The sequence below is a fragment of the Geodermatophilus sp. YIM 151500 genome (assembly GCF_025716945.1).
Taxonomy (GTDB): domain Bacteria; phylum Actinomycetota; class Actinomycetes; order Mycobacteriales; family Geodermatophilaceae; genus YIM-151500.
Genome location: NZ_JAOVZT010000004.1, coordinates 215,554 through 272,621, shown reverse-complemented (window position 1 = coordinate 272,621; position 57,068 = coordinate 215,554). Strand labels below are relative to the sequence as shown.

The 57,068-nt window shown below is 75.3% G+C and carries 52 protein-coding genes, 2 tRNA genes, 1 pseudogene and 1 riboswitch (2 of these 56 only partly in view); of the genes and pseudogenes, 30 read left to right on the top strand and 25 right to left on the bottom strand.

Features of this window, described 5'->3' with window-relative positions:
- Together OF117_RS09625 and serC are read right to left on the bottom strand one after the other, a co-directional pair.
- Positions 1–2,669 carry the 5' portion of an ATP-binding protein gene (locus OF117_RS09625; protein ID WP_263552608.1) on the bottom strand. Its footprint begins 217 nt before the window's first position, so the window shows 2,669 of its 2,886 coding nt (coding positions 1–2,669); it begins with the start codon at positions 2,667–2,669; its stop codon lies beyond the left edge, outside the window.
- A gap of 210 nt (positions 2,670–2,879) precedes the next feature.
- Positions 2,880–3,995 carry a phosphoserine transaminase gene (gene serC / locus OF117_RS09620; protein WP_263552607.1) on the bottom strand — a complete coding sequence of 372 codons (1,116 nt, stop codon included), beginning with the start codon at positions 3,993–3,995 and terminating at the stop codon, positions 2,880–2,882.
- A gap of 244 nt (positions 3,996–4,239) precedes the next feature.
- On the opposite strand from serC, the gene pdxH reads away from it, so the two are divergent.
- Complete coding sequence (gene pdxH / locus OF117_RS09615; protein WP_263552606.1) at positions 4,240–4,887, top strand: pyridoxamine 5'-phosphate oxidase; 648 nt, start codon at positions 4,240–4,242, stop codon at positions 4,885–4,887.
- A 34-nt stretch (positions 4,888–4,921) separates the two neighbouring features.
- Positions 4,922–6,253 carry an MFS transporter gene (locus OF117_RS09610; protein WP_263552605.1) on the top strand — a complete coding sequence of 444 codons (1,332 nt, stop codon included), beginning with the start codon at positions 4,922–4,924 and terminating at the stop codon, positions 6,251–6,253.
- 7 nt (positions 6,254–6,260) lie between these two features.
- On the opposite strand, the gene OF117_RS09605 is transcribed toward OF117_RS09610, so the two are convergent.
- Entirely contained in the window at positions 6,261–7,019 is a 759-nt protein-coding gene (locus OF117_RS09605; protein ID WP_263552710.1) for a UdgX family uracil-DNA binding protein, read from the bottom strand.
- An 8-nt stretch (positions 7,020–7,027) separates the two neighbouring features.
- Between OF117_RS09605 and OF117_RS09600 the strand changes: the two genes are divergently transcribed.
- The 3 genes from OF117_RS09600 (at position 7,028) to ppc (ending at position 12,012) form a co-directional block, all read left to right on the top strand.
- Entirely contained in the window at positions 7,028–7,939 is a 912-nt protein-coding gene (locus tag OF117_RS09600) for an ABC transporter ATP-binding protein (RefSeq protein ID WP_263552604.1), read from the top strand.
- Complete coding sequence (locus OF117_RS09595) at positions 7,936–9,147, top strand: ABC transporter permease (protein ID WP_263552603.1); 1,212 nt, start codon at positions 7,936–7,938, stop codon at positions 9,145–9,147. The genes OF117_RS09600 and OF117_RS09595 overlap by 4 nt, the downstream gene beginning before the upstream one ends.
- A gap of 75 nt (positions 9,148–9,222) precedes the next feature.
- A complete protein-coding gene (gene ppc, locus OF117_RS09590) occupies positions 9,223–12,012 on the top strand; it encodes a phosphoenolpyruvate carboxylase (RefSeq protein ID WP_263552602.1) in 2,790 nt (929 codons plus the stop codon).
- Between the two features lie 37 nt (positions 12,013–12,049).
- Here the strand turns inward: ppc and OF117_RS09585 are convergent, their stop codons facing one another.
- The 7 genes from OF117_RS09585 to OF117_RS09555 all read right to left on the bottom strand — a co-directional run bounded on the left by OF117_RS09585 (position 12,050) and on the right by OF117_RS09555 (position 18,727).
- A complete protein-coding gene (locus OF117_RS09585; RefSeq protein ID WP_263552601.1) occupies positions 12,050–12,586 on the bottom strand; it encodes a DUF1648 domain-containing protein in 537 nt (178 codons plus the stop codon).
- Between the two features lie 90 nt (positions 12,587–12,676).
- A complete protein-coding gene (locus OF117_RS09580; RefSeq protein WP_263552600.1) occupies positions 12,677–13,639 on the bottom strand; it encodes a glycosyltransferase in 963 nt (320 codons plus the stop codon).
- 30 nt (positions 13,640–13,669) lie between these two features.
- Positions 13,670–15,076 (bottom strand): FAD-dependent oxidoreductase, encoded by a 1,407-nt coding sequence (locus tag OF117_RS09575; protein WP_263552599.1) that lies wholly within the window; start codon positions 15,074–15,076, stop codon positions 13,670–13,672.
- A gap of 187 nt (positions 15,077–15,263) precedes the next feature.
- The gene (locus OF117_RS09570; RefSeq protein ID WP_263552598.1) at positions 15,264–16,079 is read right to left on the bottom strand and encodes a hypothetical protein; all 816 of its coding nucleotides are present in this window, start codon (positions 16,077–16,079) and stop codon (positions 15,264–15,266) included.
- Between the two features lie 117 nt (positions 16,080–16,196).
- Positions 16,197–17,006 (bottom strand): Fpg/Nei family DNA glycosylase, encoded by an 810-nt coding sequence (locus tag OF117_RS09565; RefSeq protein ID WP_263552597.1) that lies wholly within the window; start codon positions 17,004–17,006, stop codon positions 16,197–16,199.
- Positions 16,999–18,369 carry a cryptochrome/photolyase family protein gene (locus OF117_RS09560; protein WP_263552596.1) on the bottom strand — a complete coding sequence of 457 codons (1,371 nt, stop codon included), beginning with the start codon at positions 18,367–18,369 and terminating at the stop codon, positions 16,999–17,001. Before OF117_RS09560 ends, OF117_RS09565 begins: the two co-directional genes overlap by 8 nt.
- Before the next feature lie 37 nt (positions 18,370–18,406).
- A complete protein-coding gene (locus OF117_RS09555; RefSeq protein ID WP_263552595.1) occupies positions 18,407–18,727 on the bottom strand; it encodes a GNAT family N-acetyltransferase in 321 nt (106 codons plus the stop codon).
- Between the two features lie 283 nt (positions 18,728–19,010).
- Between OF117_RS09555 and OF117_RS09550 the strand changes: the two genes are divergently transcribed.
- Positions 19,011–19,083, top strand: a tRNA-Arg gene (locus OF117_RS09550).
- Between the two features lie 169 nt (positions 19,084–19,252).
- Here OF117_RS09550 and OF117_RS09545 read toward each other — a convergent pair.
- Both OF117_RS09545 and OF117_RS09540 read right to left on the bottom strand, forming a co-directional pair.
- Positions 19,253–21,715, bottom strand: a complete 2,463-nt coding sequence (locus OF117_RS09545; RefSeq protein ID WP_263552594.1) for a WD40/YVTN/BNR-like repeat-containing protein — start codon at positions 21,713–21,715, stop codon at positions 19,253–19,255.
- 1,119 nt (positions 21,716–22,834) lie between these two features.
- Positions 22,835–23,131 (bottom strand): hypothetical protein, encoded by a 297-nt coding sequence (locus OF117_RS09540; protein ID WP_263552593.1) that lies wholly within the window; start codon positions 23,129–23,131, stop codon positions 22,835–22,837.
- A gap of 203 nt (positions 23,132–23,334) precedes the next feature.
- On the opposite strand from OF117_RS09540, the gene OF117_RS09535 reads away from it, so the two are divergent.
- The 6 genes from OF117_RS09535 to OF117_RS09510 all read left to right on the top strand — a co-directional run bounded on the left by OF117_RS09535 (position 23,335) and on the right by OF117_RS09510 (position 27,019).
- The gene (locus OF117_RS09535; protein WP_263552592.1) at positions 23,335–23,709 is read left to right on the top strand and encodes a hypothetical protein; all 375 of its coding nucleotides are present in this window, start codon (positions 23,335–23,337) and stop codon (positions 23,707–23,709) included.
- Between the two features lie 112 nt (positions 23,710–23,821).
- Positions 23,822–24,211, top strand: coding sequence for a DUF2695 domain-containing protein (locus OF117_RS09530; protein WP_263552591.1), 390 nt, complete (start codon positions 23,822–23,824; stop codon positions 24,209–24,211).
- A gap of 70 nt (positions 24,212–24,281) precedes the next feature.
- Entirely contained in the window at positions 24,282–24,728 is a 447-nt protein-coding gene (locus tag OF117_RS09525; RefSeq protein ID WP_263552590.1) for an SRPBCC family protein, read from the top strand.
- A 69-nt stretch (positions 24,729–24,797) separates the two neighbouring features.
- Positions 24,798–25,661: an NAD-dependent protein deacetylase gene (locus tag OF117_RS09520; RefSeq protein WP_263552589.1), complete on the top strand. Its 864-nt coding sequence runs from the start codon at positions 24,798–24,800 to the stop codon at positions 25,659–25,661.
- Positions 25,658–25,987 (top strand): biopolymer transporter Tol, encoded by a 330-nt coding sequence (locus OF117_RS09515; RefSeq protein ID WP_263552588.1) that lies wholly within the window; start codon positions 25,658–25,660, stop codon positions 25,985–25,987. Before OF117_RS09520 ends, OF117_RS09515 begins: the two co-directional genes overlap by 4 nt.
- A 120-nt stretch (positions 25,988–26,107) precedes the next feature.
- Entirely contained in the window at positions 26,108–27,019 is a 912-nt protein-coding gene (locus OF117_RS09510; RefSeq protein WP_263552587.1) for an MSMEG_6728 family protein, read from the top strand.
- Positions 27,020–27,065: 46 nt separating this feature from the next.
- Here the strand turns inward: OF117_RS09510 and OF117_RS09505 are convergent, their stop codons facing one another.
- Together OF117_RS09505 and OF117_RS09500 are read right to left on the bottom strand one after the other, a co-directional pair.
- On the bottom strand, positions 27,066–27,497 hold the full coding sequence (locus tag OF117_RS09505) for a PaaI family thioesterase (protein WP_263552586.1): 432 nt from the start codon (positions 27,495–27,497) through the stop codon (positions 27,066–27,068).
- The gene (locus tag OF117_RS09500) at positions 27,494–27,853 is read right to left on the bottom strand and encodes a VOC family protein (RefSeq protein WP_263552585.1); all 360 of its coding nucleotides are present in this window, start codon (positions 27,851–27,853) and stop codon (positions 27,494–27,496) included. The genes OF117_RS09505 and OF117_RS09500 overlap by 4 nt, the downstream gene beginning before the upstream one ends.
- A 143-nt stretch (positions 27,854–27,996) precedes the next feature.
- Between OF117_RS09500 and OF117_RS09495 the strand changes: the two genes are divergently transcribed.
- A complete protein-coding gene (locus tag OF117_RS09495; protein WP_263552584.1) occupies positions 27,997–28,674 on the top strand; it encodes a YbaK/EbsC family protein in 678 nt (225 codons plus the stop codon).
- A gap of 84 nt (positions 28,675–28,758) precedes the next feature.
- On the opposite strand, the gene mscL is transcribed toward OF117_RS09495, so the two are convergent.
- The 3 genes from mscL to OF117_RS09480 form a co-directional block, all read right to left on the bottom strand.
- Positions 28,759–29,235: a large conductance mechanosensitive channel protein MscL gene (gene mscL, locus OF117_RS09490; protein ID WP_263552583.1), complete on the bottom strand. Its 477-nt coding sequence runs from the start codon at positions 29,233–29,235 to the stop codon at positions 28,759–28,761.
- A 56-nt stretch (positions 29,236–29,291) separates the two neighbouring features.
- A complete protein-coding gene (cpaB, locus tag OF117_RS09485) occupies positions 29,292–29,945 on the bottom strand; it encodes a Flp pilus assembly protein CpaB (protein ID WP_263552582.1) in 654 nt (217 codons plus the stop codon).
- A gap of 92 nt (positions 29,946–30,037) precedes the next feature.
- A complete protein-coding gene (locus OF117_RS09480) occupies positions 30,038–30,400 on the bottom strand; it encodes an FmdB family zinc ribbon protein (RefSeq protein WP_263552581.1) in 363 nt (120 codons plus the stop codon).
- On the opposite strand from OF117_RS09480, the pseudogene OF117_RS22240 reads away from it, so the two are divergent.
- The 5 genes and pseudogenes from OF117_RS22240 to OF117_RS09460 form a co-directional block, all read left to right on the top strand.
- Positions 30,393–30,977 (top strand): annotated as a pseudogene (locus tag OF117_RS22240) (AAA family ATPase); the annotation flags it as partial. The gene OF117_RS09480 and the pseudogene OF117_RS22240 overlap by 8 nt on opposite strands.
- Entirely contained in the window at positions 30,941–31,825 is an 885-nt protein-coding gene (locus tag OF117_RS09475; protein ID WP_263552580.1) for a class I SAM-dependent methyltransferase, read from the top strand. The pseudogene OF117_RS22240 and the gene OF117_RS09475, both read left to right, overlap by 37 nt.
- Positions 31,825–31,890, top strand: a riboswitch (guanidine-III (ykkC-III) riboswitch). It overlaps the preceding gene by 1 nt.
- 11 nt (positions 31,891–31,901) lie before the next feature.
- Entirely contained in the window at positions 31,902–32,216 is a 315-nt protein-coding gene (locus OF117_RS09470) for a DMT family transporter (protein ID WP_263552579.1), read from the top strand.
- Positions 32,217–32,311: 95 nt separating this feature from the next.
- Positions 32,312–32,797 (top strand): DUF5313 domain-containing protein, encoded by a 486-nt coding sequence (locus tag OF117_RS09465; protein WP_263552578.1) that lies wholly within the window; start codon positions 32,312–32,314, stop codon positions 32,795–32,797.
- Between the two features lie 126 nt (positions 32,798–32,923).
- A complete protein-coding gene (locus OF117_RS09460; RefSeq protein WP_263552577.1) occupies positions 32,924–33,991 on the top strand; it encodes an LLM class flavin-dependent oxidoreductase in 1,068 nt (355 codons plus the stop codon).
- A 222-nt stretch (positions 33,992–34,213) separates the two neighbouring features.
- On the opposite strand, the gene OF117_RS09455 is transcribed toward OF117_RS09460, so the two are convergent.
- The 3 genes from OF117_RS09455 to OF117_RS09445 all read right to left on the bottom strand — a co-directional run bounded on the left by OF117_RS09455 (position 34,214) and on the right by OF117_RS09445 (position 37,825).
- Positions 34,214–35,752, bottom strand: coding sequence for an acetyl-CoA carboxylase carboxyltransferase subunit alpha/beta (locus OF117_RS09455; protein ID WP_263552576.1), 1,539 nt, complete (start codon positions 35,750–35,752; stop codon positions 34,214–34,216).
- Positions 35,749–37,005: a CaiB/BaiF CoA transferase family protein gene (locus OF117_RS09450; RefSeq protein WP_263552575.1), complete on the bottom strand. Its 1,257-nt coding sequence runs from the start codon at positions 37,003–37,005 to the stop codon at positions 35,749–35,751. The genes OF117_RS09455 and OF117_RS09450 overlap by 4 nt, the downstream gene beginning before the upstream one ends.
- 235 nt (positions 37,006–37,240) lie before the next feature.
- Positions 37,241–37,825 (bottom strand): 5-formyltetrahydrofolate cyclo-ligase, encoded by a 585-nt coding sequence (locus OF117_RS09445; RefSeq protein WP_263552574.1) that lies wholly within the window; start codon positions 37,823–37,825, stop codon positions 37,241–37,243.
- Between the two features lie 80 nt (positions 37,826–37,905).
- Between OF117_RS09445 and OF117_RS09440 the strand changes: the two genes are divergently transcribed.
- The 6 genes from OF117_RS09440 to OF117_RS09415 all read left to right on the top strand — a co-directional run bounded on the left by OF117_RS09440 (position 37,906) and on the right by OF117_RS09415 (position 42,565).
- Positions 37,906–38,862, top strand: a complete 957-nt coding sequence (locus OF117_RS09440) for a UTP--glucose-1-phosphate uridylyltransferase (protein WP_263552573.1) — start codon at positions 37,906–37,908, stop codon at positions 38,860–38,862.
- A 118-nt stretch (positions 38,863–38,980) separates the two neighbouring features.
- Positions 38,981–40,345, top strand: a complete 1,365-nt coding sequence (gene glp, locus OF117_RS09435; RefSeq protein ID WP_263552572.1) for a gephyrin-like molybdotransferase Glp — start codon at positions 38,981–38,983, stop codon at positions 40,343–40,345.
- Position 40,346: 1 nt separating this feature from the next.
- Complete coding sequence (locus OF117_RS09430) at positions 40,347–40,967, top strand: GNAT family protein (protein WP_318014236.1); 621 nt, start codon at positions 40,347–40,349, stop codon at positions 40,965–40,967.
- Between the two features lie 175 nt (positions 40,968–41,142).
- A complete protein-coding gene (locus OF117_RS09425) occupies positions 41,143–41,871 on the top strand; it encodes a hypothetical protein (RefSeq protein ID WP_263552571.1) in 729 nt (242 codons plus the stop codon).
- A 125-nt stretch (positions 41,872–41,996) separates the two neighbouring features.
- Positions 41,997–42,070, top strand: a tRNA-Ala gene (locus tag OF117_RS09420).
- A gap of 99 nt (positions 42,071–42,169) precedes the next feature.
- Positions 42,170–42,565, top strand: a complete 396-nt coding sequence (locus tag OF117_RS09415; protein WP_263552570.1) for a VOC family protein — start codon at positions 42,170–42,172, stop codon at positions 42,563–42,565.
- A 54-nt stretch (positions 42,566–42,619) separates the two neighbouring features.
- On the opposite strand, the gene OF117_RS09410 is transcribed toward OF117_RS09415, so the two are convergent.
- A complete protein-coding gene (locus OF117_RS09410; RefSeq protein ID WP_263552569.1) occupies positions 42,620–44,386 on the bottom strand; it encodes a putative bifunctional diguanylate cyclase/phosphodiesterase in 1,767 nt (588 codons plus the stop codon).
- A gap of 263 nt (positions 44,387–44,649) precedes the next feature.
- On the opposite strand from OF117_RS09410, the gene OF117_RS09405 reads away from it, so the two are divergent.
- Entirely contained in the window at positions 44,650–47,154 is a 2,505-nt protein-coding gene (locus OF117_RS09405) for a PQQ-dependent sugar dehydrogenase (protein ID WP_263552568.1), read from the top strand.
- Positions 47,155–47,166: 12 nt separating this feature from the next.
- Here the strand turns inward: OF117_RS09405 and OF117_RS09400 are convergent, their stop codons facing one another.
- Positions 47,167–47,979, bottom strand: coding sequence for an enoyl-CoA hydratase/isomerase family protein (locus OF117_RS09400; protein ID WP_263552567.1), 813 nt, complete (start codon positions 47,977–47,979; stop codon positions 47,167–47,169).
- 36 nt (positions 47,980–48,015) lie between these two features.
- Positions 48,016–49,545 carry a dolichyl-phosphate-mannose--protein mannosyltransferase gene (locus tag OF117_RS09395; protein WP_263552566.1) on the bottom strand — a complete coding sequence of 510 codons (1,530 nt, stop codon included), beginning with the start codon at positions 49,543–49,545 and terminating at the stop codon, positions 48,016–48,018.
- A 234-nt stretch (positions 49,546–49,779) separates the two neighbouring features.
- Between OF117_RS09395 and rsmI the strand changes: the two genes are divergently transcribed.
- Positions 49,780–50,616, top strand: a complete 837-nt coding sequence (gene rsmI / locus OF117_RS09390) for a 16S rRNA (cytidine(1402)-2'-O)-methyltransferase (protein WP_263552565.1) — start codon at positions 49,780–49,782, stop codon at positions 50,614–50,616.
- 232 nt (positions 50,617–50,848) lie between these two features.
- Here the strand turns inward: rsmI and OF117_RS09385 are convergent, their stop codons facing one another.
- Together OF117_RS09385 and corA are read right to left on the bottom strand one after the other, a co-directional pair.
- Positions 50,849–51,769 carry a DUF559 domain-containing protein gene (locus OF117_RS09385; protein ID WP_263552564.1) on the bottom strand — a complete coding sequence of 307 codons (921 nt, stop codon included), beginning with the start codon at positions 51,767–51,769 and terminating at the stop codon, positions 50,849–50,851.
- Positions 51,770–51,951: 182 nt separating this feature from the next.
- On the bottom strand, positions 51,952–53,073 hold the full coding sequence (gene corA / locus OF117_RS09380) for a magnesium/cobalt transporter CorA (protein WP_263552563.1): 1,122 nt from the start codon (positions 53,071–53,073) through the stop codon (positions 51,952–51,954).
- 234 nt (positions 53,074–53,307) lie between these two features.
- Here corA and OF117_RS09375 point away from each other — a divergent pair, with 234 nt between their 5' ends.
- The 4 genes from OF117_RS09375 to OF117_RS09360 form a co-directional block, all read left to right on the top strand.
- Entirely contained in the window at positions 53,308–53,964 is a 657-nt protein-coding gene (locus OF117_RS09375; protein ID WP_263552562.1) for a hypothetical protein, read from the top strand.
- A gap of 44 nt (positions 53,965–54,008) precedes the next feature.
- Positions 54,009–55,811 carry a methionine--tRNA ligase gene (metG, locus tag OF117_RS09370; RefSeq protein WP_263552561.1) on the top strand — a complete coding sequence of 601 codons (1,803 nt, stop codon included), beginning with the start codon at positions 54,009–54,011 and terminating at the stop codon, positions 55,809–55,811.
- Between the two features lie 37 nt (positions 55,812–55,848).
- Positions 55,849–56,736 (top strand): TatD family hydrolase, encoded by an 888-nt coding sequence (locus OF117_RS09365; protein ID WP_263552560.1) that lies wholly within the window; start codon positions 55,849–55,851, stop codon positions 56,734–56,736.
- 164 nt (positions 56,737–56,900) lie between these two features.
- On the top strand, positions 56,901–57,068 hold the 5' end (the start) of the coding sequence (locus OF117_RS09360; RefSeq protein WP_263552559.1) for a hypothetical protein. 672 nt of this gene lie beyond the right edge of the window; only the first 168 of its 840 coding nucleotides appear in the window; its start codon is at positions 56,901–56,903; its stop codon lies beyond the right edge, outside the window.

Below are 57,068 nucleotides of genomic sequence, written 5' to 3'. Positions count from 1 at the left end.
AAGGGCTGGATCGGTTCCTGCGCGTGCTCGATCGCGTTCGTCGCCGCCTCGCAGGCGGCCAGCAGCAGGTCGTAGGCGTGGTCGGCGTCGACACCGGCCTCCTGCAGGACGCCGCGCAGGCGACGGCGCAGCACCGGGACCGACCGCGGATCCGACGGCAGCCGCCAGGCCACCCGCCCGTCGGCCGGGTCGACGGCGTCCGCCGCGGCGCCGACGTCGGCCCGGCCCCGGCCGGGTTCCATCCGCGTCGCGTCGACCGCCGGCGCCGCGTCGTCCACCCCCGCCGCGTCGTCCGTCCGCGCCGCGTCGTCCGTCCGCGCCGCGTCGACCGTGCCCGCCGCCTCGTCCGACGGCGGGAACGCCCCGACGGCGGCCGGCCCGGCGTCCGGGCCGGCGCCGGCCTCCGCCCGCCGGGCGACGCGGTCGAGCACCACCCGCAGCCGGGCGATCAGCTCCGGCGCCCGGAACGGCTTCGCCAGGTAGTCGTCGGCGCCGGCCTCCAGCCCCTCGACCGCCGCCTCCTGGCCGGCCCGGGCGGTCAGCACGACCACCGGCAGCGGGCGGGTCGCCGGGTCGGCCCGGAGCGCCTGCAGCAGCTCGAAGCCGTCCATGCGGGGCATCATCACGTCGGTCAGCACGACGTCCGGCCGCTCCTCGGCGATCGCCGCCAGCGCCTCCTCGCCGTTGGCCGTCGTCCGCACCCGCCACAGCGGCGCCAGCAGCCGGGTGAGGTAGGCGCGCATGTCGGCGTTGTCGTCGACGACCAGGACGGCCTGCGCCGCGGGCGACGCCGCCGCGCCCACCGGGCGCGCGGTGTCCTCCTCCCAGCTCGCCGCCTCGCCGCGGGCGGCCTCGGACGGGGTCGGTGCCGTGCCGGGTCCGCCGGCGACCTCGGGCGCGGCGTCGGGCTCCCCGAACGGGAGGCGCACCGTGAAGCGGCTGCCGCTGCCGGGTTCGCTCTCGACCGTGACCCCACCGCCGTGCAGCGCCGCCAGCTCGTGCACCAGCGCCAGCCCGATGCCGGTCCCCTCGCGCGTGCGCGCGGTGGCGCCGGACACCCGGTGGAAGCGCTGGAACAGGTGCGGCCGCTCCTCGGCGGGGATGCCCACGCCGGTGTCGGCGACGGTCAGCGCGATGCGGTCGCCGTCCGCCCGCAGGGCCACGTCGATGCCGCCGACGAAGGTGTACTTCACCGCGTTGGACAGCAGGTTGACGACGACCTTCTCCCACATCCGCGGGTCGACGTACGCCGCCGAGGGCAGCGGCGGGCAGTCCACGGTCAGGCGCAGCCCGGCCCGCTCGGCCGCCGCGCGGAAGATGCCGGCCAGCTCGCCGGTGAACGCGGCCAGGTCCGTCCGCACCCGCACGGGGTGGGCGCGGCCGGCCTCGATCCCGGCGAAGTCGAGCAGGTCGTTGACCAGCCGCTGCAGCCGCTGGCCGTTGCGCATGGCCAGCTCCAGCTGCTCGCGGACGGCGCCCGGCAGCGGCTGGTCCGGGTCGTCGAGGACGTCGCGGACCGGGCCCAGCAGCAGTGTCAGCGGCGTCCGCAGCTCGTGGCTGACGTCGGAGAAGAACGTCGTCTTCGCGCGGTCGAGCTCGGCCAGCGATTCCGCCCGCTGCCGCTCGGTCTCGTACGCGCGCGCGTTGGCCACCGCGCCGGCGAACTGCGCCGCCAACAACTCGTAGAAGGAGCGGTACTCCTCGTCGAGGGCCCGGTTGGGACTCCGGGCGGCCAGGAGCACGCCCACCGGCGCGCCGCCGCTGACGGCCGCGAGCGGCAGCAGCAGCGCGTCGGTCACCGGGTCCTGCCACAGCCCGCCCACCAGCCCCAGCTCCCGGACGGCGCGGGCGAGCACCGCGGCCCCGTCGGGACCGGCGGAGCCCGCGCCGTCCACGCTCAGCGGGCCGGTGGTCGCGGTGAGCCCGGCGGGCAGCGTGGGCGGCAGCGCGGCCGGGTCGCAGCCGGCGCCGGCCACCCGCTCCAGCGGCCGGCCCTCGCCGGTCGCGAGCCAGACGGCGGCGAACGGGACGTCGAGCGGGGCGTCCGCCAGCGTCCGGCACATGCGCCGCACCAGCTCGCGCTCGCCGGACAGCCCGCCGGCCGCCGTCGACAGGTCGTGCAGCAGCCGCTGCCGCCGCGCCGCGAGCACCTCCCCGGTCACCTCGGTGCACACCGCGTGCATGCCCCCGACCCGCCCGTCGTCGTCGAAGGCGGGCGCGTGGGAGACGGTGAAGTAGGTCTCCTCGCGGTAGCCGGCGCGCTCGAGCAGCAGCGGCAGCCGCGGCAGCCACGACGCCTCCCGCGCCGCCATCGCGTGCTCCACGGGGGGACCGAGGACGTCCCACCCCTCGGCCAGGGTGACCCGGATGTCCTCGCCGATCGCCGGGTGCTTCGCCCCGATCAGCGGCGCGTACGCGTCGTTGTAGAACTGCCGGAACTCCGGGCCCCAGGTGAGCACCATGGGGAACCGCGAGGCCAGGACCGTGCGCAGCGAGTTGCGCAGGCCCGCCGGCCACGCCGCGACCGGGCCGAGCGGCGTCGCCGCCCAGTCCACCGCCGCCATGAGGCGGCCGGCCTCCCCGCCGCCCGAGAAGACGTCGTCGGCGGACGAGGTGCCACCCGGAGGGACGTCGCCCCGACGGGGAGCTGGCGACGGATCGGGGGGCACCGGGACCTCCTGCCGGGGGGAGCGGACGGCGTCCGGGCGCGGGCCGGACGGTCCCGGGCCGGCGGTGGGCCGGCCTCGGGCGCGGGGCGGGGGAGCGGACCGCGGTCGGTCCGACGCCCCAGGCAAGGTACCCGCGCCCGGCACCTCGCCGCGGCCCCGTCCCGGGTCCCGCCCCGAGCTCGCGAGGGGTGGGGAGGACGGGGTCCTTCTTCAGAGGCGCTCGACCACGTGGTCGATGCAGGCGGTCAGCGCGCTGACGTCGTCGGGGTCGACGGCCGGGAACATGCCCACCCGCAGCTGGTTGCGGCCCAGCTTCCGGTACGGCTCGACGTCGACGACGCCGTGCGCGCGCAGCACCGTCGCCACCTGCGCGGCGTCGACGGAGTCGTCGAAGTCGACGGTGCCCACGACGTAGGAGCGCTGGTCGCGGTCGGCGACGAAGGGCGTGGCGAACGGTGACTTCTCCGCCCACCCGTACAGCCGGCTCGACGACTCGCGCGTGCGCTCCACCGCGCCGGTGAGCCCGCCGAGGTCGAGCAGCCACCGGATCTGGTCGACCAGCAGGAACAGCGTGGCCACCGCCGGGGTGTTGTAGGTCTGGTCCTTCGAGGAGTTGTCGATCGCGATCGACAGGTCGAGGAAGCCGGGCACCCAGCGCCCCGACGCCTTGATCTGCGCCACCCGGTCCAGCGCGTCGGCCGACATCAGCGCGATCCACAGCCCGCCGTCGGAGGCGAAGCACTTCTGCGGGGCGAAGTAGTAGACGTCGGTCTCGTCGATGTCGACCGGCAGGCCGCCGGCGCCGCTGGTCGCGTCTACGAGCACCAGCGCGTCCGCGTCGGCGCCGTGCGGGCGGACCACCGGCGACATGACGCCGGTGGAGGTCTCGTTGTGCGCCCAGGCGTACACGTCGACGCCCCGTTCGCCCCGCGGCAGCGCCAGCGTGCCCGGCTCGCCCCTGGCCACGACGGGATCGGCGAGGAACGGCGCCTCGGCCACCCCGGAGGCGAACTTCGCGGAGAACTCGCCGTAGCTGCCGTGGGCGCTGCGCTCGCGGATGAGCCCGAAGATGGCGGCGTCCCAGAAGGCCGTCGTCCCGCCGTTGCCGAGCACCACCTCGTAGCCGTCGGGCAGATCGAACAGCTCGCGCAGCCCGTCGCGCACCTGCCGCACCAGGTTCTTCACCGGCGCCTGCCGGTGGGAGGTGCCCATGACCGCCGCCCCGTCGGAGGCCAGCGCCCGGAGCGCCTCGGCGCGGACCTTGGACGGGCCGCAGCCGAAGCGGCCGTCGGCGGGCAGGAGCTCGGCGGGGATGGAGATGCTCATCCGGGGGCCTCTCGGTGTGGTGCGGACGGCGGGCGGGTGCCGGTCGTCGTCCTGCTGGTCGTGTCGCGGGGCCTGCCGTGGGGACGGCGGGGCCCCGTCCCGTGCGCGCGCCGCCGCGCGCCCGCGGCCGACCCTAGGCCGTGCGCGTCGGCGGCCTCCGCCCAGGGCCGCCGCGGCCGGGACGGCGGCGCCGGTCCGCCGGTCGCGGCTGCACCGCTCCCGGGCACGGTGCCAGCATGGCCGCGTGCCCGACCTGACCCGCATGCGCAGGGACTACGAGAACGCGCCGCTGCGCGAGGACGAGCTGGCCCCGACCTGGGTCGAGCAGTTCGACCGCTGGTTCGCCGACGCCGTCGCGGCCGGGCTGCCGGAGCCGAACGCGGTCGTCGTCGCGACGGCCGACGCCGACGGCGCGCCGGACGCGCGGATCATGCTGCTCAAGGGCTACGACGTCAGCGGCTTCGTCTTCGCCACCAGCTACGCCTCGACGAAGGGCGCCCAGCTCGCCGTCAACCCGCGGGCCGCGCTCGTGCTGCCCTGGCACGCCATGCAGCGGCAGGTGCGCGTCACCGGCCGCGTCGAGCGGATCGGCGACGCCGCCTCCGACGCGCTGTGGGACCCGCGGCCGCGCGGCGCGCAGCTGGCGGCGGCCGCGTCGGTGCAGTCGACGGTCGTGGACTCGCGCGAGGAGCTCGTGCGCAGGCTGGCCGACCTCGCCGAGCGCTTCCCGGACGCTGCGGTCCCGCGGCCCGCGGTCTGGGGCGGCTACCGGGTCGTGCCCGACCGTGTCGAGTTCTGGCAGGGCGGTTCCGACCGGCTGCACGACCGGCTGCGGTTCCGCAGGGACGACGACGAGGGCGGCGGCTGGGTCGTCGAGCGGCTGGCCCCGTGACGGTGGCCGCGGGGGCGCGCGCGGGCACCGACCGGTGAGCAGCCCCGTCGACCCGGTCGAGGGGGGCGGCCCGGTCGAGGAGCCGGTGCCGCTGCCGGCACCGCGCGCGCCGCGCCGCCGTCTGTTCGCCCTGGACACCGAGCCGTTGCGGGACCCGGCCTACCGGCGGCTGTTCGGTGGCGTGGCGGCCACCATGCTCGGCCAGCAGATGACCCTGGTCGCCGTCCCGTACCAGGTGTACGCGCTCACCGGCTCGTCGTTGCTGGTCGGCCTGACCTCGGTCGTCGGGCTGGTGCCGCTGGTCGTCTTCGGCCTGCTCGGCGGCGCGATCGCCGACGCCGTGGACCGCCGCCGGCTGCTGCTGGTCACGTCCGTCGGCGCCGCGGGGACCAGCGCCCTGCTCGCCCTCCAGGCGCTGCTGCCGGGTGGTGGGCACCTGGCGCTGCTGTGGCTGCTGACCGCCGCCGTCTCCGGTTTCGCTGCGGTGAACCAGCCGACCCGCAGCGCCGTCATCCCGGCGGTCGTCGGCGCCGCTCGCGTCCCGGCGGCCAACGCCCTGCTCATGACCGTGCGGCAGGCCGGCGTCATCGCGGGCCCGCTGCTCGCCGGCCTGCTGATCGGCCTGGGCGGGCTGCCGCTCACCTACGCGGTCGACGCCCTGGGCTTCCTGGTCGCCGCCGTCCTGGTGCGTGGGCTGCCCGCCCTGCCGCCGGGCCGGGTGGCCGGGCCGCTGCGGGTCGGCGCCGCCGTCCGCGGGGTGGGCGAGGGTTTCGCGTTCCTGCGCACCCAGCCGGTGCTGCTGATGACCTTCGTGGTCGACGGGATCGCGATGCTGTTCGCCTGGCCGCAGGCGGTGTTCCCCGAACTGGCCGGCGGGCGGTACGCGGACTCGCCGAACAGCCTGGGCTGGCTCTTCGCGGGCATCTCGATCGGCGCGCTGACCGCCGGGCTCACCTCGGGCTGGGTGTCGCGGGTCGACCGCCAGGGCGCGGTGGTGCTCGCGGCGGTGGCCGTGTGGGGCCTGGCGATCGTCGGGTTCGGCCTGTCGCCGTCGCTGGGGCCGGCCGTGCTCTGCCTGGCCGTCGCCGGTGCCGGCGACATGGTCAGCGCGGTGCTGCGCTCCTCGATGCTGCAGCTGGCCGCGCCCGAGGAGATGCGCGGCCGGATGCAGGGCGTCTTTCTGGTGGTGGTCGTCGGCGGGCCCCGGTTGGGCGACCTGCGGGCGGGTGCGGTCGCCAGCGCGGTCGGCGTCAGCGCGGCGATGGTGTCCGGCGGCGTCGTGGTCGTGGTCGCGATGGCGGTGCTGGCGGTCGCCGTCCCCTCGTTCCGGTCGTTCCGCGCCTCGCGGTCGGCGCACCGCGTCTGACGCGCTGCTACGCCAGGGCGCCCGCGACGACGCTCAAGTCGGCGACCAGCGCGTCGTAGGCGGCGGCCCGGTTCTCGTCGGGCACGCGCAGCACCGCCGACGGGTGCGCGGTCGCCAGCATCCAGGTCTGGTGCGGCGCGTCCTCGTCGTCGTCCGCGGGGCCGTCGTCGCCGGCCTCCGCGCGGGTCACGCCCGGCGGTGTCCACGGCATGAGCCGCCCGCGGTCCTTGGTGATCCGGAACGACGGCGAGATCAGCGCCTTGGCCGCCGTCGCCCCCAGGCAGACCACGACCTCGGGCTTGAGCACCTCGAACTCCGCCTCCAGCCAGGGCCGGCACGCCCGCAGGTGTTCCGGCCCCGGTGTCTGGTGGATGCGCCGCTTCGGCGTCGGCTGGAACCGGAAGTGCTTGACCGCATTGGTCACGTACGCGTCGCGCCGGTCGATGCCGGCGTCGGCGAGCGCCCGGTCGAGCAGCCGGCCGGCCGGGCCGACGAACGGCTCGCCCTTGCGGTCCTCCTGGTCGCCGGGCTGCTCCCCGACGAAGACGATCCGCGCGGTCGCCGGCCCCTCGCCGAAGACGGTCTGGGTCGCCGGCTCCCACAGCTCGCACGCGCGGCAGCCGGCCGCCGCCTGTCGCAGCTCGTCGAGCCCGACCCCGGACGGCGGCTGCGCGATGGTGTTCACGGCCACGGGTCGATGACACCGCACCGGGACGACGGGCGCGAGACGGGCAGCCGATACCGTCCGGTCCGGAGGGCGACCCAGGGGGAGCGGTGCTCGAGTTCGACGGGCTGCACAAGAGCTACGGCGACGACCACGTGCTGGACGGCGTGGGCTTCACGGTCGCCGCGGGCTCGATGTTCGGGTTCTGCGGGGCGAACGGCGCGGGCAAGACCACGACGATGCGCATCGCGATGGGCCTCGTGCGACCCGACGCCGGGGAGGTGCGCTGGCAGGGCCGGGCGCTCGACGACGACGCCCGCCGGCGGATCGGCTACATGCCCGAGGAACGCGGGCTCTACCCGAAGATGCGCGTCGGCGAGCAGCTGGCGTACTTCGCGCGGCTGCACGGCCTCGACGCCGCGGCGGCCGGCCGGGCCGCCGACGAGTGGACCGGCCGGCTCGGCCTGGGCGACCGCCGCAGGGACGCCGTCGAGAAGCTGTCGCTCGGCAACCAGCAGCGGGTGCAGCTGGCGGCGGCCCTGGTCGGCCGGCCGGAGGTGCTGATCCTCGACGAGCCGTTCTCCGGTCTGGACCCGGTCGGCGTCGACGCGCTCGCCGAGGCGCTGCTCGAGCAGGTGCGCGCCGGGGTGCCGGTGGTGTTCTCCAGCCACCAGCTCGACCTCGTGGAGCGCCTGTGCGACTCGGTCGGCATCCTCGCCCGCGGCCGCATGGTGGCCAGCGGGCCGGTGCCCGACCTCAGGCAGCGGGAGGCGGGGCGGCTGCTGCGCGTCGTCGTCCCCGACGCCCCGCCCGGCTGGGCCGGGGGCCTCCCGGGCGTCCGGGTGGTCGCCCAGCAGGGCGGTGACACCCTCCTCGAGCTCGACGCCGACGCCGACGACCAGCAGGTGCTGGCCGCCGGGCTGCGCACCGGCCCGGTGACCCACTTCGCCCGCCGGGAGCCGTCGCTGGTCGAGCTCTTCCGCGAGGCCGTCGCCGACGAGGGCGCACAGGTGGCGGCATGACCACGGCGATGACCTCCGGGCGTGCACCCCGCACCCCGGGCAGCGCCGCTCTGGTCCGTCTCGTCGCCGCCCGCGAGGCCGGCACCCGGCTGCGCGACCGCAACTTCCTGATCAGCTCGGCCTTCATCCTGCTGCTGCTGGTCGGCGTCCTGGTCTTCCAGATCGTCCTGAACAGCGGGTCGGACCAGACGCGCATCGGCGTGCCCACCGACGACGTGCGGGTCGCCGCGGCGCTCGAGGTGCAGAGCCGGGCGCTGGGCATCGACCTGGTCGTCGAGCGCTACGCCGACGAGGAGGCGGCCCGGGCGGCGCTCGCGGAGGGGGCGGTCGAGGGCGTCCTCGTCGGCGGGCGGGGCCGCGAACCCGCCCTGCTCGTCGAGAGCGGCGCGACGCCCTCGCTGCTGACCGTGGCGCAGGGCGCGGTCGCCTCGATCGTCGTCGGCGACCAGCTGGCCGCTGCGGGCGTGCAGCCGCAACCGGTGCCCGACGTCGTCGTCCGCGCCCTCGACCCCCAGGTCGACGCCGGTGACGAGCGACTGGTCGTGGCGCTCATCGGTACGGCGCTGCTCTACGGGCTGCTCGTCCTCTTCGGCCAGTTCATCGCGCAGGGCGTCGTGGAGGAGAAGTCCAGCCGCGTCGTCGAGCTGCTCCTGGTCACCATGCGCCCCTGGCAGCTGCTCGCCGGCAAGATCATCGGCCTCGGTGCGCTGGGGCTGGGGCAGATCCTGGTCGTCGCCGTCCTCGGGGTGGCCGGGGCGCTGGTGTTCGACCTGGTCGACGTCCCGGGTGACCTCGTGGGCACCGTGGTCGCCGTCGTCCTGTGGTTCGTCCTCGGCTACGCCTTCTACGCGGCCGTCTTCGCGGTCGCGGGGTCGCTGGTCAGCCGGCAGGAGGACCTCGGCAGCGTGCTGACGCCGACCACCCTGCTGCTGGTGGCCGCGTTCATCGTGGCCTTCCAGGCCGCGGCCGACCCGGCCGGCGCCATGGCGACGGTGACCAGCTTCACCCCGGGGCTGTCGCCGCTGGTCATGCCGGTGCGCTCGGCCGCCGGGCAGGCCGCCGGCTGGGAGGTGGCGCTGTCGGTGGCGATCATGCTGGTCGCGATCGCCGCCGTCGTCCGCGTCGGCGGGCGGATCTACGCCGGCGCCCTGCTGCGCACCAGCGGGCGGACCCGGCTGCGGGAGGCGCTGCGCGCCGAGCGTGCCTGAGGCACCGGGGGCTGCCCTGTCCGCCCGGGGGCCCCGCGTCACCTGGCCGACACGTCGACGGTTGATACTCCGGCCATGTCCGAAGCCACCGTGGACGTCGCCGACCTCCGTTCCGCCGGGAAGGCCCTCGACGGGGACGGGCGGGCGGACGACGCGCCGCTGCGCGACGACATCCGCCTGCTGGGCCGCGTCCTCGGGGAGGTGATCGGCGAGCAGGCCGGCCCCGACGTCCTGGAGCTGGTCGAGTCGACCCGGGTCGAGGCGTTCCGCATCCGCCGGTCGGAGGTCGACCGGGCCGAGCTGGCCGCGCGGCTGGCCGGCCTCGACGTCCGCGACGCCAACCACGTCATCCGGGCCTTCAGCCACTTCTCCCTGCTGGCCAACCTGGCCGAGGACATCCACCACGAGCGCCGCCGTCGCCACCACCGGCGCGAGGGCTCACCGCCCCAGCCGGGCAGCCTGGCGGCCACCTTCGCCCAGCTCGACCGGGCGCGGCCGGGCCCGGACGTCGTCGCCCGCGAGCTGGCCGGCGCGCTGGTCTGCCCGGTGGTCACCGCCCACCCCACGGAGGTCCGCCGGCGCACGGTGTCGCAGGTGCAGCGCGAGGTCGGCGCGCTGATCCGGCAGCGCGACCGCGCCGCCGCCGGCGAGGTCGACGACGGCGCGTGGTCGGCGGCCCTGTGGCGGGCGGTGCTCACGCTCTGGCAGACCGCGCTGCTGCGGTTGTCCCGGCTCCGGCTGGAGGACGAGATCGACGAGGCGCTGCGCTACTACGAGCTGTCGCTGTTCGAGGTCGTCCCGGCGATCAACCGGGAGCTGCGGCGGGAGCTGCAGGCCCGCTGGCCCGACGCGGGGCTGCTGCGCCGGCCGATGCTGCTGCCCGGCTCGTGGATCGGCGGTGACCGGGACGGCAACCCGTTCGTCACCGCCGAGGCGGTGCGGCGGGCCACCACCCGGCAGGCCGAGACCGCGCTGGACCACCACCTGGCCGAGCTGACCGCGCTGCGCGACCAGCTGTCGATGTCCGACCGGCTGGTCACGCCCACCGACGAGCTGTACGCGCTGGCCGACGCGTCCGGCGACGACTCGCCCTTCCGAGCCGACGAGCCCTACCGGCGGGCCCTCACCGGGATGCTCGCCCGGCTGGCCGCCACCCGCGCCCGCGTGCTGGGGCAGCCGCCGGCCGCCGGGCCCTACGACCATCCCGACGAGCTGCTGGCCGACCTCGACGTGGTCGACCGGTCGCTGCGCCGGCACGGGGCCGGGGCGCTCGCCGACGACCGGCTCGCCCGGCTGCGCGATGCCGTCGAGGTGTTCGGCTTCCACCTCTGCGGCCTGGACATGCGGCAGAACTCCGCCGTCCACGAGGAGGTGCTCGCCGAGCTGCTGGCCTGGGCCGGTGTCTGCGCCGACTACGCCGCTCTCGACGAGCCGGCCCGGGTCGAGCTGCTGGTGGGGGAGCTGCGGATGCGCCGACCGCTGCTGCGGCCGGGCGCGGAGCTCTCCGAGCTGGCCCGCGGCGAGCTGGACCTGCTCACCGCCGCGGCCGAGCAGGTGGCGCTGCTCGGACCGCGGGCGATCCCGAACTACGTGATCAGCATGTGCGAGTCGGTGAGCGACGTGCTCGAGGTCGCCGTCCTGCTCAAGGAGGTCGGCCTGCTCGACCCGGGTGCCGACGGCGGACCGCGCTGCCCGGTCGGCATCTCGCCGCTGTTCGAGACGATCGAGGACCTCCGGCGTGCCGGCGACACGATGACCGCGGTGCTCGACCAGCCGCTGTACCGGGCGTTGCTGGACGGCCGCGGTGGTGTCCAGGAGGTCATGCTCGGCTACTCCGACAGCAACAAGGACGGCGGCTACCTGGCCGCCAACTGGGCGCTGTACCGGGCGGAGCTGGCCCTGGTCGAGCTGGCCCGGGAGCGCGGCATCCGGCTGCGGCTGTTCCACGGCCGCGGGGGCACGGTGGGCCGCGGCGGCGGGCCGTCGTACGAGGCCATCCGCGCCCAGCCGCCGGGCGCGGTCGCCGGGGCGCTGCGGATCACCGAGCAGGGCGAGGTCATCGCGGCCAAGTACGGCGAGCCGGACCGGGCGCGGCGCAACCTCGAGGCGATGGTGGCGGCGACGCTGGAGGCGACCCTGCTCGACGTCGAGGGCCTCGGGGACGACGCCGAGGACGCCTACGCCCTGCTCGACGACCTGGCCGAGCGGGCGCGGCGGGCCTACGCGGAGCTGGTGCACGAGACGCCCGGCTTCGTCGACTGGTTCCGGGCCGCGACGCCGATCCGGGAGCTGTCGGAGCTCAACATCGGCAGCCGCCCGCCGTCGCGCAAGGCCGGCGACCGGATCACCGACCTCCGCGCGATCCCCTGGGTGTTCAGCTGGTCGCAGGCGCGGATCATGCTGCCCGGCTGGTACGGCACCGGCACGGCGCTCGAGTCGTGGGTGGGCGGGTCCGCCGAGCGGCTGGAGCGGCTGCGGTCGCTGCACGCCCGGTGGCCGTTCCTGCGCACCGTGCTGTCGAACATGGGCATGGTGCTGGCCAAGACCGACCTGGACCTGGCCGCCCGCTACGCGTCGCTGGTGCCCGACGAGGAGCTGCGCGACCGGGTGTTCGGTGCGATCACCGCCGAGCACGAGCGCACCTGCCGGATGCTGCTCGCCGTCACCGGCGACGACCACCTGCTCGCCGACAACCCGTCGCTGGCCCGTTCGATCCGCAACCGGTTCCCCTACCTGGAGCCGCTGCACCACCTGCAGGTGGAGATGCTCCGCCGCCGGCGCGCGGGCGACGACGACGAACTGGTCCGCCGGTGCATCCAGCTGACCATCAACGGCGTCGCCACCGCCCTGCGCAACAGCGGCTGACCGGCCGCGGGCCAGGTCCTGCCCGAGGCCGCGTCGCTCAGCGGCCGGACGGCGGTCGGTACCGGCGGGTGGCCAGGTGCACGCAGTAGGCCAGGACGACGGCGACGTAGCCGCCGAGCACGACCGGGACCCACGCCGACAGCGGGCCGCCGCGCACCGCCGCCTCGCCGCTGAACGCGAACACCACGGCCAGCAGCAGCAGGGTGAGCGCGCCGATCACCAGCAGGTCGGTGCGCAGACGGCGGCGCAGTTCCGGGGCGCGCTCGGGCGCTTTCCAGTAATCCGGGTGCGGCACGGTCACCACCGTCAGCGGCACCCGCTCGACCAGCGCCGCCGCGCCGCCGAACAGCGCCGCGAGCAGCGCACCGGCACCGGCGGCCAGCGCGAGGAACGTCGCCCGGTCGCCGAACTCGTCGGCCTCTCGGGACGCGCCGAAGTGCATCGGCACCCGCTCCGGCAGCACGGTGCCCAGCACGACCAGGACGACGAGGAGGACCACCGCCGCCCCGCCGAACGCCGCCCAGGCGCGGCCCGCCCGGTGTCCGCGGGGAGTTCCGCCCGCCGTCCCGGCCATGATCACCATCCTCTCGCCGATGCCGCCGTCCGCGCCGCCGACCGCGCCGACGGAGGCAGCATCGCGCGGACGGCGATCACCGCGGGCGGCTCACCGGAGCGGGACGACCTCCACGTCGCGCCGGGCGGTGGCCAGCCAGGCGGCCAGCCGGTCGCCGTCCCACGGGCGCCGGCGTCGAGCCGCGGCCGCGAGCAGACCGCGCGGTAGCTCGAGCGTGGCCAGCGCGATGCCGAGCGCGCCGGGCAGGTCGCCGTCGCGCACGTGGGCGGCGACGGACCGGGCGCGCCGGAGCAGGAACGGCGGTACGGCGGGCAGCAGCCGGTCGGCGTGCTGGTGCACCAGGATCTGCACGGTGCGCGCGTAGTGGTACTCCCGGCGCAGCATCCCCCGCGCGGTTCGACCCTCCTTGCCGTGGTGGAAGCGGGTCGCCGGCACCCGCACCAGCCGGAGGCCGGCCGCGAGCAGCCGCCGGCAGGCGTCCCGGTCCTCGTTGTAGAAGTAGTAGAGCGGGTCGAAGCCACCCGCGGCCAGGAACTCCGTGCGACGGACCAGCACCGCCGTCCCCCCGACTTCCGCGTCGTCGTACGGCGGTCCGGGCGGGACGTCGTCCTCGCCCGGGCCGTGCACGGCCGGGGCGGCCAGGACGGCCCGCGGGTCGGCGTCGAGCTCCGCCGCCAGGCGGCGCAGCATGTCCGGTGCCGGCCGGCCGTCGGAGTTGACCAGGACGGCGTACTCGCCCCGGCAGGCGTCGAGCGCGAGGTCCATGGCGCGGGCGAAACCGAGGTTGCGCCGCGCGCGGAGCACCACCCGGTCGGCGTGCGGGTACCACCGGCGCAGCTCGGCGCGGGCCGCGGTCGACGTGCCCGGCAGCGCGGCGTTCTCCACGAGGACCGCCCGGCCGCGCCACCCGGGGCCGGTCGCGGCCGCCACCGCCTCGTGGTGCCGGGCCAGCAGCTCCGGCTCCTCCCGCCAGACCAGGAAGACGACGTCGACGTCGTCCAGCCCGGCCCGCGCCGGGTGGTCCTCCGCCCCGGCGAGGGCCCCCGTGGTCACCGCGCCGCCGGGGTCACGGCGCCGCCGGGATCACCGCGCCGCCGCGGCCGCCGCGCGGACTGCGGCCAGCAGCGACTCGCGCTCGTGCAGCGTCGTCCGGGCCCGCCCCCGGGTGGCCCCGAGTGCCACCTCGGCGGCGTCGATCGCCCGCCAGTCCTCCAGCAGCACCGGCTGCGCGCCGCGGTCGACCAGCGTGCGCACCAGGTCGTCGGCCTCCCCGCGGGGCACCAGCCGGCCCTCGGCGGCGTCGGCGAGCAGGCTGGCCACGGTCTCGCGGGCGTCGTGCTTGTTGGTCCCGACCACGCCGGTGGGCCCGCGCTTGATCCAGCCGGCCGCGTACTCGCCGGAGGAGACGACGCCGTCGCGGAGCACCCGGCCGGCCTCGTGCGCCACGGTGCCCGTCCGCCCGTCGACCGGCAGCCCCGGCAGCGGCGTGCCGCGGTAGCCGACCGACCGGACGACGAGGTCGGCGGGGAGCACCTCGACCTCACCGGTGCCCACGGCCCGGCCCTCGGCGTCGACCGCCGTCCGCTCGACCTCCACCGCGGTCACGCGGTCGGTGCCCAGCAGCCGCACCGGGCGCGTGAAGAAGCGCAGCCGGAGGCGGCCGCGGCCGGGCTCGGGTACGTGGTCGGCCCAGCCGCGCAGCACGGCGAGGTTGCGGCTCACGTTGCGGTCGGCCGCAGCGACCTCCTCGCTGCGCGGGTCGAGGGCCAGGTCGGCCGGGTCGACCAGCACCGTGGCACCGGCCAGCGTGTCGAGCTCGCGCAGTTCCTGCGTGGTGAAGGTCGCCTGCGCGGGGCCGCGCCGGCCGAGCACGGTGACCTCCTCGACCGGGGCGGCCGCGAACGCGTCGAGGACGTGCTGGGGCATGTCCGTGGGCTCCAGCTCGTCGGCCGTGCGCAGCAGCACCCGGGCGACGTCCAGGGCGACGTTGCCGACGCCGACGACGATCGCCTTCCGGGCGCCGGCGAGGGCCGACTCGATGCGGGCACGGTCGGCGTCGGGGTGCCCGCAGTACCAGGCCACCAGGTCGGTGGCCGCCACGCTGCCCGGCAGCTCCTCGCCGTCGATGCCCAGCCGCCGGTCCAGCGCCGCCCCGTAGGTGTAGACGACGGCGTCGACGTGCGTCCGCAGCTCGGCCAGCGTCAGGTCGCGGCCGACCTCGACGTTGCCGACGAACCGCACCGACGGCGCGTCCAGCGCCCGGTGCAGGGTGTCGCGGATCGCCCGCATCTTGGCGTGGTCGGGCGCGATGCCGTGCCGGACCAGGCCGAAGGGCGTGGGCAGCCGGTCGAGCAGGTCGACCGCCACCGGGACGTCGGACTGCCGGCTCAGCGCCTCGGCGGTGTAGATGCCGGCCGGGCCGGCGCCGACGACGGCCACGCGCAGCGGCCCGGGGGTGGGTCGGGATTCGGGGACTCCGTCGTCCGGCACGTCCGGCATCCTGACCCGGCGCACCCCGTCGGCGCCAGGCCGGACCCGTCCGGCGACTGCTCGTGCGCGAGGGGGTGGTGTCCGGTGTTCGGCCGACGTCGTGCTCTGAGTGCCCGGCGCACCCAGAGCACAGGGGCCGGGCACGACCTGTGCCTCGCGCGCCTCGTGCGCTGCGTGCCTCGTGCGCTCAGGCGCAGCTGTGGTTGCGGTCCAGCCGGTCGACGACGTACTGGGTGAGGACGACCTCACCCCCGGGCACCAGCGGGTCCCTGCGGCAGTTGTCGCGGGCCTCCTCGAGCGACGTCGCCCCGGCCAGCCAGCTGTCCAGCCCGATCAGCGGGCTGTCGGCGGGCACCCGGCCGACGATCCGGGTCCACTGGTAGGACGTCGAGTAGAGGCCGACCTCGGCGTCCTCCGACTCGAGGTAGGCGACCATGCCCTCCAGCGTGGCCCGGTTGCGCGCGAAGGCCTCGAACGAGCCGGACTGCCAGGTGTTCATGGTCTCGACGTCGAGCCACCACGTGTAGCGCTCGGGCTGCGTGCTGATCCGGGCCGCCCGTGCCGCGGGCTTGAAGAACGAGACGACGCTGTTCTGGGCGCGCTCGTAGCCGTACTGCCAGGAGCAGGCCTCGTCGTTGTCGCCGGTGCATCCGCCGTAGGGGGTGTCGCCCTCGGACGGCCAGGTGACGACGAACTCGCGCACCTCTCCGGGATTGGCCGTGTTGAGGTACAGCTGGACCTCGGGCTGCCCGTCGACCGAGCCGGACGAGTCGGCCGCCCAGCGCAGCTGGTCGGCCAGGCACGGGTTGGTGCGCGTCGCCAGGCCTCCGTTGACGCCGACGACCGCGAACGCCCGCTCCTCCGGCAGCGTCGCGCTGCTGCACTGCGGGTGCGAGATGTCGTACCCGACGTCGGGAGTCGCGGCCGAGGCGGCTGCGGGCACGGCGAGGACCCCCGCCACAACGGCGAGGGCCGTCCCGAGGACCCGCAGCATCCGCACCATCGAAACCGACGCTACCTCGTCGTGACCTTTCCGCGGAACCAACCAGCCGTGAGATTCACCCACACTCGGGAGTCAGACCACTACGCACGGTTGTCGCAGCCGTACCGAGGCGGGCCGTCACGCCGCCTGGCAGACCGGGCACCAGAAGAGGTTGCGGCCGACCATCACCTCGGTGCGGACCTCGGTCCCGCAGAGCCGGCAGGGCAGTCCGGTGCGCCGGTACACGTAGTGCGCGTCCAGCCGCGCCACCGCCCCGCGGCGGCGGGAGCGGTGCTCCGGCCGGGTGGTGACGATGCGGCCGAGCCGGGCGCCGGCCCGCATGAGCGCGACCAGGTCGGCCCAGATCGCCGTCCAGAGGCCCTCGTCGACGCCGCGGCCGGGCCGGAACGGCGAGACCCCGTGCCGGAACAGGATCTCCGCCCGGTAGACGTTGCCCACGCCGGCCAGCACCGACTGGTCCATCAACAGCGCACCGATGGCGGTGCGGCTGCGCCCGATCCGCCGGTGCGCCAGGGAGCCGTCCGCTCGGGGGCGCAGCGGGTCGGGGCCGAGCCGGGCGAGGATCCCGTCGACCTCCTCGGGGGCGAGCACCTCGCAGACCGTGGGTCCGCGCAGGTCGGTCCACACACCGGCGCCGTCCGGGCCGTCCGCCGTCCAGCGCATCCGCAGCGCCCCGCGTGGTGGCGGCGGGTCGCCGGTTCCACCTGCGTAGTTGCCGTACAGGCCGAGGTGCACGTGCAGGGTGTCGGGGCCGAAGTCGGCGAACAGGTGCTTGCCGTACGACCACACGCCCTCCAGCACCCGCCCGTCGAGCAGCGCGGCGCCCGCGGCGAAGCGGCCCTGCGGGCTGGTCACGCGCACCGGGCGGCCGGCGAACAGCCCGGTCTGCTGCTTCGCGAGCCGGAACAGGGTGTGGCCCTCAGGCACGGCCGCGGACCTTCTCGTAGCGGGCCAGGGCCACCTGGCGCTCGTGCGCGTGCTCCACGATCGGGTCCGGGTAGCCGGGCGGGACGCCGTCCGGAGCCAGCCACGGCTCGTGGACGTACCTCGTGGGGACGTCGCGCAGCTCGGGCACCCACCTGCGGACGTACTCGCCGTCCGGGTCGAACTTCTTCCCCTGCGTCACGGGGTTGAAGACGCGGTAGTAGGGCGACGCGTCGGTACCGGTGCCGGCCACCCACTGCCAGCCGTGGTTGTTGCTGGCCAGGTCGCCGTCGACCAGGTGCGTCATGAAGTGGCGGGCACCGCGCCACCAGTCCACGTGCAGGTCCTTGGTGAGGAACGACGCGACGATCATGCGGACCCGGTTGTGCACCCAGGCGTCGCCGAGCAGCTGGCGCATCCCGGCGTCGACGATGGGATAGCCGGTGCGGCCCTCGGCCCAGGCGGCGAAGTGCGTGTCGGCGTCCTTGCCGGTGTCGTACTCGAGCCGGGCCATGCGCGGGTCGTAGGTCTCGCGCGCGGTCTCCGGCCGGTGCCAGAGGACGTCGGCGTAGAACTCGCGCCAGGCCAGCTCGTTCGCGTAGCTGCTGACGTCGGTGGCCGGGGCGTCGGCGTCGGCGAGGTCGGCCAGCAGGGTGCGGGGGTGCAGCTGGCCGTACTTCAGGTACACCGAGACCCGGCTGGTGGCGTCGGCGGACGGGGTGTTGCGCCCGTCGCGGTAGCCGCCGAGCCGCTCGTCACGGAACCGCCGCCAGGCGGCGCGGGCGGCCGCCTCGCCGGCCGGCGGGATGCGGGCGGTGGGTTCCGGCGCCGGCGGCGGGTCGTCGGACCGGACGCCGTGCTGCCAGGGCACCGACCGCGGGCGCGGCGCCGGATCGCGCCAGCCGTGCGCCCGCCAGGCGCGCGCGAAGGGGGAGAAGACGCGGAACGGCGTCCCGTCGTCCTTGGTGACCCGCCCCGGGGTGACCGCGTACGGCGATCCGGTGCGGACGAACGGGATCCCGTCCAGGGCCGCCTCGACCGCCGCGTCGCGGCGGCGCCCGTAGGGGCCGGTGTCGGCGGAGACGTGCACACCGGCGGCGCCGACCTCGCGGGCGAGCGCGGGCACCACCTCGGCGGGGTCGCCGTGCCGCAGCACCAGCGCGCCGTCGGTGGCGGCGGAGAGGTCGGCCAGGCTGTCGAGCAGGAACCGGCGGCGCGGCGCCCCGGCCGGCTCCCACAGGCGGGGGTCGACGACGAACACCGGCAGCACCGAGCCGTCGGGGCCGGCGTCGTCGCGGGCGGCCAGCAGGGCCGGGTGGTCGCTCAGCCGCAGGTCGCGGCGGAACCACAGCAGCGAGGTCGGCACCGGCGGAGCCTAGGCAGCAGTGCCCGCCTCCCGCAGGTCAGCGGTCGGCCGTGGCCAGGCCGAAGTGCGGCCGGTCGGCCTCGGCGACGAGGTCGACCAGCTCGGGGTGCCGCTGGATGTGGTGGCGCACGAAGGAGCAGTAGGGCAGCACGTGCAGGCCGCGCTCGCGGGCGGCGTCGAGCACGCCCGCGACCAGGGCCGTGCCCAGGCCTCGGCCGCCCAGACCGGGGTCGACCTCGGTGTGCGGCAGCGTCATCGTGCCGTTCTCGACGTGGTAGCTGGCCAGGCCGACGACCTTCTCGCCGATCCGGATCTCGAAGCGCCCCCGTTCCGGGACGTCCACCACCGTCGTGTGCATCGCGTGTCCACCTTCCGTCGCCCGGCGCCGTTGCCGGGGCGAAGCGTTGTGCCCGGGAACGCTAACCCGTACGCGTCCCCGCATCGTCCAACCGGTACCGACGCGTCGCGGAGCCGGGATGTTCCCGGATCGGCGCGGTCCCCTCCCGACGTGCGAAGTTCTCCCGGCCTCGTCCGGTCCGTCCCCGCGGGGACGCCGAGTGCCACCGGAGGTGCCCGACGCGTCGGCCGCCTGCGGCGGCGTGCCAGGATGGCGCTGTCGGACGGCGCTACGCCGGCATCCCGGCCTCGTAGCTCAGGGGATAGAGCAACGGTTTCCTAAACCGTGTGTCGGAGGTTCGAATCCTCTCGGGGCCACAGTCGAAGATGGGGGCTAGGACGTCGAGACTCGACCAAGGAGCGGAGTCACGACTTCCTCAGGGCATGAGGGCCGGATATCAGGATCCCTCGAGTCGACTCAAGGGTTCGGGCCACGAGAGAGCGACTATCCCGTCGTCACTGAACGGCACTTGTCCTAACGATGGCGTCAGATGTCGATCAAGTGGATCCCTCGGCCCATGCTTGCGGCGAAGAGACGATTGCCACCGACGCTGAGATCAGTCACCGGGCTCCGCGGCAGATCCTCGCTGTAGCGCACCCACGTGACGCCCTTGTCGGAAGTGCGGAAGACGCCCACATCCGTCCCAACGAACAGCGTAGAGGTGTCGTCCGGGTGGAAGGCGACGGCGCTGGTTGGCACGTCCGGAAGGCTCAGCCCGGAGAACCGCCCAGATGCGTCCTGCCACGTAGCGCCACTGTCGGTGCTGCGATACACGTGGGAGACTCCGAGGGGGTTCGCGAGGTTCCACCGGGTAGTGAAGTTGACGCCAAGGCCTGCGAAGGCGAGCCAGACGTGCCTCGGGTCCCGTGGATCGACGGTGATGGCATGAATGGGGACGTCGGGGAACAACGCCTCGGTGGGGGAACCGGCCGGCGAGAGTAGAGTCCAATCGCCGGCGGACCCGCCTCCACCCGCAGCCCGGTACACGTCCCCGGTCGTGGTCCCCAAGTAGAGGATCCGCGGGTCAGAAAGCGCGTACTCGAGCGCTGTGATGGTCCCAGCCGTAATGAGGGGACTCCCATTTTGGTCCTCGACGCGCTGCCAGGCTTGGCCTCCGTTGGTTGAGCGGAAGAGTTGGTTGGTGCCGCAAACCATCACCGTTCGAGAGGCAGCCGGGTCGGTAATCGGGTGGGTCGGGTCGAGTTTGAGGATGGTGACGAATGGTGAGGACCCGCTGAGCCCAGTGTTCGGAAGTGCTTGATGGGACTGCAGGCCGTCCGTCGATCTGCGCAGGTTATTGGGCACCCCGTTCTGGCTGGAGAAGTAGACGATGGTTGGATCGGTCGGGTCCACGGCGACGCCCGTGCCGTCGCCCCACTCGGTCTGGCGCCATTGACCCACGGAATTGCGGTAATAAATTCCGTTGTCCTGGGCGCCACCAGCGATCGCGCTTCCGGACACGCGGGCGGCCGAGATGTCGTAAAACTGTGTGATCTGCATGCCCCCGGAACGAAACGTCCAGCTGGCTCCGCCGTCGGAGGTCCGGTACACCCCGCCGTCGTTGGCCAGATACCCAATCCCGGTATTGACGGTGCTGAATACGAGATCTTGCTGATCCGCGTGGACAGCTGCAACCGTAGTCCAGTCAGCCTCCACAGCGCCGCCGTTGGTCGTGCGAGCGAGCGCCTGCGTCCCTACCAAGATTGTCGCCTCGTCGTCCGGGCGGACGGCGACTATTGAGCACCACTCGTCGAATGTCACCGTTGCAATGCCCGGGGCAAGTTCGGTCCACGTCGCACCGCCGTCGGTTGTGCTGAATAGCCGGCCGCCGTCCGCACCGAGTTTGGCAAGCAAGAAATCCGAGCCATGGGCGCCAGTGTGTCCGATTGCGAGCTTTATCCAGCCGACCCCTGCAGCAGAGGGTAGCTGGCTCGGCCCGTCCAACCGGGCGAAAGCCGCGGTTGCGCCGGCGGCCTCCCCGCCGACGGTGGAGCTCCAGACCCCGCTACCGCGGACGCCAGCGTAAACTCGATCTGGTTCGTCATGGGCGAGGACGACGTCGGTGATCTGTCCGTCCAAGATTGAACTCTGGCCAGGGTTCGTACGCCATGTGACGCCGCCGTCGCGACTCTTGTGCAGTCCGCGGTTACCTGCGACATAGAGGAGATCCGGATTCTTAGGATGTACGACGATGGCCGAGAATCGATCCGAAGTCGTGGTGCTCGTCAAGGTCCACGTGCCGCCGGAATCGGTGGAGCGGTACACCCCCGCTCCCGGCCAGCCCGGATCCCATCCGCCGCCGTCCTCTCCACTGGCCGCGTAGATAACCGCCGGGTTGGACGGGGCGTAGGCTACAGCGCCCATCGTGAGAGTGGGTTGATCGGACATGAGGGATGTCCAGCTGTGCCCACCGTCACGGGTGCGCCAAACACCTCCTCCCGCGGCGGCCGCGAGCACGTCATTGACGTCGGTAGGATGCAGAGCAATCTGAGTGACGCGGCCAATGCCGGCGAAGCCCGTGACAGGCGTGGGCCCCAAAGGCCGCCATCCGCAGCTGCGGGGTCTCCAGTGCGGGGCCAGCTCCACCAATGGAGGCTTGAGAACAATACCGTCATCACGCACCACGGGAGCAATGACGCCGAAGCAGGCATCACAAATGTTGCCGCCGATGCCTGGCCAGGGCCCTGGCCGTCCCAATCCCGCACGCTCGAGGGCCGCATGTGGCGCACCGCGCCACTCGGCCGCGCACAGGATGAGATTGCAGATCTTGCCGGGAAGTCGACCCAGCTCGGCCCTTCCGAACAGCTCCAGCTGCGCAGAGATCCAGCGCCACTGCTCATCGACCGTCGCGATCGTCGCCTGGAGCCAGCGGTCGTTGGGCTGCGCATACAGCTCGTATCGCCCAGGCTCCACCACGTCGGCCACGAGCAAGTCCCCGGCGGCCGTCATGCCGGCTCCCTCGACGGCTCGCCAGCCACCATCCTCCTGCCGGCGAACTATTGCGGTTCGGGTGAGGTCGACGTCCCCGGTCTCCTGGCTCCACCGCACCGGCACGAATAGATGCGCGCGACCAGCAGTCTCACCTACGGCCAGTGGCGGTCCTACCCTGCCCGCAATGGGATCGTCAGCGACCGTATCAAGAGGCAACCGTCGGCCTTGTTGATCTAAGAGCAATGGCTCTTCTAGCGTCTCGGCGTCCACATCTAAGAATTGCAAGAGGACCAGTCCGGATTCGACGGCTCGACGTGCTCGTCCCTCAAGATCGGGAACTTCCGCCGCAGCCCGGATGGCCCCGAGCAGGCGGCCTACTCCGGCTCGGGGACCGAGCCGCTCTGCAAACCATCGGGACCGCCCATAGACGCCCCGTAGTCGCCTCTGGGGTGATGGCCTAGCGGTCTCGGGTCGTGGTGAGGGCTCGTCCTCTCTTCCCAGGCGCTGATGCTGGCTCATGCCTCGTCTCCTCGGATGTCATCGGTGTGGCGTCGTCGTGCCATGTGCTCCCGCGGCCCCTGCTCGGTCTCGGGCTGAGCGACTGGTGTGCCCTGAGTAGAGATGGCATCCCGCCGCGCGGATTCCTTCGGACCCGTCCGACGATGTGTCCATGGCCCCTCCGACGTGCGGCAGCCGATCACCCGCCCAAAGGCGGGTCACATACGTGGCGGTAGCCCCTAAGGATCCAGAGGTCACGGCGCTAATGCCCTCGCCGTGGACCCTAGAGACGGGCGCGTCACCTCAGCGTCACCGCGTCGTCCACGGGAGGCCAGGCCCGAGAGTGGTGCGGGTCGCCTGTTCGAAGGATTCAGGTCCGGACCGGGTGATGGGAGCGTGCACTTTGCTGTCGGGCGGTGCCGGGGTGCGTGAGGTGTCCGCCCACAGGGCCCACCTGGGCAGCGTTCCGACATTCGAGCCGCGCCTTTTGCTCCAGAATGTCGTGTTTGCACCGTTCCACCGGGCCAGGTCCGACGCTGGGGAAGTCCTGGACCGTGTGGAGGTTCGATTCTCTCGGGGCTACCGCTCGTGCGGCCACCGTTGCGGCCGTCTGCCGGATCGCTGGGTCGACAGGGCGGCTCAGGCCGCCGCCCCCGGGGGCGGCGCGCGGTGGATCTCGTAGCCCGGCTGGGCGGGGATCTCGTCGTCGACGACCACCGGGACGTCGGCACCCACCTCATCGGTCCTCGGAGAGCCCTGCGCCAGCATCCGCGCGTGCACCTCGGGCCGGACGTGGAGGCTGACCGGTGCGGGGACGTCCGGTCGCCACGCCTCCCGGAGGATGTCGCCGACGACGTCCGGCGTCGTCCCTCCCCGGTCCCCGGGTGCGGCGCCTCCTCGCTCGCCGGCGGATGCCGCCGGGCCGATGGTCCGCATCGCCGTCCACCTCCCTGGCTCGCGACCCGCGAGCGCAGGCCGCGTCGTCCGCACGACCCCACGGTGCCCCGCTCCGCGGTGGGAGCACCGCTCCGACGGCGACCTGCCACGAAGTCGTCACCGGCCTGCAGCATCGGCTCGCCGGGCGGTCCACCGCGCCTCGACCAGCGGTGCGGCCGGCCGCCGCCGCCTACCGTGGATGCATGGTCGGTGCGCTGGTGGCGGTCGCGCTGCTGGTGGCCCTCGCCGGTCTCGTCGTCCTGGTCGCGCGGGCCACGGTGCGGACGGCGCTGCCGGACGGCCGTGGCGGGTGGCTGCCCGCGCGCCGACGGGCCGAGGTCGCCGCCGCGATCCACGCAGCCCGCTGGTCGGCCGCGCACGACGAGGTCGACGGCGCCACCCGGGTGCTGCTGCGCCGGTCGTGCACCGGTCCGGACGGCTGGCCGCTCGTGCTGGAGGAGCGGGTCTTCGCCACGGTGCCGTCCGACGACCCGGCGTGGGAGGCGCGCTTCACGGAGCTGATGGCCTCCGCCCGCTACCGCTGCGACTACCTCAACGCCGAGGAGGCCGCCGGCTGATCAGCCGGTCCGGCAGCCCGCCCTGTGGACGGCGGCCCACCCCTGTGGACGGCGGGCACCGCGCTGTCGTCGCGCCCGGATAGACCGGCCTCCTCACGAGCGAGGAGGACCCATGGACATCCGAACGCCCGACGACCGGGAGCCGCGCGTCACGGCGCCGCCGACTGCGCTGCCCGCCCCGGCGGTCGGCGAGTGCGTGCTCTGCTACGTCGACCGCATGCTGGAGCGCTTCGGCTGCGACACCACCCTGCGCTGGGCCTGCCGCTGGCGCGACGTCCGGTTGCCCGGTGCGACCGGCCTCGAGCGGCGCCTCGGTGCCCGCGGCGGATTCTGTGACTGCGAGATCTTCCTGAACGGGTGGGGTCTCCGGCCGGACCTGCAGGTACCGGGCGAGGACGGCGAGCCGATCTGGCCGGCGCCCCGGCCGCCGTGCGCGGGCGTCGGCCGCCGCTCGTCCCAGGGCTGCGCCAACTGGGAACCGCGGCGGCGACCGCGCTGGTGATCGCACCCGGTCCCGCACCGCCTGGTGGACCGGCCGGGTGCGAGCCCCGAGGCGACGGCAGGATGAGGACATGAGCCAGGTCGTCGCCACCGCCGAGCGGGTCGTCCGCGCCCCCGCCGAGCGGGTGCAGCAGGCGCTCGCCGACTACCCCGGCGTCCGGTCACGGATCCTGCCCGAGCAGTTCAGCGACTACCGGGTGGAAGAGGGCGGCCAGGGTGCCGGCACGCGGGTGCGCTGGCGGTTCGCCGCCACGTCGAAGCGAGTCCGCGACCAGGTGCTGGAAATCACGCAGCCCACCCCCGACACCCTGGTCGAGACGGACACGCGGTCGTCGATGGTGACGACCTGGACGGTCCGGCCGGCCGATGCCGGCGTCACCACCGTGCGCGTCCGCACGACCTGGGAGGGCGCCGGTGGGGTGGGCGGCTTCTTCGAGCGCACCTTCGCCCCGCGCGGGCTGCGCCGCGTCTACGACGACCTGCTCGATCGCCTGGAGCGGGAGCTGGCCGGCGGCTGATCGGGCCCGCGGCAGGCGGCCGGCGCGACGTCGGCGGCGCGGCCGGCGATCGCGAGGCACCATGGGCCGGTGAGTCTCGCGCCGGTGCTGCCGCATTCCGCCGTCCCGGCCGTCTGCCCCGACGCGCTGGTCGACCTGGTGGCCGACGGGGACGTCGTGGTGCTCTCCGGCGCCGGGCTGTCCACCGACTCGGGCATCCCCGACTACCGGGGCGCCTCGGGATCGCTGCGCCGGCACACCCCGATGACCTACCAGACCTTCGTGCGCGACCCGCGCGGCCGGCACCGGTACTGGGCGCGCAGCTTCGTCGGCTGGCGGCAGGTCCGCGACGCCCGGCCGAACGACGGCCACCGCGCGGTCGCCGACCTGCAGGCGGCGGGCCTGCTCGCCGGGGTCATCACGCAGAACGTCGACGGCCTGCACCAGGCCGGGGGTGCGCGCGACGTCGTGGAACTGCACGGCGGCCTCGACCGCACGGTCTGCCTGGCCTGCGGGGACGTCGCCGACCGCGGCGAGCTCGACGAGCGGCTGCGGGCCGCCAACCCCGGCTTCGGCCCGCGGACCGACGAGGTCAACCCGGACGGTGACGTCGAGCTGCCCGAGGAGGTGCTCGACGGCTTCGCGATGGTCGACTGCGGCGCCTGCCGGTGCGGGCCGCTCAAGCCCGACGTCGTCTTCTTCGGCGAGACGGTGCCGCGCGACCGGGTCGACCGGTGCTTCGAGCTGGTCGACGAGGCGGCGTGCCTGCTCGTCCTGGGCTCCTCCCTGACGGTCATGAGCGGCTACCGGTTCGTCCTGCGGGCCGACAAGCTGGGCATCCCGGTGGCGATCGTCAACGTCGGTCCGACCCGGGGTGACGCGAAGGCCGACGTCCGGATCGACGCCCCCCTCGGCGCCGTGCTGCCGGAACTGGCCCGCCGCGCGGCGGCGTGAGCGACGGCCGGTCGGTCGAGCGGACCGGCGACGGCCGCTGGCTGGTGGTCGACGGGCGTCGGTGGCGGGCCGCAGACCCCGACCTCCCGGACGACGTCCGAGCGCGGCTGCTGCACCACCTCGGCGCCGCGCGGTCCCGGGTCCGCACCGCCGGCCGGGCCGGGGACGAGGTCGCCGTGGCCGAGGCGCGGGAGCGGGTCCGGCTGGCCAAGACCGGCCTGGGTGAGCGCGGGCCGGCGTGGTGGGGGCAGGACGCCGACGCGCGGCGCACCCGCTGGGAGTCCGCGCTGGCGCGGCTCGACGGGGACGTCCGCGGGCGCGGCTGACCCCGACCGCCGGTCGGGCACCGGCCGACGGTCGGCGCGGCCGGCCGGCGGTGGGCCTGCGGCCCGGCCGGCCGGCACCGCCCCGGCGGCCCGGGCCGCGGTCGGCGAGGATGGGCGGCGATGCAGACCTTCCTGCCCGTCGCCGACTTCGCCGAGAGCGCGCGGCTGCTGGACTCCCCGCGGCTGGGCAAGCAGCGGGTCGAGACGCTGCAGGTGCTGCGGGCGCTGGAGCTGCCCGACTACGGCTGGGTCTCCCACCCCGTCGTCCGCATGTGGCGGGGCCGGACGGCGGCGCTGGTCGTCTACGGGCTGGAGATGGTCCGCGAGTGGCGGGCCCGCGGTTTCGCCGACACCACCGACACGCTCATCGCGGAGTTCGCCCCGGACGTCGTCGGGGCCCGGCAGCAGGACCTCGCGGCGGCCGCCCTGCTGCCCTCCTGGGTGGGCGACGAGGCGCTGCACCGCTCGCACAGGTCGAACCTGCTGGCCAAGGACCCCGACTTCTACCGGCCCCGATTCGCCGAGCGCTTCGGCCCCGAACCCGACGACCTGCCCTACGTGTGGCCGGAGCCGGACGACGTGCCGCCCCCGTCCCCGCCGGACGGCGTCCGGCTGTGGGTGGTGCGACCCCGTGCGCACGCCGAGTTGGGGGCGTGCCTGGCCGCCGGTGTCGTCGGGCTCGGCGTGCAGTCCGGTGTCGACGTCGACGCGACCGGCCTGTCGCCGGGCGAACTCCGGGCGCTGTCGAAGGAGCTCTCCGGGCGCCGGCCCGCCAAGGACCTGCGCCAGCTGTCGGCCTTCCTCGACGAGGTGAAGCCGGGGGACCCGGTGGCGCTGCCCGTCGAGCACGGCAGCGGCCTGCTGCTCGGCGAGGTGGCCGGCGACTACCTGTTCCAGGGGCGCGAGCTGCTGCCGCACCGCCGTCCGGCCCGGTGGGACCGGGTGGTCCCGCGGTCGGCGGCGCGCCCGCCGGCGACGCTGCAGGACCCGCGCGCCCTGTTCACCGTGGTCGTGGACCCCGCCGTCCTCTGATCCCCGGCGGCGCTCGGCGTCGGGCGACCGTACCGGCGCCGCCCGGTCAGCGGCGGGGCAGCCGGATGTTCTGCAGCCGCACCTGGCCGCGGGCGACCAGCTTGCCGTCGTCGGCGCGGGTGAGCCGGACCTGCCACAGCTGCTGGGTGCGGCCCTGGTGCACCGGTTCGGCCAGCACCTCCAGCCGCCCGGCGGTCATGGAGCGGAGGAAGTCGGTGCTGTTGTTGACGCCGACGGCGAACTTGCCCTCGTCGGCCACGGCCGCGCTCGCGCCCAGACTCGCCGCGGCCTCGACGACGGCGCAGTAGACGCCGCCGTGCACGACGCCCCACGGCGTGTGCTGCTCCGGGCCGAGCTCCACCGTGCCGGTCACCCGCTCGCCGCTCACGCCGCTCGCGCGGAAGCCGGTCGCGGCGCCGAACGCGTTGGCGGTCGTCAGGTCGGGGATCGCCGCGGTGCCCGGCCGCTCGTCGCTCACGCGTCCCACACCAGGCAGAACGGGTGGCCGACGGGGTCGGCGAACACCCGGAAGTCGCCACCGCCACCGGGTAGCCGCCGCGCGCCCAGCTCCAGCACGGCCGGCTCGGCCGCGTCCACGTCGGCGACGCGGACGTCGAGGTGGAACTGCTGGGGGCGGTCGGGATCGGGCCAGGCCGGCGGCCGGAGGTCGGGTGCCTGCTGGAAGGCGAGCCGGTGACCCGCGCCGGTGATCACGACCCAGTCGTCACCGGGGCCGCCCTTGGTGACCTCCATGCCGAGCAGCCGCGCGTAGAAGCTGGCGAGCGCGTGGGCATCGGGCGCGTCGATCACGACGGAGTGCAGCTGGCCGATCATGCCGACATCCTGGCGTCCGCCCCGCCGGGTCCGCCGGGCGCCCCCGGGCTGTGCCGCCGTCGGGCGCTCCCGCAGGATCGGTACGTGCCGCACCCGACACCGGAACCGACGACCCGTCTCCCGCGCCGCGACCGGGGAGTGCGGTGAGCGCCCCGCAGCTGGGGTCGCTGACCTGGCGCCCGGTCGCGGACGCGCCGGACCTGCTGGCCCCTGCGGTCGACGCAGCGCTGCCGGCGCTGGGTGAGGCGTGGGTGGCCGCGATCGACGAGGAGCTGGCCGACACGGCGGCGTTCTCGGAGGCCTACGACGTCCCGCTGGCCGCATCCGCGAACTGCGTGGTGGTGGCGGCCCGCCGGGCCGGGCAGACCAACCTCGCCGCCTGCGTGGTGCTGGCCACCACGCGGGCCGACGTCAACGGGCTGGTCCGCCGCCACCTCGGCGCGCGCAAGGCCTCCTTCGCACCGCAGGACGTCGCCGTGGCCGAGAGCGGCATGGCCTACGGGGGCATCACGCCCGTCGGGCTGCCGCCGCAGTGGCCGGTGCTCGTGGACGCCGCGGTCGCCGCCGCCGACTGGGTCGTCATCGGGTCCGGCATCCGGGGCAGCAAGCTCGCCGTACGCGGCGCGGCGCTCGCCGCCCTCCCCGCCGCGGAAGTGCTCGGCGGGCTCGGTCTGCCGCTCCCGGACGACGGGCCGGCGCCGCCGGCCGGCCCGGTCGTCGAGCGCGCACCCGACGACAGCGACCTCGGCTGGGGCGAGCGGCCTGCCGACGACGACCGGCGCTACCTGGAGGACCGGCCGCCGCACTGGGGCAGCGACTGAGGGTCTCGGGAGCGCTGTCGCGCGGGCGCGGCCCGGCCGGTCGTCCGTTCGCCCGGGGCGGCCCGGCCGGCCGTACCGGTGTGCTCAACCGGCGGCCGGTGGCCAGGTCCCGGGCGCCCGGCCGGCGCCGGCCTGCTGGGCGCGGAGCAGATCGCGGATCTCGACGAGCAGCTCGACCTCCGTGGGCACCGCCGGGACGACGGGAGCCTCCTTCGCCCGCCGGTCGAGGAGCGTGCGCATCGGCAGCACCACGACGAAGTAGACGACGGCCGCGGTCAGGACGAAGGTGATCACCTCGCTGATGAACCGGCCGTAGGTGAACTCCTGCCCGTCGACGACCACCACGCCGCCCAGCTCCCCGCCGCCGCTGACCAGCGCGATCAACGGGGTCAGGAAGGACTCGGCGAAGGCGTTGACGACCATCGTGAACGCGGTGCCGATCACCACCGCCACGGCGAGGTCGACCACGTTGCCGCGGAGCAGGAACTTCTTGAACCCGGACAGCTGCTCGAAACCGGGCACCTCGCGCACGTCGCGGAGGCCCAGGGGCGCATTGATCACCGGGTCATCCAGCCACACGGGTGCCGGACCGGCCACGCGACCCGCTGGCCCCCGGGTCATCCGGGTCGCTGCGGGGCCGGGAGGCTGACCGTCAGCGTCGCCGTGGTGGCGGCCGCGGCCAGCCGAGCCGCCGTGGACTCGTCGACGGCCAGCAGCAGCAATCCGGCGGCGGGGTCGGCGCTGAGCGGCCCGGCGTCGCCGCCGGCCGGGCCGGCGGCGGAGAGCACCAGCGCCGCGGCGGCGACCACCTCCGCGTCGGTCGCCCCGGACGCCGTGGCCAGCACGTCGACCCGGTCACCGGCCCGGACGAGCGCGGCCACGGCGAGGTCGGCCAGTCGCACCGGCGCGGCCACCTGACCGGGCGGGAGCGCGGCGGTCAGGCCGGCACCCACGAGTCGGTGGTCGGTGACCGGTTCCCCGGCCCGCACAGCGCCGGCCAGCACCCGTCCGAGGAGCGGCCCGCTGCCGGCGACGACCCCGGCCGGCGCCGTCGCGGCGAGGAAGGGAGCGACGGTCAGGTCGCCCGACGCCAGGACGCGCCCCGGTGGCAGATCGGCGGCGGCGACCACGACGTCGACCGTCTCCGGCCCGCGCGGGGGCGCCGGGTCGGCCGGACCCAGCGCGAGGACGAGGGCCAGCGCCGCGAGCAGGCCCGCCGCCGCCTGGCGGAGCCGGTGCACCGGTGAGCGGGGACGGCGCAGGCGCGGCATGCGGCCAGCCTGGCCGCCGGGACGTCGTCCCGCTCCTCGCCGTCGGGATATGTGGACGCGCCGACGGCCTGTGGACGGCCGCCGTCCGTGGGTCAGGCGGCGGTGCTGCCGCCGCTCGAGGAGCCGCCCGTCGATCCGCTGGACGACGTGGCGGCCTTCTCCTTGCCCCCGGTCGACCCCGCGCCGGCCGGCGATCCGGTGCCCCCGCTCCCGGCCTTGCCATCCCCGGCCTTCGTGCCCTCGCCCGGCTTGCCGTCGCCGGCCTTGCCGTTGCCGCGGCTGTCGGTGCGGTAGAAGCCGGAGCCCTTGAACACCACGCCGACCGAGCCGTAGACCTTGCGCACCGGGCTGCTGCACTGCGTGCACTCGGTGAGCGACGGGTCGCTGAAGGACTGCACGACCTCGAACTCGTGCTTGGTCGCGGGGTTGCTGCAGACGTACTGGTAGGTGGGCACGGCGGTGGCGCTCCCTGGGCTGTGCGGGGCGGTCGCGAGTTGGCACTCGGACCTGTCGAGTGCCAATGATGCCTCGCGGTCCACGGTCCGTCCACGTCTGTCGACGAGGAGTCGCGACCTCGTACGTCGACAAGGCTGTGCGTGTCGCCGCAGCGCACCCGACCGTGCCTCGGCTGTGATCGACGGTTCTCCGGTCACGCGGTGGTGGAGCGGCCGGGCCGACCGGGGTGAGGATCAGGAGGTGGTCCCGGTCGTGCCGTGTCCGGTCCTGGTGGGACGGGCCGCGGAGCTGGCTGCGCTCGTCGCCGCTCTGGACGCCGCATGCGGTGGCTGCGGCCGGGTCGTGTTCCTGCTCGGCGAGGCCGGGATCGGCAAGACGCGTCTCGTGCGCGAGATCTCGTCGGTCGCAGCGGAGCGGGGAGTCCTGGAGTTGCGGGGCCGGGCCGTGCCGGCCTCCAGCGCCAACGCGTTCGGGCCGCTGGCCGAGGCGCTGGCGGGCCTCGGAGCCGACAGCGTCCTGCGTCGTGACGACGTGCGACCGTGGCTGCCGGCCCTGGCCGGCCTCGTGCCTGTCGGGCAGTCCACCGGGGCCGAGCAGACAACCTCGGTCCGGGGCGAAGCGGTGATGTCGCCGGCCTCGACGCCTCCGCGCAGTTGCTCGAGGTCGCCCGTCGTCGGCTGGACGGGGCGGACCTGCGGCAAGGGGACGTCGAGGCGCTGCCGTACGCCGACGACTCCTTCGACGCCGTCACGGCCTTCAACTCGGTGCAGTACGCGTCCGATCCGGTTCGTGCGCTGCGCGAGATCGAACGGGTGGCGACCGCCGGAGCGGCGGTCACGGTCACCACGTGGGGCGACCCCGAGCGGTGCGAAGCGAGGGCCATGCTCGCGGCGATCGCGGCGTTGCTGCCGCCACCGCCCCCGGGAGCCGGCGGGCCGTTCGCGCTCGCCCGTCCCGGCGCGCTGGAGGCCCTCGTCGAGAGCGCCCACCTGAGCGCTGAGCGGGCCATCGGGGTTGCGGCGCCCTTCCTGTACCCCGACGTCGCCACCGGCGTGCGCGCCAGCCTGTCGTCGGGTCCAGCCCAGGCGGCGGTGCAGCGGGTCGGGGTCGACCGAGTGCGCAGCACCGTCGCGGCGGTCCTGGAGCAGTTCGTGCAGCCGGACGCGTCGGTGCGTCTGGACAACGTCTTCCGCGTCGTGCTCGCTCGAGCCAGAGCCGGCCCGTGGGAGCGAGGCGAGGTCCGGCCTGGCGGCGACGGCACCCTCGTCGCCACATCGGGGGTGCCCGCCGAGCACCGGGTCCCGGCCGGCTCGCGCCGCGCCGGACCGCGCCGATCCGACCGGATCAGCGCGGTCGGACCGTGCGGTGGCCGGTGTCACCGCCAGGACCGGGTGCCCGGCGCGGGAGGGCGTGAGACCGTGTGAACGGGTCCCGACCAGGACTCCCGGACGAGCGGCGCCGTACCCGGACAGCGACAAGACGGCGTTCCCAGGAGATCCCGTGTACTGGCTCGTCCTCGTCGTCTCCGGTGTCCTCGAGGCCGTGTGGGCGGCGGCGCTCGACAGATCGGAGGGCTTCAGCCGGCTGACGCCGACCGTCGTCTTCCTGCTGGGGCTCGCCGCGAGCATGGCCGGCCTCGCCTACGCGATGCGTGGCATCCCGCTCGGCACGGCCTACGCCGTCTGGGTCGGCATCGGAGCCGCCCTCACTGCCGGATACGCCATGTGGTCGGGGCAGGAGCCGGTGTCGGTGCTCCGCGTGTTCCTGCTGCTGGGCATCGTCGGCTGCGTCATCGGCCTGAAGGTCACGCACTGACCGGCGACGGGGTCACCGCGCTCCCGCCCTCGCGCCGCTCCGCACCCGCTGACACGTCCCCCGCGGAGGCGCGGCGATCGCGTACACATGCACGGGTGAGCAGGGAGCCCGGGAACGACGCCGGGGTGGCTGACCGGCGGGACCAGGTCGCTTCCGCGGCCGTCGTCCGGCGACCGGGACCGCACCGCTGGCTGTGGTACGCGTTCGGCGGCCGGCTGCCCGACCGGTACCGCGGCTGGGTGCTGCACGACACCAGCACGCGCACCTGGGCGCTGCGCCACGTGGCGCGCAGCCTGCTGCAGATGGCCGTGCCGATCGCGCTCGTCCTCTGGCTGCTGCCCGGGCCGTTCTGGATCCGCGGCATGGCCGTCCTGGGCGGCGTCCTCCTCGGGCTCATCTTCTCCCTCGCGTACATGCCCGAGACCACCGAGAACCGGGTGGTCCGCGCCGGTTTCCCGGCGGGGACCGCCACCGCGCACCGGGAACGGGCAGCGCTGGTCCGGCAGCAGCAGGAGACCGAGCGGAAGCGGGCCGCCGCCGCCAGGCGCGCCGCCCGCTACCGGGCCCGCACCGGCGGCTGACCACCGGGTGGGACGGCCCCGGACGAGCCGCGGCCTTCCGCTCGTGGGACGCCGGTGGGGAAGGCCTTCGCCGGGACGGGACGGCCGGCGGGAAGCCGGCCGCCCGGGACGGCGTTGCCGACGACGATGACCGCGCAGACCACCGAGCCGCCGACCGAGCAGTCGACCGAGCAGTCGCCCCTGCCGCTGTCCGTCCTCGAGCTGGCCACCGTCGGCTCCGGTCAGTCGACCGCCGAGGCGCTCGCCGCGACCACCGAGGTCGCCCGGACGGCCGACCGGCTGGGCTACCGGCGCCTGTGGGTGGCCGAGCACCACAACATGCCGGCCGTGGCGAGCACCAACCCGCCGGTGCTCGTCGCCCACCTCGCCGCCGTGACCGAACGCATCCGCATCGGTTCGGGCGGCGTCATGCTGCCCAACCACGCGCCGCTCGTCGTCGCCGAGCAGTTCGCACTGCTCGAGGCGCTGCACCCGGGCCGGATCGACCTGGGCATCGGCCGGGCACCCGGCACCGACCAGCACACCGCGCTCGCGCTGCGCCGCGACCCGGCGGCGCTCTCGGCCGACGACTTCCCGCAGCACCTGCTCGACCTGCTGGGCCTGCTCGGCGACGAGCGGGTCGAGGGTGGGCTGGCCGAGCGGTTCAGCGCGACGCCGGCCGCCGAGTCGGCGCCGCAGGTGGTCCTGCTCGGGTCCAGCGGCTTCTCCGCCCAGCTCGCCGGCGCGCTCGGGCTGCCCTTCGCGTACGCGCACCACTTCGGCGGTCCGCACACCGTGGCGGCGGTCGGGCTCTACCGCGACTCCTTCCGCCCCTCGCCCGTCCTCGACCGGCCGTGCACGATCGTGACCGCGAACGTGCTGGCCGCCGAGACCGACGCGGAGGCCCGCCGGCTCGCCCTCCCCGGGCAGCTGATGCGGCTGGCGATCCGCACCAACCGGCTGCGGCCGGTGCCCTCGCCGGCCGAGGCGGAGGCCGACCCGGAGCGCGCCGCCGCGGAGTCGATGCCCAGCAACGCGATCGTCGGCACCCCCGACGTGGTCGTCGCCGGCCTGCGCCGGCTCGCCCAGGAGACCGGCGCGGACGAGCTGATGGTCTCGGCGTCCACCCACGGTGTCGCCGAGCGGGTGCGCAGCCTGGAGCTGGTGGCGGCGGCGTGGGGACTGTCCGCCGCGCCGGGCTCCGCGGCGGCCTGACGCCGCCGTCCGTCCCGCTCCGGAGCCACCGTCGCCCGTGAGCCAGGACAGCCGTCGACGCGGCACCATGATCGCCATCCGCGCGGTGTGGTCGCCGTCCCCACCCTGTGCGGTGAGGACGGCGACCGCACGGTGAGGACGGCGACCGCCGGGTGGGCGAGGTGGACCGTGCGGACGGCGACCGCACGGTGAGGACGGCGACCGCGACGCAGGGGTCGCGCCTCAGCGACCCAGGTGGCGGTAGCGGTGCAGCCGGCGGCGGTGCCGCTCGCCGTCGTCGCGGCCCAGCAGCCCGGCCAGCTCCTCGCCGAGCACCCGGCCCAGCCGCCGGCAGAACTCGGTCGGCTCGTCGGCGGCGTCGGGCCGCTCGGGCACCACGCGGTCGACGATGCCCGCCCGCCACAGGTCGGTGGCCCGCACGCCCTGGTGCGCGGCCATCTCGTCCGCCCGGTCGACGGTCCGGTGCATGATCGCCGACGCGCCCTCCGGCGGCAGCGGCCCCAGCCAGCCGTTGGCCGCGGCCAGCACCCGGTCGGCCGGCACCAGCGCCAGCGCCCCGCCGCCGGTGCCCTGCCCGAGCAGGACCGCCAGCGTCGGCGCGCGGAGCATCACGAGGTCCTGCAGGCAGCGGGCGATCTCGCCGGCCAGCCCGCCCTCCTCTGCCTCCTGCGACAGCGCCGCGCCGGGGGTGTCGATCAGCGTCACCAGCGGCAGCCGCAGCTCGGCGGCCAGCCGCATGCCCCGCCGGGCCTCGCGCAGGGCGGCCGGGCCGAGCGGCGCGGTCAGCGACTGCCCGCGCCGGTCCTGGCCGAGGACGACGCAGGGCGCCCCGCCGAACCGGGCCAGCGCCAGCAGCAACCCGGGATCGCGCTCCCCGGCGCCGGTGCCCGACAGGCCCACGACGTCGGTGGCCGCCGTCCGCAGCAGCCGGCGCACGCCCGGACGGTCCTCGCGCCGGGAGGCCGTGACCACCTCCCAGGCGCTGCGGTGGTCCTCGGGGTCGTCGGCGTCCGTGCCGTCGTCGGGTCGCGGCCGCTCGGCGTCCCGGACGTCGAGGTGCCACGTCCGCCGGGCGCTGAGCACCCGCAGCGCGCGGTCGGCGACCTCGGCGATCTCCTCGTGCGGGACGACGGCGTCGATCAGGCCGTGCTCGGCCAGGTTCTCGGCGGTCTGCACGCCCTCGGGGAACTTCTCGCCGTACAGCGCCTCGTACACCCGCGGGCCGAGGAACCCGATCGACGCGCCGGGCTCGGCGATGGTGACGTGGCCGGTCGAGCCCCAGGAGGCCAGCACCCCGCCGAACGTCGGGTGGCGTAGGTACACCAGGTAGGGCAGGCCCGCCTCCTTGTGCCGGGCGATGGCGGCGGTGATGCCGATCATCTGCAGGAAGGCGACGGTGCCCTCCTGCATGCGGGTGCCGCCGGAGACCGGCGCGGCCAGCAGCGGCAGCCCCTCCTCGGTGGCCCGCTCGACCGCGGCGATCAGCCGCTCGGCCGCGGCGATCCCGATGGACCCGGCCAGGAAGCCGAACTCCCCGGCGATGACCGCGACCCGCCGTCCGCGCAGCCGGCCCTCGCCGGTGAGCACCGCCTCGTCCTGACCGCTGCGCTCGGCGGCCTCGGCCAGCTCGCGGGAGTACCCGTCGTCGTCGGCCGGCGCCGGGATGGGCCGGTCCCACGAGATCCACGAGCCGGGGTCGAGCACCAGGTCGCGCAGGCTGCGGGCGTCCCGCCGCGTCGGCTTCCTCGCGGGCGCGGTCACGTCGCGTGGCCGTCCTCGGCGTCGTCGCCGGCCGGCTGCGGCACGCCCTCGGGTGCGCGCAGCCACTGCCGGACGCTCGCCCCGTCGCCGTCCAGGGTCGGCGGGGCCAGGTGGTCGCGGCGGGTGGTCTCGGTCTCGCCGTCCGGACCGGCGGTGAAGAAGCGCAGCGGCGGGCCGGGCAGCGACACCTGCCCCAGGGAGGCGTGCTCGACGTCTATCTTCAGGCCCTGGGAGAGGGTCTGGTCCCAGCCGTAGACCTCGTCGAGGCTGCGCACCTTGCCGGCGGGGACGCCGGCCTTGTCCAGCCGCCCCAGCAGCTCCTCCGGGCCGATGTCGGCGAACGTCTCCTCGAGCAGCGCGATCACCTCGTCGCGGCGGGCCACCCGCTCGCCGTTCGTGGCCAGGCCGGGCGCCTGCGGGTCGAGGCCGAACTCGCCGCACAGCCGTCGCCACAGGCCCTCGCTGCCGCAGGACAGCTGCACGCTGCCGCCCTTGCAGTGGAACAGGCCGTATGGCGCGATGGACGGGTGGTGGTTGCCCTGCGCGCGGTTGACCTGGCCGCCCACCGTCCACGCGGTGCCCTGGTAGGCGTGCACGCCGACCACGGCGGCCAGCAGCGAGGTGCGCACCACCTGGCCGCGGCCGGTGCGCTCGCGCTCGTGCAGCGCGGCCAGCACGCCGTAGGCGCCGTACATACCGGCCAGCAGGTCGCTGATCGGGACGCCGACCTTCTGCGGGTCGTCGGGTCCGGAGCCGGTGAGCGACATCAGGCCGCCCTCGCCCTGCGCGATCTGGTCGTAGCCCGCGCGGCCACCCTCGGGCCCGTCGTGCCCGAACCCGCTGATCGACAGCACGACCAGCCGCGGGTTGAGCTCGGCGAGCACCTCGTTGCCGAAGCCGAGCCGGGCCAGCGTGCCGGGCCGGAAGTTCTCCATCAGCACGTCGGCGCGGCGGACCAGGTCGGTGAGCACCGCGCGGTCGTCGTCGGCCTTGAGGTCGAGGGCGATCGACTCCTTGTTCCGGTTGCACGAGAGGAAATAGGTCGACTCCCGGTCACCGGCGCCGTCCTCGCCCGCCCCGCCGCCCCCGGGCCACACGAACGGCGGGCCCCAGCCCCGGCTGTCGTCGCCGCTGCCGGGGCTCTCCACCTTGATCACCCGCGCGCCCAGGTCGCCGAGCATCATGGCGGCGTGCGGGCCGGCGAGGGCCCGCGTCAGGTCGACGACGAGGACGCCGTCCAGCGGGCCGCTCACGCGCGCGCTCCCGGGGCGACCGGGCGGGCGGTGCGGCCTGCAGGGGCCGGGCGGGGGAGGGCTGGGGGCGGCACGCGGATCTCCTGGCTGTCGTAGGCGGAGGATGGGGCGGATCGGTGGCTCGGGCCGGCGGCGCCGGGAAGGGCGGGCGCCACCGGACATGATCGACGGCCCGCCGGGGCGGCGCGACCCCGACCCCCCCCCGGGCCGCGCGACCTCGGCCCCCGGGACGGGCTCAGCCGAGCGGCTGCCAGCCGCCGGACGGCGTGACGACGGCGGTCACCCGGTGGTCGTGCTCCTCGGCCGGCAGCTCGTCGAGCAGCTCGTCGTCGAACACGACGGCCACCAGCGTCGCGCCTGGGCGGGCGTGCCGCAGCGCCCGGTCGTAGTAGCCCCCGCCGCGCCCGAGCCGGATCCCGTCGCGCGCCACGGCCAGCGCCGGCACGACGACGGTGTCGGCCGTGCCGATGGCGGTCGGGCCCAGCCGGGGGCCCACCGGTTCGAGCAGGCCGAACCGCCCGGGGGCGAGCCGGCCGGTGTCGACGGCCCAGCCGAGCTCGCGGCCCGTCGGCGGGACCACCGGCAGCAGCACGCGCGCCCGGAGCCGGGTGAAGACCGCCGGGAGGCGGCCGTGGCCGGGCTCGGTCTCCTCGGGCACGAAGGCCGCGAAGGTGCGTGACCCCGACAGCCCGCGCAGCAGCGTCGTGGCCACCGCGGCCGCGGCCGCCGCGCGCTCGCCGGCCGGCCGCGCGGCACGGCGGGCCAGCACCCGTTCGCGCAGCGCCTCCTTGGCGGCGGCGGCCGCGGACGGGGAACCCACGGCTCGCAGGCTAGCCAAGCCTTCCCTATAAAGGGTGCCGTGCCGACGAGCGCGCCGCGCCCGGTGGCTACGCTTCGCGCGTGAGCTCCCCGACCTCCCCGACCGCCTCGGCCGAGTCCCGCCGCGCCGCCCGCAAGGCGGTCATCCCGGTCGCCGGCATGGGCACCCGCTTCCTGCCCGCCACCAAGGCGGTGCCGAAGGAGCTGCTGCCGGTGGTCGACCGACCGGCGCTGCAGTACATCGTCGAGGAGGCAGCCCGGGCCGGCCTCGCCGAGGTGCTCATGGTCACCGGCCGCGGCAAGTCGGCGATCGAGGACTTCTTCGACCGGCAGCCCGAGCTCGAGGCGTTGCTGGAGAAGAAGGGCGACGAGTCGCGGCTGGCCGCCGTCCGCGAGTCCACCGGCATCGCGCAGGTGCACTTCGTCCGCCAGGGCGAGGCCCGGGGCCTGGGGCACGCCGTCCTGCAGGCGGCGTCGTTCGTCGGTGAGGAGCCGTTCGCGGTGCTCCTGGGCGACGACATGATCGACGTCCGCGACCACCTGCTGGAGCACATGCTCACCGTGCAGCGGGCGCACGGCGGGTCGGTCATCGCGCTGCTCGACGTGGGCCGGGAGAACATCGACAAGTACGGCGCGGTCGCGGTCGAGCCGGCCGACGACGCGGCCATGGACGGCGACGAGGTCGTGCGCATCACCGGCCTGGTGGAGAAGCCGCCGGTCGACGAGGCGCCCAGCAGCCTGGCGATCATCGGCCGCTACGTGCTGGCCCCCGAGGTGTTCGGCGTGCTGCGCGAGACCCCGCCCGGCCGCGGCGACGAGATCCAGCTGACCGACGCGCTGGCCACCCTGGTCGAGCGCGGCGAGCCGGTGCACGGGGTCGTCTTCGGCGGCCGCCGGTACGACACCGGCGACCGGCTGGACTACCTCAAGGCCGTCGTCCGACTGGCCAGCGAGCGCGACGACCTGGGGCCGCCGCTGCGGGCGTGGCTGCGCGAGTTCGTCGCCGACCTGCCCGCGGAGGGCGCGTCGCCGTCCTGACCGGGCGTCGCCGGGGGACGATCCCAGGCGCCGCGGCGCACCGCCGCGGCGCCGGACCGGCCCGCCCCTGCCCGGCCGGCACCGGCGGTCGGGGCGCGGAGGGGGCGGAGCGACCGTGGTGAGCAGGACCGAGGACGGCGGAGTCGGGTACCGGGACACGGCGCACGTCGGCGTGCGCCCGCGCCCGGAGGTGCCGCCACCCCCGCCGCCCGCGCCGCGCGAGCCGGGCGGTCGCCGGTCGCCCGTCGCCGAGGAGAGCGTCCGCAGCGTCGGGCAGCACCTCGACGAGATCCTCGCCGCGGTGCCCCAGCCCGACCCCATCGAGCTGGCCGTCCTCGACGCCCAGGGCCTGCTCTGCGCCGAGGACGTGGTCAGCCGCCGGGCGCTGCCGGCCTTCGACCAGGCCGCGCTGGACGGCTATGCGGCGCGCGCCGAGGACGTCGAGGGGGCCAGCCCGGACGCACCGGTGGAGCTCGCCGTGGTGGGGGAGAGCGTCGCGGGCATGTCCGCGCCGTCGTCGATCGGGCCGGGGCTGGCGCTCGCGGTGGCCGCCGGGGCGATGCTCCCGGCCGGCGCCGACGTCGTCGTCCCCGCCGTCTGGACCGACCAGGGCGCGGCGCGGGTCGCCGTGCACGCCGCGCCGCCGACCGGCGGCTACGTGCGCCGCACCGGGGACGACGTCGCGCCGGGCGACCCCGCGGTGCAGGTCGGCACCCCGATCGGGCCGGCCCAGATCAGCCTGCTCGCCGCTGTGGGCCGCGACCGGGTGTGGGTGCGCCCCCGCCCGCGCGTCTCGGTGGTCTGCGCCGGGACCGAGCTGGTCGACATCGGCACCCCGCCCGCGCTCGGGCAGGTCGTCGACGTCAACAGCTACGCGCTGGCCGCGGCCGCCCGCGACGCGGGGGCCGACGCCTACCGGTCGGGCATCCTGCCCACCGACCGCCGCCGCCTGGCCGAGGTGCTGGAGAGCCAGCTGCTGCGCAGCGACCTGCTGGTGCTCGCCGGGACTCTCGGCGGCACCGGCTTCGACGTGGTGCAGGAGGTGATGGCCGAGCTCGGCGACATGCAGCACGCCCGGGTGACCATGCACCCCGGTCCCGCGCAGGCCTTCGGCCGGCTGGGCCGCGACGCGGTTCCGGTGATCTGCGTGCCCGGTGAGCCGGTGGCCGCGCTGGTCTCCTTCGAGGTGTTCGTGCGTCCGGCCATCCGGCGGATGCTGGGCAAGCGGCAGCTGTTCCGCCGCACCGTGCAGGCCATCGCCGGCCAGCAGCTGCTCTCGCCGCTGGGCTACCGCCAGTACCTGCACGGCACCGTGATGCGCCACCCCGACGGCGGCTACGTCGTCGAGCCGGTGGGCGACGGCACCGAGGCGCTGCTGGCCCGCATGGCCCGCGCCAACTGCCTGATCGTCATCGACGAGGACGTCACCGAGATCGCCGCCGGCGGCCTGGTCACGGTGATGCCCCTGCTCCTCGGCGGCTGAGCTGGAACCGCTGCTCCACCCCGGCTGGCCGGCCCGCCTGGCGTCCGGGCCGGTCGAGCTGCAGCCGCTGCGCCGCCGCGACGCCGCGGAGTGGAGCCGGGTCCGGCTGGCCAACGAGCAGTGGCTCGCGCCCTGGGAGCCCACGGCGCCCGCCCCGTGGGCGGCCCGGCACACCCCCGCGGCGTTCCGGGCGATGCGGCGCGCGGCGGCCCAGCGGGCCCGCGCCGGTACCTCGCTGCCCTTCGCCGTCCGCGTGGAGGGCCGGCTGGCCGGGCAGGTGACCGTCGACAACATCGTCCGCGGCGCGCTGCGCTCCGGGCACCTCGGCTACTGGATCGACCGTGCCGTCACGGGTCGGGGGCTGGCGTCGCTGGCCGTGGCGCTGGTCTGCGACCACGCGTTCGGCCGCGCCGGGCTGCACCGGCTGCAGGCCGACATCCGCCCGGAGAACCTGGCCAGCCAGCGCCTGGTCGAGCGGCTGGGGTTCCGGCGGGAGGGGCTGCTGCGCCGCTACCTCGACATCGACGGCGACTGGCGCGACCACTACACCTACGCGCTGCTGGCCGACGAGGTGCCCGGCAGCGTGCTCGGCCGCTGGCGGTCGCTGACCGGCGGCCCGTAGTAGCACCTGTTCCCGCGTCCCGGGCGGTGGCGGCCCGCGACACGCCGTCGGTCGTCACACCGGCCTCACGACACTTCAGGACACACCGCGCGCCTCCCTCGTCCGGGGGACGTCCGTGCTTAGCCTGCTCTCGCGAGTGACTCATGTGACGGGTGGTGTGCGAATGGGATCGGGCGTGCTCCTCGCCGCTCTGGTCGTCCTCTGGTTCGTCGTGCTGGTGCCGATGGTGGTGACCCGCGGCGACAGCCGGGGAGGCCGGGCCGAGCTGGCCGACTCGGGTCGGACGCTGCAGCGCCGGCGGTCTCCCGACCGGTCGGCCGCCGCCGACACCGAGCGGGTGGCCATCGACCGCGCTCAGCTGGTGAGCAGCGGTGAGCTGGAGATCGACGTCCACGCGCTGCGGCGGCGCACGCTGGCCGGCCTCGTGGCGCTCGCGCTCGTGGCCCTGGCCGGCGCGCTGCTCTTCCGCGCGTGGATGTGGGCGCCGCAGGTCTTCCTCGACCTCGCCGTCCTCGGCTACCTGCTGGTGCTGCGCCGGGCCGCCCGCCGCGAGCGCATGGCGGCGCGCCGGGCCGCCCGCGCGGCGGCCCGCGCGGCCCTCCGCTCCCCGGCGCCGCGGGCGCCGGAGCGGGTCGAGCGGGCGGTGGCGGCCATGTCGCACGGGTACGACGACCGCGGGTACGACGACGTCGCCGGGGGCCACTCGACCGTCGCCGCCGAGCGGCTGCCGCACCCCAGCGTGCCGCTCGCGCCGGTGCACCCGCTGCGGCCGGGCCGCGTGGTCGCCGCCCGCACGCCGGCTCCGGCCGGCTGGCAGAACAGCGCGGTCGTGGGCCTGGACGACGACGACATCGGCTTCGCCGACATCGACGAGTACCAGCCGCGCCGGGTGGCCAACGCCTGAGCGGGACGGCCTGGCCGGGATGACCGGATCGGGACGACCTGATCGGCATCTGGCCGGGACGACGCGACGCTCCGGTGCCGCCCCCGTGCGGCGCCGGAGCGGGCGGACGGTAGTCTCTTGGCCGAGGGGCTGTGGCGCAGTCCGGTAGCGCACCTCGTTCGCATCGAGGGGGTCAGGGGTTCAAATCCCCTCAGCTCCACCCTGTCCGACACCGACGCCGCCGGGGGCATCCCGCCCCGGCGGCGTCCGTGCGTCCGGCGACCGGCCGCCGCGCGCGGGGCATCGCTAGCCTGCGCCCGTGCCCTCCCGGCTATTCGCCTACCTGAGCTACCGCGACGCCCCGGCCGCTCTGCGCTGGCTGGAGGCAGTCGGCTTCGCGACAACCGTCCGCCAGGACGGCGACGACGGCAGGGTCCTGCACTCCGAGGTCCGGCTGGGTGACGCCGTCCTCATGGTGGCCAGCCACGACGCCGACTACGGCCGGGCGCCGCTGGTCGGCCGCTCGACCGGCCAGGGTCTGTACCTGCTGGTCGACGACGTCGACGACCGGTACGCCCGCGCCCTGGCCGCCGGCGGCGCGTCCGTGTTCCCGCCCGAGGACACCGAATGGGGCAGCCGGCGCTGCCGGCTGCTCGACCCGGAGGGGATCGAGTGGAGCTTCGGCACGTACGAGCCCGGGACGGCGTCCTGGTAGCGGACGCCGTCCCGGGCTCGTAGGTCCGACTCGCCGGGACCGGGCTCCCGGCGATCAGGCCGGCTGGAGCGCCGCGGTCTCCGGGCGGAGCAGGGCGCGGGCCTCGCTGGCCGGCAGCGGCTTGGCGAAGTGGTAGCCCTGGCCCAGCGGGCAGTCCAGGTCGCTGAGCGTCTCCAGCTGGTCGGCGTCCTCCAGCCCTTCCGCGACGACCTCCAGCCGCAGCGTCTGCCCCAGCTGCACGATGGCGGCGGCCACCGCGCAGGCCTCCGAGTCGGTGGCCACACCGTCGATGAACGACTTGTCGATCTTGAGAGTGTCGATGGGGAAGCGCCGCAGGTAGCTCAGCGAGGAGTAGCCGGTGCCGAAGTCGTCGAGCGCCAGCCGGACGCCGGACCGCTTGAGCTCCTCGAGCTTGTGCGCGGTGTCGGCGGTGTCCTGCACGAAGAGCGACTCGGTGATCTCCAGGGTCAGCAGCTCCGGCCGCAAGCCCGAGCTGCGCAGGGCCTCGGCGACGTCACCGAGCAGGTCGGGGTGCTGGAACTGGCGCACCGACACGTTGACGCTGATCCGCAGCCCGCCCAGCGGCGCGTGCTCCTGCCACGCGGCGGCCTGGCTCGTCGCCTCCTGCAGCACCCAGCGGCCGATCGGGACGATGAGGCCGGTCTCCTCGGCCAGGCTGATGAACTCCAGCGGGGGCACCAGCCCGCGCTGGGGGTGCTGCCAGCGCAGCAGCGCCTCGAAGCCGGCGACCTCGCGCTGGCCCAGGTCGACGATCGGCTGGTAGTGCAGCACCAGCTGGCCGGCGTCCAGCGCCTCGTGCAGGTCGGCCCGCAGCTGGTCGCGCTCCAGGGCGGCGGTGTGGTGCGAGGGCAGGAAGACCTCGCACCGGCCCTTGCCCGAGGTCTTGGCCACGTACATGGCCATGTCGGCCGCGCGCAGCAGCGAGATGCCGATCGCCGCGCACGTCTCCGACGTCGCCAGGCCGATGCTCACCCCGGCGCGCACCAGGTGGCTGCCGATGACGACCGGTGCGCGCAGCGACGCGAGCACGCGCTCGGCGACGACGGCCGCGGCCCGGTCGCTGCCGGGCCCCATCAGCAGGACGGCGAACTCGTCACCCGAGAGGCGGGCGACGGTGTCCTCGCCGCGCACGCAGCCGACCACGCGCTCGGTCACCGCCCGGAGCAGGCCGTCGCCGGCCTCGTGCCCCAGGTTGTCGTTGACCGTCTTGAGGTTGTCCAGGTCCAGGAAGAGGACGGCCGACGGCGTGCAGCTGTCCGAGCGCGCCTCGACCTCGCGCAGGCGCTCCATGAACAGCGCCCGGTTCGGCAGCCCGGTCAGCTGGTCGTAGAAGGCCTGGGTGTGCAGCCGGTCCTCGAGCTCCTTGCGGCCCTCGACGGCCACGAGCAGGTCGTTGAACGCCTGCGCGGTGTGCCCGATCTGGTCGTCGGAGTCGACCCGGATGCGGTTGATCACCGCGCCCGACCAGTCACCGCTGCGGGTGGCCCGCGCGATCACGTCGGCCACCGACCGGAGGTGGGTGCCCAGCTCGGCCAGCCGACCGCCGACGACCCCGCGGCACAGCGCGTAGTTCACCGCGCCGACGATGAAGCCGGCGACCAGGCAGGCGGCCTGGAAGATCGGGCGGTGCGCGACGGCTCCAGGCACGCCCAGCAGGGTTGCGAACGGCGGGAAGACCAGCCCGACCACGAGGCCGAGGCCCACCATGTAGACGGCGAGGTCCCAGAAGACGCGGGAGGTGAGCCGGAAGCCCCGTCCGGTGCGGACGGGCGTCGGGGCCTGCTCGGTCGGTGCGCTCATGCGGGGTAGGTCGGATCCGTTCCGCAGCCGCTTGAGCCACCTCCCCCTGAGGGGGGTGTCCGGTCGCGCCGCGCCGGCTCTGCTGTGCTACCCGGGCGCTGTGCCACCGAGCGCTCTGATATGTGGAGCTGTGCTACCCAGCGTCGCGCCCCGCTCACGTGCGGCGGTGACGCGTCGGGGGGCCGTGCGCGCCGGCCGGGGCGGCGCCCCGACGCCGGTCGGGGTCCTTGTGCCGCGGCTCGGCCCTCAGCAGGCTGCGGCGCGTGTCACGGGGGAGCGGGTGGTACGACGACGTCCGGCGCGGTCTGTCCCGCGCCGTCCGGCGGCCTGCCGCCGCGGTCCTCGTCGTCCTCGTGGCCGTCGCGCTGCCGGTCGCGGCGCCCGTGCCGGCGCGGGCGGCGGCGCTGCCGGACGGCTTCGTCGTCCAGGACCTGCCCAGCGGCCAGGACGAGCTGCTCACCGACTTCGCCTTCGCCCCCGACGGCAGCTGGTTCACCGCCGGCAAGAACGGCCGGGTCGCCTGGGTGTCGGCCGACGGGACCGACGTGCGGACGCTGGCCGAACTGCCGGTGGTCAGCGTGCAGGACCTGGGGCTCACCGGAGTGGCCGTCGCGCCGGATTACGCGACGTCGCGGACGGTGTACACGGCCCGCACGCTCGCGGTGGACGCCGGATGGGCGATGCGGCTCAGCGCCTGGCGGGTCGGCGGCACCGGCGTCCCGACGTCGCTCGAGGACGAGCGAGTCCTCTGGGACCTGCCCACCGACTCCGACGCGCACGCCATGACTGGGCTGGTCGCCGCCGCCGACGGCACGCTGTGGGTCAGCGTCGGCGACGCCGGGAACTTCCGGTTCGTCGACGAGTCGGCGCTGCTGGTGCAGGACCCCGACACCGGCTACGGGAAGCTGCACCACGTCCACCCCGACGGACGGGGTGTGGAGACCAATCCCGGCTACGACCCGGCGGCTCCCGACTCCTGGCGCAGCCGCACCTACGCCACGGGTTTCCGCAGCCCGTTCCGGCTGAGCCTGGACCCGGCGACGGGCGCGCCGGTCGTCGGCGACGTCGGCTGGCTGGGGTGGGAGGAGATCAACCACGTCCAGCCGGGCGCCAACTACGGATGGCCCTGCTTCGAGGGCGACGGGCCCACGCCGGGCTACAGCGACCTGCCGGGCTGCCGGGGGGTCGGCAACACCGCGCCGATGTGGGCCTACCGGCACGGATCGCTCGGGACGAGCATCATCGGCGGCGTCGTCTACACCGGCACCAGCTATCCCGAGGAGTACCGGGGCGCCTACTTCTTCGGTGACTTCACCTCCAAGCGCCTCTACACGCTGCGCTACGACGAGCGGGGGAGGGTGGTGCGCGAGCCCGAGACCGAGGGGTTCGCCGCCGACGAGGGCGCGCCGGTCCGACTCGCCACGGCGGCCGACGGCGACGTCGTCTGGGCCGACCTGCTCGGCTCCCGGCTGCGGCGGCTGGTCTACCTGCCGGGCAACCGGCCGCCGACGGCGAGCGCGACGGCGACCGTCGACCCGGCCACCCGGACGGTCACCTTCGACGCCACGCTGTCCCGCGACCTGGACGGCGACCCGCTCACCTTCACCTGGGACTTCGGCGACGGCACCTCGGGCACCGGCGCACGCGTCGACCACCAGTACGCGGCCCCCGGCACCGAGCCGGTGACGGTAGAGCTGACGGTCACCGATCCGCAGGGCGCCTCCGGCCGGACGTCGGTGACCGTCGTGCCGGCCAACCTCGCTCCGGTGCTGGAGGTCTCGCCGCCGCCACCGGACCGGCTGTTCGCCGTGGGCGACGTGGTGGAGGCGACCGCCTCGGCCGTCGATCCCGAGGACGGGCGGCTGCGGATCACCTGGTCGGAGACCCTCGTGCACTGCAGCGGCGGGTACTGCCACGAGCACCCGGGCGAGTCGACCACCGGCCGCTCCTACTCCCGGACCTTCGAGGACCACGGCGACGACACCCGGCTGGAGGTCCGGGTCCGCGCCGAGGACCGGTACGGGGCCCGCACCGAGACCCGCTTCGTCGCCGCGCCCCTCCTGCGCACCCTCGCGGTCACCTCGACGTCACCGGCCGACGTGACGATCAACGGTGCCGTCCGCGCCCAGGCGCAGGTCACCGTCGGTGCCCGGGTCTCGGTCGCCGCCGCGGAGGTCGCCGCGGACGGCGTCTCCGCGTTCGAGCGGTGGGACGACGGCTCCCCGCGGCAGCACGACCGCGTCATGCCGGACGCCGACGTCACGCTGCACGCGGTCTACGGCTCGCCGATCGATGCCCGCCACGCCGGGGACGCCGCGGTGCGCGAGGCGCTGGGCGCCCCGGTCGCGGAGGAGGTGACCGACGGCGGGGTCCGCTGGCGGGAGTACGAGCGGGGCCGGCTGTACTGGACGGCGGCGACCGGCGTGCGCCTCGTCCGCGGCCCGGTCCTGGAGGCCTACCTCGCCCTCGGCGGGCACGCCGTGCTGGGCGCGCCGACCACCGACGAGCTCAGGGCCGCCGACCGCGTCGGTCGCTACAACGACTTCGCCGCGCCGGCCGCGTCGATCCACTGGACGCGGCGCACCGGCGCGCACGCCGTGCAGGGGGCGATCGGCGCGCGGTGGGCGGAGCTGGGCCGCGAGGAGTCGTTCCTCGGCTACCCGACCAGCGACGAGTACGCGGTGCCCGGCGGCCGCCGGTCGGACTTCGAGGGCGGCTCGCTGATGTGGGACGCCGTCACCGGGCAGGTCACCGACTCGCGGCCGTGACCCGCGTGGCGGTCAACCCGCGCGGAAGTCGGGACGCCGCTTCTCGACGAAGGCGCGCACGCCCTCGCGCCCCTCGGCGTCGGCGGCCGACTCGGCGATCAGCCGCCCCTCCTCGTCCAGGTGCTCCACGAGCCCCCGCGCCGCCGCGCCGCGCACGAGCTGCCGGGTGCGCACCAGCGCCCGCACCGGCCCGGCGGCCACGCCGCGCGCGACGGCGAGCGCCTCGTCGCGCAGCGCGTCGTCGTCCACGACCCGGGCGACCAGGCCCGCGTCGCGGGCCTCCTCGGCGGTCAGCCCCCCGGCCGTCAGCAGCAGGTCGAGGGTCCGCGCCTGGCCGAGCGAGCGGGCCAGCACCCACGACGACCCGCCGTCCGGCGAGAAGCCGAGCGCCGCGTAGGCCGGCCGGACCACGGTCGACCGGGCGCAGACGACGAGGTCGCACGCGCCCAGCAGGCCCACCCCCGCCCCCGCCACCGCGCCGTGCACGCCCGCGACCACGGGCACCGGACAGGCCAGCAGCGCCCGCAGCGCCGCGTGCCAGTCGGCCGCGAGCCGGCCGACGAAGTCGCCCGGGTCGCCCGCCCCGGCGAAGGCGCGGACGTCGCCGCCCACGCAGAACCGGGGACCGTCCGCCAGCAGGAGCACCGCCCGCGTGCCCTCCGGGCGATCCGCGAAGGCGGCGGCCAGCTGCCGGGCCAGCGCCGGGTCGACCGCGTTGCCGGTGTCGGGTCGGGCCAGCGTGATGCGCCAGAGGTCGCCGTCGACCTCGGTGCGGACCCGGTCGGCGCCGGGGTCCGTGCCGGGGTCGGTGCCGGGGTCGCCCATCGTCGTCCTCTCGCCGTGCCGGTCGGTCCGTGCCGATCAGTACCAGGAGGGGAACACCATCCGGCGCAGCCACTCCTCGTGCGACAGCTCGCCGCCGGTGAGCACCGGGTGCAGGAAGACGAACGTCGCCGCCACGACCGCCACGTACAGGCACACGGCACCCAGGCCCAGCCGGCGCCGGCCCGGCTCGCCGCCCGGCGGGCCGATGACGTCCTGCAGCAGCAGCACGACGGCGAGCACGAAGAAGGGCACCGCCGGGGCCATGTAGAAGATGAACATCGTGCGCTCGGGGTTGAGCAGCCACGTCGCCCAGCCCGCGGCGACGCCGACGAGCACCGCGACGGCCGCCGGGTCGCGGCGGGTGACGATCCGCCAGCCGAGCCACAGCACCGCCGGCACGAACACGAACCACAGCGTGGGCGTGCCGAGCATGAGGATGTAGCGGATGACCTGGTCGCCCTCGGCGTCCGTGAGCCCCTGCGGGTTCCACAGCAGGATCGGTCGCCCGGTGACCAGCCACGTCCACGGTCCCGACTCCCACGGGTGCGCGGTCGACAGGCCGTTGTGGAACCGGAGCCACTCGGCGTGCATGTGCCACAGCGAGCGCAGCGCGTCGGGTACGAAGGGGACGGCGGTGTCCGGGTTCTGCGTGGCCCAGTGCCGGCCCTGCGCCGTTTCGCCCCGGAACCAGCCGGCGAACGAGGCCAGGTAGGTGAGCACCGGGACGGCGGCCAGCGCCCACAGCGCACCGGGCAGCCCGCGGCGCGCCGTCGTCCGCGTAGGCCGGGGGACGCCGGCGTCCCGCCAGGCCGCCCGCTCCCAGAACAACGACAGGACGGCGAACGCGGCGAGGAACCACACGCCGCTCCACTTCACCGCGCACGCGCAGCCGAACAGCACCCCGGCGGCGAGTCGCCAACCGCGCGGACCGAGGCGGAAGCCGGACGGCGCGACGTCGGGGCGCGCCGCGATCCGGGCCCGCACCCGGTCGCGGTCGACCACCAGGCAGGCCACCGCCGCGACGACGAAGACCTGCACGAAGACGTCGAGCAGGCCGATCCGGCCCAGCGTGAACGACAGGCCGTCGAGGGCGAGCAGCAACCCGGCGAGCAGGCCGAGCAGCGTCGAGCCGGTGAGCCGGCGGCCGAGCCGGGCGAGCACCACCACGGCGATTGCGCCCGCGACGGCCGAGGGCACCCGCCAGCCCAGGGAGTCGTAGCCGAAGACCGCGATGCCCGTGGCGATCAGCCACTTTCCGAGCGGCGGGTGGACGATGAACGTGTAGCCGCGGTTGTACTCGTGGCCGTGGCGCAGCAGTTCCCGGGCCTCGGGCGGGTAGTAGGCCTCGTCGAAGAGCAGGTCCGGCGGGTAGCCGATGTCCCACAGCCGGCTGACCAGCGTGGCCAGACCGAGCGCGGCCGCGAGCAGCCAGGCCAGGCGCCGGTCGTCGGGGAGCGGGGGAGTGCGGTCCCGGCGTGCCCGGGCGGGGGACCGGCGGCGGGTCGGCGGCGGCGTGCGCGGCGGGGTCGGCTCCTGCGCCGTCCGCTCGGGTGTCAGCACCGCCATGCGGGCCAGCGTAGTGAAAGGACCCCCTGCCCCCCGGCGCTCGCCGGCTGGCGCCGGGCCCCTGCAGGCGGGCCTCCGGCGATCGGCGTGGCAGGCTCGCGGGCGCGGGCGGTGGCGGTGGCGCGGGCGGTGGCGGTGGCGTCGCGGCACCGGAGTCCGGGAGGTCGGGAGGAGCGGTGGCGGGTCGGCGGCGGTGGCGTCGCGGCACCGACGTCCGGGAGGTCGGGAGGAGCGGTGGCGGGTCGGCTGGTGTTGGGCGGTGCGCCGCTCGGTCAGCCCGGTGACGTGGGTCCCCGGCTGCGGCGGGTCATGGCCGAGGCCGACGTGCTGGCCGTCGAGGACACCCGCCGCCTGCACCGGCTGGCCGCCGACCTCGAGGTGACGCTCACCGGCCGGGTGGTCACCTTCCACGAGTCGGTCGAGCGCAGCCGGTTGCCCGGCCTGCTCGCGGCCCTGGCCGACGGGGCCACCGTGCTGCTGCTCACCGACGCCGGGATGCCGTCGGTCTCCGACCCCGGCTACACGCTCGTGCGCGCGGCGGTCGAGCAGGGCGTCGAGGTGACGTCGGTGCCCGGCCCGTCGGCGGTGACCACCGCGCTGGCGGTCTCCGGCCTGCCGGTCGACCGGTTCTGCTTCGAGGGGTTCCTGCCGCGGAAGGCCGGCGAGCGCCGGGCGAAGCTGGCCGCGCTGGCCGACGAGCAGCGCACGATGGTCTTCTTCGAGTCGCCGCACCGGCTGGCCGACGCCCTGACCGACGCCGCGGGCGCCTTCGGCGGCGAGCGCCCGGCGGCGGTGTGCCGCGAGCTGACCAAGACGCACGAGGAGGTGCGCCGCGGGCCGCTGGCATCGCTGGCCGCCTGGGCGGCCGACGGCGTCCGCGGCGAGATCACCCTGGTCGTTGCCGGCGCCCGGCCGGCCCCGGTCGAGCTGTCGGCCGACGAGCTGGCCGCCATGGTCGCCGCCGAGGAGGCCGCCGGGGCCCCGCGCAAGGACGCCATCCGCGCCGTCGTCGTCCGCACCGGGCTGCCCCGCCGCGTCGTCTACGACGCCGTGGTCACCGCCAAGCCCTGACCGGGGGCATAGGAAGCTATGCCCCGGTATTGGGGTTCCGGACGCCGGCAAAGCTTCCTATGCCCCTGCGATTCGGATTCTGGGCGCCGGCAAAGCTTCCTATGCCCCCGCCATCGGGGTTCCGGGCGCTGGCAAAGCTTCCTATGCCGCGCGATTCGGGTTCCGGACGCCGGCAAAGCCTCCTATGCCCCCTATCGCGTGTCTCGGCTATCGCTGATCGCCGCATTCCCGATCAGACGGCGACCAGCTGTGCCTTGCGCGTGCGGTACACGGCAAGGACGCGTGCCCGGACCTTGGCCGGGTCGCGGCGCACATCCGCGTACGTGAAGCGGAGGACCACCCAGCCGGCCGCTGCTAGCGCGGCATCGCGCGCGAGGTCTCGTCGACGGTCCTCCGGGCTCGTGTGGTGCCGAGCGCCGTCCAGTTCGACGGCGAGCTTCACCTCCGGCCAGGCTCGGTCCAGCCGGAAGACGACGCCGCCGGCGATGACGCGGTGTTGGCCGACGCCACGGGGCAGTGACGGATGGCGGAACACATCGAGGATGCCGACCGCCTCGAGCTCGCTCTGGCACCCGTCCTCGATCAGGTCGATGGCCTGCGCGAGAAGCCGGTGCCCGGCGATGTTGGAGCGCTCGTCGAGTGCGGAGCGCAGCCGCGGGGCGATGACGAGGCCCCGTCGCGCCGTCTCGAGCAGCAGTGGCCGTCGCTCGTCCGCCGGGAGCAGGGGCCAGGAGTCGATCAGCGTGCGCGGCAGATCGGTGACCGGGAGGCCGCGCCGCTCGAGGCTCTGCGGTGCCTCGGGCGTGAAGTCGAGGCGGCGGTGGACGACGACGTCGGGCGAGCCGGCTCGGCGGACCGCCTGGTCGACGACGAGGTGCACCGGACGCTCCAGCCGCCAGAGGCCCCACATGCAGAGAGCGGTCGTATGGCTCAGCGCCGAGCGCGGGCCTACGTGCAGCAGCGCGGCACGCAGGAACGTCGGCTCGTCGACGGCCGTGTCGCGCCACCGGTAGACGTGCGGGAGGACGCGCACGAGATTTCGACGGGTGTGCCGGTCGAGCACAGCCTTGGGGATGCGGGCGAGCAGTTGCTGGCGCGTGGCGAGGCCGCCGCCCTCCTGGAGGATCTCCCCGATGACCGCACGCCAGTCCATGGGAGCACCGTGCGGCCGCGCGGCAGGCCGGCGGCAGTGCTGGCGCGAATCTGTGGACGGCGAGGGCTGTCCACAGGCTGGGGCGCCGTTGAGCCTGAGCGCCCCGGTCAGCCAGCGGCGTTGGAAGCTTTGCGCCCCGCGAGGGGCCCGGAACTGCAGGCATAGCTTCCTATGCCCTGGTGTCAGAGCCAGCCGTTGCGCTTGAAGCCGCGGTACAGCAGCAGGCAGGAGCCCACGATCACGAGCAGCACCAGCGGGTAGCCGAACCGCCAGCCCAGCTCGGGCATGTGCACGAAGTTCATGCCGTAGATGCCGGCGATCGCGGTCGGCACGGCGACGATGCCGGCCCACGCGCTGATCCTGCGCATGTCCTCGTTGTCGGCCACCGTCGCCCGCGCCAGCGACGCCTGGAGGATCGAGGAGAGCAGCTCGTCGAGCGCCCCGACCTGGTCCCGCACCCGGATCGCGTGGTCCTGCACGTCGCGGAAGTACGAGCGCATCGTGGCCGGCACCACCTCGACATCGCGCTCGGCCAGCCGCTGGAGGGGGACCTCGAGCGGCGAGACCGCCCGCCGCAGCGACATCAGCTCCCGCTTGAGCTGGTACAGCCGGCCGATGTCGTCGGTGCGCTCCGGGCTGAAGACGGACGCCTCCAGCTCGTCGACGTCCTCGTCCACCGCCATGGCGACGTCGACGAAGGCGTCCACCACGAGGTCGGCCACCGCGTAGAGCACCGCCGACGGTCCGAGGCGGAGCAGCTCGCGCTGGCTCTCCAGCCGGTGCCGCAGGTCGGCGAGGCCGCTGTGCTCCCCGTGCCGCACGGTGATCACGTAGTGCGCACCGAGGAAGACCATCACCTCGCCGGTGTCGACGACCTCGCTGGTGGCCGTCAGCCGCTCGTGCTCCACGTAGGTCGCCGTCTTGAGCACCATGAACAGCGCGTCGTCGTACTGCTCGAGCTTGGGCCGCTGGTGGGCGTAGACGGCGTCCTCCACGGCCAGCGGGTGCAGGCCGTAGCGGTCGGCGATGGTCCCGAGTTCGGTCTCCGTCGGGGCGAACAGGCCGAGCCAGACGAAGCCGCCCCGCTCGACGGCGACCCGGAGGGCGTCCTCCGGGGCCACCGGGGCCTGCCGGCGCCCGTCGACGTAGACGGCGCAGTCGACCACCGGGTCGGCCGACGGGCGCCGCGTCGGGGCGCGCCGCTGGCGTCCGGCCGGTCCCGGTCGCGGGTCCGGCGGCTCTCCGCCGCGGCCGGACGGCGACGCGTGCAGCGGCGGCGAGAGGGGCGTGTCCCTGCTGGTCATGCGTGCACCTCCGGCGACGGTTCCGGGTCTCGGAGCAGGAGCAGCGTAGGCGTGCGGAGGTCCGGCGCCGTCCCACGCTACGTACCGGATCACCATCGCCACCGGGGCGGTCGGCACCGCGACGCGACGCGCCGACCCACCCCCGGCGGGTGAGAGGCCGGCGCGCGGCTCTCCAGGCCCGCCGCGGGGGCGCCGACGGATCGGTGACACCCGTCCCCGGTCCAGGAGTGCTCCGTGGCCACCAGCGTCCTCGACGTCCGCGACACCTTCGCGCTGCCGCGCGTGCGCATCCCGTCGTGGGTCGCCGTCCGGACGTCCTCCCGGTCCCGGCTGCCGCTGACCGTCCTGGCCGCCTGCGTCATCGGCGTCCTCGAGTCCGTCGCCCTCCTCGGCGCCGCGCTGACCGTGCTGGACGGCGTCATGGCGTCTCCGGACCGCCCGTCCGGTGCGGCTGTGACCGCCGGTCTCGTCGTCCTCGCCGGCTGGGTGGTGCTCGCCGCGGGCACCGGCGCCGCGCTGGTAGACGGAACCGGCCGCCGGCTGCTGGTCGCGCTGGCCTGGATCGAGCTCGCCGCTGTCGGGCTCGCCGCCGTCGTCCGCCCGCTGCCCCTCGAGCTGCCCGAGCAGCTGTCGCCGGTCGCGCTGCTGCTGGTCGCCGTCCCGGTGGCCAAGCTGCTGCTCGCCGGCAGCGCCTCGGCGCGGGCCTGGGTGGCCGCCGGCCCGCGGCCCCGCGAGCGTCGCCCGGACCCGGTGGCCCGGCACCGCCTGGTGTGCACGCTGACCGTGGCCGCCATCGGGCTGGGCCTGGGCGCCGTCGCCGTGGCCGGCCCGCCGCCGGGCCAGCCCGGCGGGGCGGGCACCGCGATGACCAGCGTCGCCGTCGACCGCTGAGCGGCCGGGCGGGAGCCCCGCCGGGCTCTCACTAGTCTCGTGCCGTGAGCGATCGGCACATCCTGACCGCCGTGGCCTGGCCCTACGCCAACGGTCCCCGGCACATCGGCCACGTCTCCGGCTTCGGCGTCCCCTCCGACGTCTTCAGCCGCTACCAGCGGATGGCGGGCAACCGCGTGCTCATGGTCAGCGGCACCGACGAGCACGGGACGCCGATCACCGTGGCCGCCGACGCCGAGGCCGTGACCCCGCGGGAGATCGCCGACCGCAACAACCGGATCATCGTCGGCGACCTGGCCGCGCTCGGGCTGAGCTACGACCTGTTCACTCGGACCTCGACGGTCAACCACCACCGCATCGCGCAGGAGATCTTCCTGGGCCTGCTGAAGAACGGCTACGTCTTCCCGCAGACCACGCTCGGCGCGATCAGCCCGTCGACCGGCCGTACCTTGCCCGACCGCTACATCGAGGGCACCTGCCCGATCTGCGGCTACGACGGGGCCCGCGGCGACCAGTGCGACAACTGCGGCAACCAGCTGGACCCGACCGACCTGATCGACCCGGTCAGCCGGATCAACGGCGAGACCCCGAAGTTCGTCGAGAGCGAGCACTACTTCCTCGACCTGCCCGCCTTCACCCGGGCGCTCGGCGACTGGCTCGCGTCGCGCAAGAGCTGGCGGCCGAACGTGCTCAACTTCAGCGTCAACCTGCTCGACGACCTGAAGCCGCGCAGCTACACCCGCGACATCGACTGGGGCGTGCCGGTGCCGCTCGACGGCTGGCGCGACCGCCCCGACAAGCGCATCTACGTCTGGTTCGACGCGGTGGTCGGCTACCTGTCGGCGTCCATCGAGTGGGCCCGCCGCACGGGCGACCCCGACGCGTGGCGGCAGTGGTGGCAGTCGCCGGACGCCGACGCCTACTACTTCATGGGCAAGGACAACATCGTCTTCCACTCCGAGATCTGGCCCGCCCAGCTGCTCGGCTACAACGGCGCCGGCGACAAGGGCGGCACCCCCGGCGACCTCGGCCGGCTCAACCTGCCCACCGAGGTGGTCTCGTCGGAGTTCCTCACCATGGAGGGGCGCAAGTTCTCGTCGTCGCGGCAGGTGGTCATCTACGTCCGCGACTTCCTGGCCCGCTACGACGCCGACGCGCTGCGCTACTTCATCGCCGTCGCCGGGCCGGAGACCCAGGACACCGACTTCACCTGGGCGGAGTTCCGCCGCCGCAACAACGACGAGCTGGTCGCCGGGTGGGGCAACCTGGTCAACCGGTCGGTCTCGATGGCGGCCAAGAACGTCGGCGCCGTCCCGACGCCGGGGGAGCTCACCGACGACGACCGGGCGCTGCTGGCCGCGACGTCCGGTGCCTTCGCCACCGTCGGCGACCTGCTGGCCCGCAACCGGCAGAAGGCCGCCGCGGGCGAGGCGATGCGGGTCGTCGGCGAGGCGAACAAGTACCTCTCCGACCAGGCGCCCTGGAAGCTCAAGGAGGACCTCGCCCGCCGCGACACGGTGCTGCACACGGCGCTGCAGGCGGTCAGCGACTGCAACGCGCTGCTGACCCCGTTCCTGCCGCACTCGGCGCAGAAGGTGCACGAGCTGCTCGGCGGCACCGGGGTGTGGTCCCCCGCGCCGCGCATCGAGGAGGTCACCGACCTCGACGACGGCTCGCCCTACCCGGTCATCACGGGCGACTACGGCGCCGGGCAGGCCGTGTGGGCCTCGCGACCGCTGCCGCCCGGCGCGCCGCTGTCCCCGCCCACGCCGGTGTTCCGCAAGCTCGACGAGGCGGTGGTGGAGGAGGAGTTGTCCCGCCTCGAGGACCACGGGACGTCCGCATGACGGCGGTCGTGGCCCTGACCGACGGGCTGGGGACGGCGTGAGCCGGTCGGCGTCGGCCCGGGCGAACCGCCGGGGTGACCTCCCGCCGTCCCCGGAGCCGTTGCCGGCCCCGGCGCTGGACAGCCACACCCACCTCGACATCGTGGTGGGGGAGCGGCCGGCCCACGGCGCGGGCGACGAGGGCCGGCCGGACGACGACGCGGTGGACGCCGAGATCGCGGCCGCCGCGGCGGTCGGCGTCCCGCGGCTGGTGCAGGTCGGCGTCGACGTCCCGTCGTCGCGGTGGTCGGCGGCGCTGGCGGCCCGGCACCCGGCGGTGCTGGCCGCGGTCGCCCTCCACCCCAACGAGGCCGGCGCCGGCGCCGCGGACGACGGGGCGCTGGCCGAGATCGACCGGCTGGCGGCCCGGCCCCGGGTGCGCGCGGTGGGGGAGACCGGCCTGGACCGCTACCGCACCGGGCCGGACGGCTGGGCCGCCCAGGAGGCGTCGTTCCGGGCGCACGTCCGCATCGCGAAGCGCCACGGCAAGGCCCTGGTCGTCCACGACCGCGACGCGCACGACGAGGTGCTGCGGGTGCTGGACGACGAGGGCGCGCCCGAGCACGTGGTCATGCACTGCTTCTCCGGCGACGCCGCCTTCGCCCGGGCCTGCGTCGAGCGCGGCTTCGTGCTGTCGTTCGCGGGCACGGTCACCTTCGCCAACGCCGGCGGCCTGCGCGAGGCGGCCGCCGTCACCCCGGTCGACCGGATGCTCGTCGAGACCGACGCGCCCTTCCTCACCCCGACGCCGTACCGCGGCCGGCCCAACGCCTCCCGGTTGGTGCCGCTCACGGTCCGCGCGCTCGCCGACCTCACCGGCGCGGACCTGCCGGAGTTCTGCGACCACCTCACCCGGACGGCGGAGCGGGTCTTCGGCACCTGGTAGCAGGCGCCGGCCGCTGTCGCGTCGACCGGACCGCTACCGCAGCCGCACGTCGGAGCCGCCCGGTGCCCGGGCCGCGCGGCAGCGAGGTCGACCCCGATCCGGTGTCGTGACGGTGTTGTGACGGGCGCCGCCCACCGCGCAGCGTTACGGGGGACACTGACGGCGTGGGTCGCCTCATCGCCGTCGTCCTCTTCATCGCCGTGCTCGTGCCGGGCATCCTGCTGGCCCGCGCGTGGTGGCTCGCCGCGGGCCGCCGGGCGGTGGCGGCGACCGGCGTCGAGCTGGCCGAACCGACCCCGGAGGGCACCGTCGTGCTGCGCCGGCAGGCGCAG

Coding starts and splice junctions, on each gene's coding strand:
- OF117_RS09400 (WP_263552567.1), bottom strand. CDS start 47,979: ATGGGCGACCCCGGCACCGACCCCGGCACGGACCCCGGCGCCGACCGG.
- OF117_RS09460 (WP_263552577.1), top strand. CDS start 32,924: ATGACCGCGCAGACCACCGAGCCGCCGACCGAGCAGTCGACCGAGCAG.
- OF117_RS09545 (WP_263552594.1), bottom strand. CDS start 21,715: ATGACGGCCGCCGGGGACTTGCTCGTGGCCGACGTGGTGGAGCCTGGG.
- OF117_RS09395 (WP_263552566.1), bottom strand. CDS start 49,545: ATGGCGGTGCTGACACCCGAGCGGACGGCGCAGGAGCCGACCCCGCCG.
- OF117_RS09410 (WP_263552569.1), bottom strand. CDS start 44,386: ATGAGCGCACCGACCGAGCAGGCCCCGACGCCCGTCCGCACCGGACGG.
- OF117_RS09385 (WP_263552564.1), bottom strand. CDS start 51,769: ATGGACTGGCGTGCGGTCATCGGGGAGATCCTCCAGGAGGGCGGCGGC.
- corA (WP_263552563.1), bottom strand. CDS start 53,073: ATGACCAGCAGGGACACGCCCCTCTCGCCGCCGCTGCACGCGTCGCCG.
- OF117_RS09525 (WP_263552590.1), top strand. CDS start 24,282: ATGAGCCAGGTCGTCGCCACCGCCGAGCGGGTCGTCCGCGCCCCCGCC.
- ppc (WP_263552602.1), top strand. CDS start 9,223: ATGTCCGAAGCCACCGTGGACGTCGCCGACCTCCGTTCCGCCGGGAAG.
- OF117_RS09555 (WP_263552595.1), bottom strand. CDS start 18,727: ATGCACACGACGGTGGTGGACGTCCCGGAACGGGGGCGCTTCGAGATC.
- OF117_RS09530 (WP_263552591.1), top strand. CDS start 23,822: ATGGACATCCGAACGCCCGACGACCGGGAGCCGCGCGTCACGGCGCCG.
- cpaB (WP_263552582.1), bottom strand. CDS start 29,945: ATGCCGCGCCTGCGCCGTCCCCGCTCACCGGTGCACCGGCTCCGCCAG.
- serC (WP_263552607.1), bottom strand. CDS start 3,995: ATGAGCATCTCCATCCCCGCCGAGCTCCTGCCCGCCGACGGCCGCTTC.
- OF117_RS09540 (WP_263552593.1), bottom strand. CDS start 23,131: ATGCGGACCATCGGCCCGGCGGCATCCGCCGGCGAGCGAGGAGGCGCC.
- OF117_RS09585 (WP_263552601.1), bottom strand. CDS start 12,586: ATGGCCGGGACGGCGGGCGGAACTCCCCGCGGACACCGGGCGGGCCGC.
- OF117_RS09510 (WP_263552587.1), top strand. CDS start 26,108: ATGCAGACCTTCCTGCCCGTCGCCGACTTCGCCGAGAGCGCGCGGCTG.
- OF117_RS09595 (WP_263552603.1), top strand. CDS start 7,936: ATGACCACGGCGATGACCTCCGGGCGTGCACCCCGCACCCCGGGCAGC.
- OF117_RS09570 (WP_263552598.1), bottom strand. CDS start 16,079: ATGGTGCGGATGCTGCGGGTCCTCGGGACGGCCCTCGCCGTTGTGGCG.
- OF117_RS09535 (WP_263552592.1), top strand. CDS start 23,335: ATGGTCGGTGCGCTGGTGGCGGTCGCGCTGCTGGTGGCCCTCGCCGGT.
- OF117_RS09500 (WP_263552585.1), bottom strand. CDS start 27,853: ATGATCGGCCAGCTGCACTCCGTCGTGATCGACGCGCCCGATGCCCAC.